Raw genomic sequence first — 57,671 nt, 5'->3', positions numbered from 1 at the left:
AAGAATATTATCAAGCCCTGATGGATGCGCAACAAAAGAGAAATACGGAAGAAGAAATCATTAGTGTATGGATTTTGTTTTTCCTGGATTGCCTCGAATCATTGATTGTGAAACTTCAAACCAAATATGAACAATACAAGGAAAAAGGGCCATACCTGAATGAAAGACAAAAAAAGATACTCGATTTCATAAGAGAGAATGAACCGCTGAAAGTCGGAGATATCACAACTTCTTTTGCAAACGAGTCCAGAAATACCCTCAAAAAAGACCTCCAATATTTGAACCAGGAAGGCGTAATTGATAAATTAGGGCAGGGAAAGGGGACTATTTACGTCATGCGATCAAAAGGCGATGGAGAATAGCCAGGGAGACCAAAATAAAGATTCAGGTATTGAAAACCTTGCAGAAGAGCTATCTATAAGTTAGGTCTTCTATCGGAGGAACTCCGTACCTACCTGTACCTAACACTGTCGGAAATCCGGGACTACTTCACCTTTCAGGAATTTCGCGCCAGCATCCGGGCTTTTTTTGACAATATTTCCATCTATGCAGAAAAACTAAAAACCCTCATTACCCCCAAATTTCAAATCATTGGGCTTCCGCATTCCTAAACGTTTTGAGTATAAAAGATTTTTCGAATTCAGACTTTGTAAATGCAAAAGGAACTAATGGCCTCATTATATTTAAATAAAACTGCCACGAATAACTAAGTTTTCGTGCTGCGCGGGGATTGGGTTGTTACTACAAATCAAAAGATAACAGGAGAACATACGGGAATGAAGATAGGGAAAAAACGGAGGTTGCAATTATCCTCCCCTCTTCCCGAAAACCAGCACAGCGTCATATTTCCCTGCTTCGGATTTCCTGAGATTGACCCGGATGACATTATCTGACCCGGGAAAAAACATATAACAGGATTGAATAAGGGTATATCCGTTCTCGATTCGGTCATAATCATAAAAATAACCTTTGATACCTGGCAATTCACATGCAAGCACCTGGAATATAGTTGACTGAAACTGCTTCCGTACGGTTGCACTGTCGCTGTTTTCGTACATCACATAAGTGACCGTAGGCACCCCGCGCTGTTCCCGGAACACCCCGCTTTTCGCACCCGGGAAAAGTTTCGCTGCACGGTACTCTGCCGTGTTCTCGTTTATCTGCCGGAGCAATTCACCCTTATATCCCGGGAATCCGTTTTGGATAATTTCGGGCATAGGAGAAACTGAAGCACAGAAGGCTTGAGGGGACTTCACCGTTGCGCGCGCCACCAGCCAGGCCTGGTAAAACAGGAGTACAGAATGCTTATCCCTTGCAGAACTAAACACGTCACCATACAAAGACTGGTGTTTCTTCACTTCTGAGTCATTCCTGCTCCCACCTTCTGCAAAACGCTGAACGGCAAGGAGACGATTGTCACATTCATAATACAGGAACTTCACCAGGTTTCGGGCGGCATCAACATATCCCGGATCGCCTTCCGGTTCCTCTATTACCGCCAAACGGAAACGGTATCCCCAGAGCAAATTGTTGAGCCGCTTCCAGGATTCTTCCTTGGAGGAGACGTTGTCGCCGTTGAGAACATCCCGCCAATCCTGCAGCTCCTGCATGGCATTCGAGGTGATGACTTTCACCTCTGCCAACAGGGAATCCGCGGACTGCACCGGCTGGGCGTAAGAAATTCTTCCCTCAAAGGAAAGGAGGAGCAGGGGTATCAGGATTCTGAATTTCATTTTACTCATTTGAAACGGACGCAGACAAGGACGACAGCATATTTTCCATATTTGTTATGCATAAATACATCGAACCTGCAAGGTGCCAGGTCGTCATTATCTCCTTCATGATAAATTTGATATCGGAGATGAAGGTTGGGCGATTCTCTGATCAGTGCTCTGTTTGCTACCCTGTATTCAAACACCCCTCTCATCTTTGGCAGGTCGGTGGAAAGGATTTCCTTAGATATTTCATGGACTTTTAATGCGGCCTGGGTGCTGTCTTCGTATTCTGCCATGACGTATTCGACACCCGGCAGGTTTTCCGACTCGAAACAGATGCCCCGTAAGGCACCGGGGAGCGTCTTCGTAACCTGGTATTCAGACCTTCCACCGTTTCCGGTTCCTCGAAAATCACCCTTATATCCCGGAAAGTCCTGGTTCCCGGCATCAAGTAATTCCAGAACAGCCGATCGTAATTCTCCGTTTCCCTGAGAAGGGTCAAACCTGGCTGCCGCGTAGGCTTCCATGAAAAGAAAGCGTTCCTCCTCTGCCCGCATGAGGGTAACAACATCCGTACGTTTGTCGCGGTAACGTTCTTCGTTTTCACGCGCAGTAAAACGTAGGCTGGGGGGATTATCATGAATTTCGGCGATGGTGAGGTTTACCTCTTTATGCACATATTTGAGCAAATCCATGGCAGCATTGAAATACCCCGGATCTCCGAACGGAATTCTACCCCGGGCGTGTAAACTCCGGATGGCCCTGATGGATTCTTGCTTGAGAACCTCATACGCCCTTGCTTCAGCGTTCTTGTCGCCCAGAATGCAGCTTTTCTCCCATGCTAACACAAGGCCGATGACAGGGTCGGTGATGGCATGAATGGACTTACGATAGGGATCCTGACCAGGGAAAGCAGGAGGCTGAGCCTGGGCTAATGCGGCCAGAGAAGCAAATAGCGATATTAGAATAAAACGAGTCATAATAGAGGAAGAACCTTGCCATTTATACGAATGAAATTTATAAATTTTATCGAAAAGAAGCTGCATTTATCTCGGTAGAGATCAGGTAACTGTGCATATTACAAAAATTGAAAGATCGGAGCGGCTTATGTTTTCTATTCCCAAACTCCGATATTAAGCCCCCACCGGTCATCAGTTCGTTCGCTTTTGGCGACCTCGTGCGGCATATTGCTGACCGTTAACCTCAATTTGAGATGAGTAACAGATATAAAATACTGAGATCACCATTGTTCTTACTCGGATTGGGATTGCTCCTGGTCAATGATTTTTACTTAAAGTCAGAATATGGAAACTGGTGGACAGGGAAACTATCTGATATAGCGGGATTATTTATTTTTCCACTCTTTCTGACTGTTCTGTTTCCAAAACGGATCAAAGAAAGTTTCATCTTCACAGGATTGAGGTTTTTTATCTGGAAATTACCTCAGGCAAGTCAGGCCATTGCTTTCATCAATGACCATGGGGTACCCATTGGAAGAACTGTTGATTTTTCCGATTTAATGGCCTTATGTGTTTTGCCGCTTTCATTCATTTACTTTAGAGCATGTTAAGTTTTTAAAAATCGGGCAAAGGTCATTAGCTTGAGTTGACAAACAGAATCCAAAAAGACCTCCAATATTTGAACCAGGAAGGCGTAATTGATAAATTAGGGCAGGGAAAGGGGACTATTTATGTCATACGATCAAAAGGCGATGGAGAATAGACCGTGAAGAAGAGGGATATAAAACCAGTACTTCCAATTTGAATTGCGCCCTATTGAACATGCTACACTACCTTAATTTGGACTTAGGACGAGTGCCTGATAAGCTTTGACGTTGAGAATGCTGAAAAAATCTCCCATTTGCGATTGCGTTTGAAGATAGCCGGCTCCTATCTGAAAATCTTCCATTGACTTCCAGCCAATCAAAACAACTTTATCTCCAGTTTGTAAGTCGATAAACTCTTTATCAAATAAATAGCCATCCTGCTGAGCAATTAAATCGAAAAACCCTTTACGTTTAGCTTCAAAGTCATTTTCACTTCCGTCTTTGACTGTTCTTACAGCAACTTCCAAAACGTTGCCCTCAGAAATATGGTCTTCTAATTTGAAATCAGAACCATCGGCAGGTTGAACAGCGACAAATGCTTTCATATCAAATGTCCCAAAGAACTGACCTGCTTCCGGCGACGGCATCAAATTGTTGGCAATATTTTGCATGGCTTCGGCAGACTCATAGCGTGTCATTCCAACAAATACATCTGTATTGTCAGGTTCGGGCATGGTGAAAAATGACTTGAATTCCCAGTCTTTCTGAATGCCTTGTTGAGCTTTCAGTTTGCTAATAAAAGCAGTTCTTGCATTTACAAATGCTTCGTCTTGCCCTTCTTTTACTTTGCGAATGGCAATTTCTAAAACTGTATTTTGTTCCATTTTTTCTATTGATTTGAAGTTGAAAAGGCAAACTGTGAAGCAACCACTTCAAAAGTGCTGAAGTATTTTTGGGTTACTTCTTCTTTCATGATGGGTTCGGCAAGTTTCATAAAAGCTTCTTTGCTTTCGTACACCGTCATTCCGACAGTAAGACCTTCAATATCTTTTCCGCCAACGACTTTAAACTCATAGCTTTCTTTTACGCCTTCATAAGAACTTAGCAAGTCCACAAATTTTTTGCGGTATTCATTGAACTCCTTTTCCATTCCGGGTTTCACTCTGCGGACACCGATTTCAAGAATTTCGCCATTACCAGAAGCCAAAGTTTTTAAATTGAATTTCGGACCTTCTGATTGTTGCACAAAAACATAGGCTTTTAAGTCCATTGTTTTTTTGAACTTTAAGAACTTACTGACTACACCCATTTTCCCCTGAACTTTGCCAACGGTTTTATAGGTTTGATAATCAGTCATTCCAATAAAAACCTCGCTTTCGTCAGGCTTTGGCAATGCATAAAACGACTGAAACTCACGGTCTGCCAAAACGCCTTCTTGTTCTTTAAGCACGGTAATGAAGTTTTTTCGAGTTGCTTTAAACTCATCATTCATCCCATCCTTAACCAGGCGGATCGCTATTTCAGTAACAGGCTGTCCGGTTTTTTCAACCATTGATTTTTTAATAGGTGAGCAGGAAACAGCCCAAATTCCAACCAATCCTATGATCAATATTTTATTCATTGTATTCTGTTTTTTAATTCATTGCAAAACTCATTAGTAATGCATATTTTTGCAAGTAGTTACATTTATAGCTAATAGTTACTTTTTTAAAACTATTATTGATTTTCAATTACTTATAAGATGAAAAAAGTTGAAATAAATTCGGAGCGCTTCGACAATATGGTCCAAAACATCCACAAGTATGGTGGATGCCCAGTAAGTGCGACACTAAAAATCATTGGCGGAAAATGGAAACCTTTGATTTTGTACTTTATATCGGTTGACGTCAACCGCTTCGGACAACTGCAACGAATGATCCCTGATTGCAGTAAAAGAATGATGACAGTCCAGCTCCGGGAACTGGAAGATGATGGGTTGGTGCACCGTGAAGTGTTTGCGGAAGTGCCCCCCAAAGTGATTTACACGCTGACAGACAAGGGAGAAAGCCTGAGACCACTGTTTGGTGAATTGAGCAAGTGGGGCATTGAGAATGTATTGGAGCCCAGAATGAAGGAGAAAAAGTAAATCCTTTGCATAAAAACGAAATCTGACATCTGCAATCTGTTTATTATCAATAATAAATCAATAACCATGTACAGAATTAAATTATCTATTGTAGCCCTAATATTAATGTCTGTTTTGGCGTGCAAAAATGAAAGTAATAATGATGTAAAGGGCTTTGCCAGTGGAACCACCGAGATAAATGCCACGGGAACTTTAAAACCGAAAACACAAGGAACGGTAGTATTAAAGACAGACGGTCAAACCTACACCTTCGAAATGTCTGACGATGACTCTGAGCTTAAATTTTATACAGCAGAAAGTATACTCAACGTAGATGCTGCTTGTGAGATACACGCCAAAGACGGCAATAGCACAGCAGATATCGTAATAGAAGGAATGGGCAAGGGTAAAGACCAGTATGAAGGAAATGTTTCATTATCTTCTACACAATCGGTAGCAAGTTTTACCCAGGGAGAAAATAAATTTTCCTTTACAGAAGGAAATATAGAGATTGAAGATTTTTCTAAAAACACTGGAATAGTAAAACTAAAAGTTTCGGGTATTGGCACAATGCAAAAAGGAAACTCTTACCAAGATATGAAAGTGGATATTTCTGCAGAAATGGAAGTCAATGTTACAATATCTAATATCCGAACTTACAATTACACCCAATCTAATCAATAAATTTTATAAAATGAGAAGAACAGCACTATTCGTACTCTTATTTTCCGTAGTATCTCAATCGGTATTTGCCCAAAATGACAAAGCCGGCAGTAAAGACCATCCGATTATTCAGCGTTTCAACCAATCGTACATTTACGATTATGAAGAAACTTCCTTTGAACCATACAGTATTGTTACAGGAAAATCAAATGGTGCAAAATTTACTTCTACGCAGGAAATAGAAGGAAAAATTTATCGAATATTTTACAGTTTACCTACTGATGCAGGCTCTGTATATGAAATTTATACCAACTATCTCAACGCATTCAAAGGTAGCGGTGCTGAAATTCTTTTTAGTTGCAAAAACCTTTCGGACTGTGGTAAATATTTTTGGGATTTTTTACGAGAAGAGGACACTAAAATAAAAATGCCTGCATATTATGGCGAAGAGTTGGCCTATATTTCTGCAAAATTCAGTAAAGACGGAATGGGATATTATGTAACCGTAATTCCTGGATATGGGCTAAGCGAAATGGGGTATGAAGTAACCGTAGTTGAGGTGAAAGAAATGTCTCAGCAAATAACGCTCAGCAGTTTCGAAAAAGGAATGAAGGAAAAAGGTAAAGTATCGCTTTATGGAATTTTATTTGATACGGGTTCGGATGTAATTAAACAAAGCTCTTATGCCGAAATAGAATTAATAGCTCAATATTTAAAAAATAATCTCAGTAAAACAGTCTATATCGTGGGACATACAGATAATACAGGAGGTTATACGCTGAATATGGATCTTTCTGAAAAAAGGGCACAGGCTGTAATTAATGTTCTTACTTCAAAATATGGCATTTCGGCTTCAAGACTAACCGGTGCAGGTGTTGGACCTGTCGCTCCCGAAAGTGTTAATACCACTGAGGAAGGTCGAAAAAAGAATAGACGGGTCGAGGTTGTTTTGAATGAAAAATGATGGTGGAACGGCTATCTTCTCCTGCCTGCTGAGTGGTACACAGGAAAACAGAACAATGGGCTGAGATCAATCAGATAAACCCAATGCCGGGATTGAACACCATGTAGTAGCATTCAATCCCGGCATTTATTTTTTTACCCAGGGTTTTAGAGCTCGATCAATGTGGGTGCGCCTTTGCTTTTCAACCAGGTGTTGAACTGCTGCTTCTCGCTTTTGCTGAGCTGACTGGCAGTCTCTTCAAACTGCTGGAACAAATTTTTATTAGCGTTGGCATCCCTGAGGCTTTGCATGATGGCCATTTTGCCTCCAATCGTCTTCAGCCTGGCACCGGCCTCAGATTGAAACCCGGCACCATTCAGATAGCTGACAGTGGCCCGGATATGGCTGAGATCCACGGATTCGATGCTTTGACTGATAACTCCTCCGGCTACATTTTCAAAACAAAAGCAGGAAAAAACGCCACATGAACAGTTGTTGCCGCCCTGGGCCGAACAAAACCATCCCTTACATTGTCCGACAAACAGCATTTCCGGTTCCAACAACACAGAATAATTTGCCTCGTTTATACCAGGGGTATTTTTTTCAGGGTTAGTGGGCATCCAAAAACCTAGTAGGGGGAGCAAAAAAAATGATAGATACTTCATAGCTAAAATTTTTAAAAAGTGATTGATTTGTTGAAAATGTTTACCCTACAAAGATCGCCCGGGAAGTCAGCCATTGGCATCGGTTGAATTATGTAAAATGCCTACGCAGATCTGCGGAATTTGAACATGGGTAATCGGGGGTTGGGGGTACTACAGTCATACAGCTTCAGTTCAGGCGCATCGTGTAATGCCCACTGTAAGGATTGGGCTATAGCGCTTCAGATTTCCACTCATATAAACTCCACTTTTTTCTTTATCTTGATGGCCGTGGACAGCCACCAGTTAGAAATTTATGCTTCGGAGTGAGCTTCCGTCAGCCAAACCATAATGCCCGGTCTGATATTCTGATTATGAAAAAAATATTAATCCTGATAATCATAGCTTTGTTTTACGGTTGCTCGCCGACCGCCAGACAAGGTGAGGATAACCCACACGAGCAAGAAGCCGTCAATCCTGTCAAGGAACGTTTTGCTAAAATGGAATCCGATGCTTTAAAAGAACCCTATAAAGGGATATTTGCTGCCGATGATTCTATGAAAGATTTATTTCCTGTCAGAAGTACGAATGTGGCTACCGCCCCAATCATTGAGGCGGCAATTCTGTTTCTCGACGGTTTAAGTTCTGAACAACGCAATCGAACAACTTTTGAGGTTGATGATCAGGAATGGCGAAAATGGTGCAATGTGGACAATGGGATCTATGTTCGGCAAGGAGTGAGCTTAAAGGAAATGACTCAATTGCAGAAGAATACGGCATTCAATTTAATGCAGGTATCGCTGAGTGCAAAAGGACTTCAGCTAAGCAAAGACATCATGAAAACGGATCAGACGCTGAAAGAACTTAACAATGGATCGGCGGATTATGATGAAGAACTTTACTTCTTTACAATTATGGGCCAACCTTCCCAAACTGAGCCCTGGGGGTGGCAATTGGACGGCCATCATTTAGTGATAAATTATTTCGTCCTCGGTGACCAGGTCGTGATGTCTCCGGTTTTTATGGGAGGCGAACCCATTATAACGACAACCGGAAAATATAAAGGGAACACATTATTTCAGGACGAGCAAAACCTGGGGTTGGCTTTTATGCAATCACTATCGGCTGAACAACAAGCGATGGCTACCATCTCCAAAGACAAAACCAGGAACAATAATGTAGCTGAAGCTAACAAGGACAATTTAAATCTGGAGTATCAGGGTATCCGGGCGTCGAATTTATCAGACCCCCAAAAAGAAGAATTGCGGAATTTGATCTATCAATATGTGAGCAATATAAGAGAAGGACACCAACAGATAAAAATGGAAGAAGTGTTGCTTCATATTGATAATACGTGGTTTTCCTGGGTAGGAGAAACATCAGCGGATGCTGTGTTTTATTATCGCATTCATAGCCCTGTGGTATTAATCGAATTTGATCACCAAAGAGTTGTTGGAGTACCCAATGCCGATAATGGAAAACCAACAAGAAATCATATTCACACGGTAGTCAGAACCCCCAACGGAAATGACTATGGAAAGGATTTATTAAGGCAACATTTGGAAAGTCACAAACACTAAGCCGCAATCGCTAGTCGGGTTTCATCGATACACCATACGACAGCAATAACAAAAAACATTTGTACCTGCCCCCCCACAATCAGGACAATAAGTGAAGCTTGTCCCAAAACGTTACGTCTACTGTTATAAGAAGAAGAAAATTCCCCATAGAATTCAAGGCAGAAGCAGTATGAGGCGCACGCTAATAGTGGTCGTGTCTGAACTGCCTTGCGCAAAAGTTCGATTTGTCTCTTCCTCATTCACTCCTTGAGGCATTTTTTTTGTTAACCAAAGCCTCCTTTCTGCCATAACCTATTGTCAATACTCTCTTTTGACCCATTTGTCCGTTTATCAAATCTGAATTTATGAAATCACTTCTTCTCACCACATCCTTTCTGTTTCTTTATTCCCTGCTTCCGGCCCAAACAGGGATCAATCTCTTATGGCAAAAAGAACTTACCAATACTGCAGGTCCCAAGACGCTGGAACTCAACGCCGTGCAGGCCCTGGACAATGGTACCGTCGTGGCTGGATATTCTTCCACACAGGTCGGGATAATCATGTACATTGCCCGGTATCAAACCAACGGAACCCTCGCCTGGGATACAACTCTCGCCACCCCCAACAATAGTTCTTTTCTGCACCTCGCGCTGGACAATCAGGGAAATATTTACGCTGTCGGATCCGAAATCATTGGGGGCTTCAATGAGCGTCAGATCCACCTCATCAAGTTTAACGCCAACGGGCAGGTCCAGTGGCATCAGACCTACCGCGGTCCGTCCAACCAGTATGCCAGCCCCGGTCGCCTCCGGCAGGTGGGCAATTATCTCTACCTCGCTGGGAGCGAGAAAAGCAGCCAAAACTATGAGGTGACCTGGCTGGCTCAGTATGATCTGAACGGGAATCTTCAGTGGGATCAGACCTTCGATCCGGGAAGTGAGGCGGGTTTTGCCGACTTCGCGGTGGACAATGCCGGAAAAGTTACGGCTGTGGGCTATGCCGACTATGGCTATTCGTTCCTCGCCGTACAATATGCCAGCAACGGAACCCTCAACTGGCAATATCCAGATACCCTCACCAGTGATGTGGAAGCTTATCTCGTAGGTGTCGCCGCCGACGATAACGGAAATCTCTATGCGGTCGGTACGCTGGAGACCGGGCCTTTTTCTGAACAGGACATCGTTACCCTCAAGCTCAATCAGGACGGGGAATTCCTTTGGCAAAAACAATTCAATAATGGAGATGCCAATAGTGGCGCGGAGATCAGGCTGGGGACCAACGGTACAATCTATACCTTTGGCAACAAGGAGGATAACTTTGATGAATTTGCCTTAATCATCGCCTATGATTCCTCCGGCGCTAAATTATGGGAAGTGGACTACGAAATTGACTTCTACACGACGGTTGTAGCCGCCGAACTTGCTGCAAACGGAGATATTTATCTGGGCGTGCAGGATTTTGATTCGCTGGGTTTTGTGCGTTATTCCAGTACCGGTGCTCTGCAGACCACAAAGACTTACGGCGCCAACCAGGCGCAGTACCTGACCGATATTTCCCTCTCTGCCGATCATCTGTATGCAACAGGTGTGGAGGGGGAGCAGGCTACCACGACTCTGTTTTCCCTCCAATCCAATACCCTCGCGGAAGAATTTCTGGCACAACCCCGCGGGGAAGCCCTCAGTGATGCCCAGCCAGGGACCCTGATCACTGACGGCAACCATCTGTGGCTCTCGACCTTTTCCGACGACGGCGACACAGGTAGGTTTGCCATTACCAAACTGGATCCTGGCGGCCAGGTGTTGTGGGAGCGGAGTAAATCCTATTCTGCCGCGATCCCCTCATTTTCCTACCTTCAACACGATGGCGCTGGAAATGTCGCAGGTCTGTTTCAAAATAGCAAGAATGTCAGTGCGGGTTACAGCGGGCTGCTCAGCTATGATGCAAACGGTACAGAAAGGTTTACGGTATTGCTCGACAGCGCGGTAGTCTATGATGCAGGTGGACTGGCGCTCGACAATGCCGGCAATAGTTATATCACAGGCATCAACACCGGTACGAAACAGATGTTTATCTCCCGTTACGATGCCACAGGCACCTTGCAGTGGACACGATTCTACCAAAGTCCTTCCTCCAGTTTTCCCTATTCCAAACCCTATGAGATGAAATATACCGCCGGGGGAAAACTGGTCATTGCTGCGATCCACAAAGGCGCCAACAATGACAACGATCTCCACATCTTCCAATATACCACCGACGGAACCCTGGAGTGGCATAAAGATGTAGCCAACCAATCGGGCAACCTGACTGATTTTGCGGGCATGGAGATTGCGACAAACGGGGATATCAGCATTTTTGGCTCTTCCGGCATCGGCAATTATGTAGCGGCCCGCTTTGACAGTACGGGTACCTTGCTTTGGGATGAGAAAGGCAGTACCGGGAGCTTAGGTGCCCCACGCAGGATGGCGGTAGATACCCAGGGTCGTACCTATCTCTGTTTTTCCACCAACAGCCACGTCTATGTACGCCTGCTCAATACTTCCGGCGGACTGATCACCGACGCCCAACTTTCTCTGCCTTCTACAGGTAGCTTTTACTTTCCCTGGCGTTGTGCCATAGTGAATGATCAGTTGGCCATTTTGGGTGAGCATCTGACCCCTGCCGGGGGCGTGCCGTTTCAGATGCTGCTTGACAATCAGTTGAGCCTTGTCTACGGGTATATCGACTCTCTCCAGCGCGCCAAAATTCAGGCTATGGCGGTCGATCCCACGGGCGATCTGTACGGGGCCTACACCACAGGAGATCTTTCGCTGAGTGAGGGCTATCGGGGGGCATTGGTCCGGAAATATACCATCGGAACGGTAGGGTTGGAAGGCGACTTTCTGCCCGGCACACAAAGTATGCGGATTTATCCCAATCCCGCCCGGGAAGAGATTTGGGTAGGCCTGGACGTTACGCAACCGGGGCAATACCGATTCTCTCTCTATGACCTGCAAGGCCGCAGAGTTGCCAGGTTGGGAGAATCTACCCTTACCCCCGGGCTGCAGGAAATACGGTTTTCTCTTCCGGCACAGCTCAACGAAGGCGTGTATTTGCTGGGCGTAGCTTCCGAACAGGGACGGACTTTTCGGCGGTTGATGGTGCGGTGAGTTCACCGCATGAAACAACGACATGTACGGAGGCAACGGCAAGTTTTGATCCATGCAGTTAGTCCTCGAAATTCTATATTCACAAGCCCTGGCGCAAGCCGGGGCTTATGTTTTCCGTTCAGGCACATGGTATGCCCAACGTAATACCTATCTATCACGCTTCAAATTACGGATTCCTCAAACTCCACTTTTTTCTTTATCTTGATGGCTTTAAATAGCCGATAACCGGAAATGTTTGCTCCGCGGAGAACAGTCGTTCGCACTGATATTGTGGTCAATGAGGCTATTACTACCGCAAAAAGCAATCAAAGGGATTCTTCTGATGCAGGAAGCCCGTCTTTTTTGTAACAGAAAAACAAGAAAAAAAAGTAATGAATTCGTATATCAACCAGGACGAATCGTGAAACAAAAAATGAAAATAAACCTGAAAATCCCCCTTATCGCAATCGTGTTTATAGGCTTTCATAGCTGTAAGACACTGAAAAATACTACACTTTATGAAAGTGATGATCTGAGGGTTGAAAAACTGACAAACCACACTTTCCGACACATATCCTATCTCTCAACAGAGGATTTTGGTAAAGTAAGTTGCAATGGAATGATCGTCATTGACGATAACGAAGCTTTAATTTTTGATACTCCTACTAATGATCGTGTATCCAGAGAATTATTGGATTGGGTGGAGCAAAACCTGGATTGCAAAGTAACCGGTGTCGTTGTTACTCATTTTCATAATGATTGTCTGGGGGGATTAAATACCTTTCATGAAAGGCAAATTCCTTCATACGCCTCAATTAAGACGATTGAATTGGCAAAATCAAATCATGTGCAGACTCCGCAAAGAGGATTTGAAAAAAGTCTGGAACTAAAAGTCGGAGATGAAAAAGTCATCAATGAATTTTTTGGCGAAGGGCATACCATTGATAATATAGTAGCTTATTTTCCGGGTGAAAAAGTCCTGTTTGGCGGGTGTTTGATTAAAGCATCAGGGGCAAATAAAGGATATTTAGGAGATGCAAATACTGGCGAATGGTCAAATACCGTTCAAGCCGTAAAGTCGAAGTATGAAGAGGTCAGAGTAGTTATTCCCGGCCATGGTGATCCCGGCAGTTCAGATTTGTTAAATTATACTATTGAGCTATTTAATTAAAGGCTAACGCTCTGAAATAGTGTGGCATTATGAAAAAAAAACCTACCCCTACCTTACGGGGAATTCTCAGAATCGTATTTATTACGGCAAGTATTGGCTCCTTGTACTTTGTCCCCTGGATTTTGGTAAAGGCCTGGATTTTACCGCTTCCTGATACGGTTCAGGAACAACTGGATGAGGCCATTGGCCATGGATTTGATGGGATGATTGTTTACGTGGATCAGGCGGGGAAGCCACCCGCGTTTTATGCCGCAGGCTGGCACGACCGAAAAAACAAGATCCCTGCTTATCCGCAAGCCTTATTTAAGATTGCCAGCATTACCAAGCTGTATGTCGCTGTTGCTACCACAAAATTAGTCAAAGACGGACGTCTGGATTTGGATAAAACACTCGCGGAGTACTTTCCTGAACTTGCAGGGCGAATTGAATATTCGGAAAAAATCACCCTGAGGATGATGGTACAGCATCGGAGCGGCATCCCCAATTTTGTAGATCATCCGGACTATTGGACAAACCCGCCCAAAAACAAACAAGAAACACTGGAATACGCACTGGATTTACCCGCCGACTTTGAGCCAGGGGAAGATTATGGCTATTCAAATACGAACTATATGTTGATTTCTGACCTCATTGATAAAGTGCTGGGTTATAGCCACCAGCAATATATCAGGGAAGAAATTTTGATCCCTCTCGGCCTGAAGCATACTTTCGGTTCGCTGGGTGAAGTGAATATAGACGATGTGATGAGCGGCTATTATGTCGGTGTTGAGACAGATTTTAAGAATGAAGACACAGGCTTAATGCTCGCTACCGCAGAGGATGTGGGTATATTCCTGAGGGCATTAAATGATGGTTCGGTGTTCAGGGAAGGTGAACAGGAAATCTATTCCTCGATTTATGTGTACGAACATACGGGGCTGCTCCCTGGCTATCAGAGTATTGCAAAGTATCACAAAGACATCGACACAATTGTTATTCAATTTAATAATACAACTAATTTTAATGGCTACGACTGGAATTTGGCGGAAATCATATACAGCCGCATTGTGAAAATCGTGAGAAAGGGGAAAAGCTGAAGAAGAAAAATATCCCCACATTCCTTGTACTACACAAAGCCGTTTCCCCATACGGTAATCTTCACGCCATAAATCCAAAACTGTAAATACAAACCCGCCGGTAATTGCAACAAAATCGTTTTAAATTCTCCCCTTTTTTCTAACTTGACTACCTAAGTAGGTACGATGGCTCATTTCAACTTAAAGTCAGGAGATCTGTTATCTCCGCGCTCAATTCTAATCTGGAGGATAACCCAAATTTCGATTTGGTTTGCAGGTGTTTTTATCCTCTTTAATCTGATATTCCGCCCAACTGTCGGGATTCACTTATTTTGGAATATCCTGATCCCCGTTGCCCCGCTGCTGCTGGTTGTTGGGGTAGGGGTATGGCGGAACATCTGCCCTATGGCGTCATTTGCTTTGTTCCCAAGGCATATGGGTTTTTCAAAAAGGAAAAAACTAACGATGGCCCAAACGGGCAAACTAAACCTGATAGCGGTTATTTTTCTATTGATCATCGTGCCCTTACGCCATGCTATTTTCGACACCAACGGATTGGCTACGGCGATATTGATCATTTCGCTGGGCGTAATTGCCATTACAACCTCCTTCTTTTACGAATGGAAAAGCGCCTGGTGTTCGGGTTTATGCCCGGTTCACCCGGTCGAAAAACTATATGGTTTAAAAAACCGCATTTCCTTGTCCAATGCACATTGCGACCTGTGTCACCGCTGCGTCACCCCCTGTCCTGATACAACCCCGGGCATTCACCCTTTGTCAACAGAAAAGACAAATTACCATCAAATAGCAGGATTCCTGATGGTTGGCGGCTTTCCTGGCTTCGTTTGGGGATGGTTTCATGTTCCTGATTATCCAAAGATTATTGACCCTCTACAGTTTATTACTATTTACCAGTATCCCTTGTTGGGGCTGGTTGTGACAGGTGCTTTATTTTTGGTTTTGAAAAGATTTATACAAAAAAAAGTATTAATCCCAATATTTTCAGCTGCATCGGTTTCCTGCTATTATTGGTTTCGGATACCCGCACTGTTTGGCTTTGGCATTTTCCCCGGTGATGGCATGTTGATTGACTTAAGGGGGACATTACCGGAATGGACTTTAACCATAGCCATTGTTACTACCACCCTTTTCTTTTTTTGGTGGACCGTTGTTCGCAGACAAGATGAAATCAGATGGGTAAGCAGACCCGCTTATGCCGATAAAAAGGGTAGTGCTGTATAATCAAAGAAAAATAACCCATTGATCAATAACTGATAAAATATGGTGCCAGATTTTCGTATCCCTAAAAAAACAGAATTTAGCTTCGGCGCAGGAAAAACTTTCTTTTGTTTACTTCTTGTGTTGGCCATATCCTTTCAAAGAAGTTTTGGGCAGACTTACGCTAAAAATAGGGTTATTATTCTCTCCGACATAGAAGCAGATCCTGACGATACGCAATCTTTAGTTCGGCTATTGTTATATGCCAACCAAATGGACATCAGGGGTTTGGTAGCAACTACTTCTTGTTGGCACCAAACAGAAGTTAATCCAAAGTCTATCGAAAGAGTTCTTCATGCTTATGGCAAAATACAGGCTAATTTGTTGTTGCATGAGAACGGTTTTCCTGAGGAAACATTTCTATTAAATCTTGTCAAAAGCGGATTGCCCAAATATGGAATGACTGGCGTAGGGGATGGGATGGATTCTGAAGGTTCTGATTGGATAATCCAAGAACTGGAAAAAGACGATGAAAGACCCTTGTGGATCTCCGTTTGGGGTGGTGCAAACACATTGGCACAAGCGCTTCATAGAATTAAGACTACCAGGAGTAAAAAAGTAACGGAACAGCTAATTTCAAAATTGCGGGTTTATACCATTTCTGATCAGGATGATAGTGGCATTTGGATTCGAAATAATTTCCCAAAATTATTTTACATCGTTTCTCCTGGTGATGATTATGGCAGTGCGACCTGGACAGGTATTAATCATGTGATCAAAGGCATAGATAATACCACCATCAGCAATGCGTGGTTGTTGCGACATATCCAACAAGGTCATGGACCGCTTGGTGAAGTCTATCCGGATGTTTCCTGGGGGGTAGAAGGCGATACACCCTCGTTTTTATCCTTAATCCCCAATGGATTAAATGATTCAGAACACCCGGAATGGGGCGGCTGGGGTGGTCGCTATGAATATTACAAACCTGACTTTTCAAAAGTCAAAGATGGAAGCTCCATTGTCGAAATTGCACCAGAAACACGACCCATCTGGACAAATGCCGTGGATGTTTATTCACCATATATTCCCAATGAATATGGACGTTCCGTAAGAAAAGATACGACAACATTCACTGGTTATAAAGAGACCTTATGGCGTTGGAGAGACGATTTTCAACATGATTTTGCGGCTCGAATGGATTGGTGCACGCAATCTTTTGAAGAGGCCAACCATCCGCCGGTTCCTGTCCTAACACATCCTGATAGAATAACGGTTAAATCTGGTGAAGGATTTTGTTTAGATGCGTTGGATTCTCATGATCCGGATGGCGACAATCTTAGTTTTCTGTGGTTTCCCTACCTCGAAGCAGGTACCTATAAAGGTGAGTTTCAATTGGGGCAACCCGAAAATGCTCATTTGGTATATGGAACAGCGCCTGAAGTGGATAAAGAAGAAACTATTCACATCATCCTAAGAGTCAGCGACAAGGGTACCCCATCTTTATCACGCTATAAAAGAATTATCATCAAAATAGTCCCATGATAAGAAGTGGACAATAAATGGATTTACAGAACGAAATGGAGCAAATCAGGCACGTAATCAAACAAATGATTCGTATTTCGGAGTCTGAACTCAACGAATTACTCAGCCAGACATTTTCAAAGACGTTTAAGCGGCAAGAGGTTGTGAGCCAGCCTGAGGCCATTCCAAACGAAATTTTCTTTATCAATCAAGGTCTTATCCGCGTAATCATCACCGATAATAAAGGCGTGGAACATACCCTGCATTTTGCCCTGGAAAATCAGTTTATCGCGGACTATTCCTGTTTTATCCTCCAAAAACCTTCACTTTATACCTTGCAGACAGTTGAACAAACTGAGGTGGTGGTGCTTCCCCGGTCAGCCATTGAATGGGGGTATCAGTATTTGACTGAGGGCCAGAAACTGGGGCGCCTGATTGCGGAGTTTTATTTTATCTATCAGGATGACCGTATTAAAAATATGTATGCAAGAACGCCCAAACAGCGGTACGACAGCATTACACAGGTTTTCCCCAACATCCACAACCGCGTTCCCCAACATATGATCGCTTCTTATCTGGGCATTACTTCTGTTCATTTAAGCCGGTTAAAAAAATCGGTTTCCTAAAAAGTATAAACATTTGTTAACGATTTGAAGCTGAAGGCCTTTGCATTTTTGTAGGGTAATATTAACACCGATACATCATGCAATTATCAGCGAAGGAAGTAAAAAGATTAAAGCATAAATACGGGGAATGGGCGGTTGTAACCGGCGCATCTTCGGGCATCGGACTGGAAATAGCCCGGCAACTGGCCTTTTGCAACTTCAACCTTGTGATCGTCGCAAGAAATTACGAAAAACTCAAAGAAGTGGAATCAGCTATTTTGGCAAAACATTCCGTCAGGATTATTGTCATTGCCTCAGATGTTTCGCAATCAGGGGGTATCGATGAGATAATTAAAGCAACCCAACATTTGAATATTGGCTTATTGGTGAATGCCGCAGGTTTTGGGAGTTCGGGTTTGTTTTTAGATACTTCTGTCCATGCGGAGACAAATATGTTGCGAACCAATTGCGAATCGGTATTGCAATTAACCCATTATTTCGCTCAGAAATTTAAGCAGCAAAAGCGCGGCGGCATTATTCTCTTTAGCTCAATTGTTGCCTTTCAGGGAGTGCCCTATTCAGCCAATTATGCCGCTACCAAGGCGTATATTCAATCTCTGGCGGAGGCCCTTTCAATAGAACTAAAACCTTTTGGCATTGATGTGCTTTCGGCTGCCCCCGGCCCCGTGTATAGCGGTTTTGCAAAAAGAGCCAATATGAACATGGGAATGGCGCAAACACCTGAACAGGTGGGGGTGCCAATTCTAAAAGCCCTGGGGAAAAAGAAAACCGTATTTCCGGGAAACCTGACGAAATTTTTGGTTTATTCACTTCAATTATTGCCAAGATGGGGAAAGATCCTTGTAATGAAACAAATCATGTATGGGATGAGCCGTCAAAACGAAGGAGGAAAATAAAAGAATAACTCCAACCACCCTGATAAACAGCTATTTTGCAAAAATGCAATCGGAAATAGGAAGTATTCCTTTATGAAATGAATCCATTTTTATTGAGTCCCGTAGACGTGATTTTGTAAGTATGGAATGATAGTTGAATTCTAATTAGCATTTACATGCTTTTTGTATTCGTGTAGTAAAGGCAGACTAAAATGGACAAGCTGGAATTTGTCATAGATACAATAGATGTAGGCACCTATCTATTCAGGCAGGCTAAAATTTTAATTAATAATACCGAGCTGACTGAAATAGTGCAAGACTACGAGCTCATTCTGTTTTCACATATTGAAAGGGAACGTATTACAGAGTCATATAGTTATCGTTCTTCTAAAGATTTGCTGAAAATGTTGGAGTATTCAGATTACGCTAGTCGGGATCGACGTAAATACCTCAGTGAAAATTATATAGAAGAATCCTATGATTCCAATATAATGATCATTTTACAGTGCCAGTGTAGACACCTATATTGTTCCCCCCTGTATATGCGGGTTAAGCTTGAAGGCGAAAAGGTGTTGTGGACAGACTTTAGTATTAAATATCCATGTGAAGATGTCAAACCCCTCTGGGATTATTCTGCCTTAGGGCAATTTGAATTCGATAAATCGGATTACGTTCAACAATTAGCAAAATTAAGGATGGGAATCGGAAGGGAAAGGTTAAAAACGAAAATAAAAAATAAAAAGAACAAGAATCAGAATCGGGGCAAGAACAAGTGGAGATTTTGGTGAGGAATGTTAATAGACATTGGATTGGTCCATGAGTATATTTTGCAAGAAAGGTTATATTGGTCTATCTTATTCCCCATTGACGATTATTAACCTCTCCTCAGAATGAAATACCTAAGCTTGTTGTTTTTCTTTTTGACCTGTGCAATGGCAACACAGGGGCAAGTCCAGGGCCTGCCTGATAATGTAGTGATGACTTCCTCCAGGGAAAAAACCCATGTGACTACAAATGAAAATGGGGAATTACTGGTAAATGTTTCGTTCAGGGATTATCGAAAATTTGTAAACAAAGGGTGGGTTCGTTATAGCGACTTCGGTGCCAGCGGTGATGGCAAAACCGATGACATAGACGCGATCGCTGCAACTCACGCCTTCGCCAACCAACACGGCCTTTCTGTAAAAGCAGACCATGCAGCCACATACTATATTGGCCGAAAAGAACGCACAGCGGTTATCCAGACTGATACCGACTTCGGCACAGCGGCTTTCATTATTGACGATACCGATGTCCAAAACCGCAATGCATCTGTTTTTATCGTCAGTTCCAATCTGCAACCTTTCAACCTGGAGGGAATCGCTTCCCTGAAGAGAAATCAGCCGAAAATCAACGCTTCACTGCCGGCAAACTGCCTGATCACTGTCGCTGATTCCAACGTAAAACGCTATATCCGCTTCGGGCCAAACCAAAACAACGGATCTCCGCAAACAGATATTTTTGTCGTAGATAAAAACGGCCATGTGGATATGGACGCGCCAATCATCTGGGACTTTGACCAGATCACGGAAATCACCGCTCTTCCCATTGATGAGAAGAATCTGACAATCACCGGAGGGCGCTTTACCACCATCGCCAACCAGGCAGAATCAAAATACACGTATTATAGCCGAAATATCGCAATCCGCCGCTCCAATGTGCTGGTAGAAGGGCTGGAGCATCGCATCACCGGTGAAGGAGATCAGGGGGCACCCTATGGCGGCTTCATCCGTATCAGTGACTGCGCCTACGTAACGGTGAAAAATACCATCCTCACCGGACATAAAACGTACAGTACCATCGGCTCGGCGCAGAGACCCGTCTCCATGGGGAGTTACGACATTTTAATCAACCGTGCGGTTAATATCTCGTTTGAGAACTGTAGCCAGACCAATGATATCAAAGACAATATGTACTGGGGAATCATGGGTTCCAACTACTGCAAAAACCTGCTGTATGACCATTGTACTTTTTCCCGCTTCGATGCACATATGGGGGTTGCAAATGCTGCCATCCGCAACTCTACGCTGGGACATATGGGAATCAATGCCATTGGCACCGGTATCTTAACCGTCGAAAATTGCACCATCTACGGCAGAAACCTCATCAACCTCCGCGACGATTACGGCAGTACGTGGCAAGGTGAATTTTTTATCCGGAATTGCGTTTTTGTGCCTGCCGGCGGAAGACCGGTCAGGGCGAGCCTGATCGGTGGTTCTAATTCCGGGCAGCATGATTTTGGCTACACCTGTTATATGCCGGAACGTATCAGCATTGAAAATCTTCAAATCGACGATTCCAATCATCCGGAAGATTACCAGGGCCCCGCAATTTTTGCCAATTTCAATCCACAAATGACGGATAGCTCTTACCACGAGACGTTTCCCTTTGTCAGAACCCGGGAGGTTATTCTCCGGAATGTGACCACTGCCAGTGGCAAGGCATTAAGACTCAGTGACAACCCTTTCCTGTTCAGGGATGTGAAGGTCGATTCCGATTAATGTGCGCAGTAAACTTAATGCACCTGAGTAAATGGATTTGCCAGAGATCATTTTCACGCCATTACTTCCCGCACTACCTTCCCATGTACATCAGTGAGCCGGTAACGTCTCCCCTGATGTTTGAAAGTGAGCCGCTCATGGTCCACACCCAGCAAGTGCAGTAAAGTGGCCTGAAAGTCGTGAACATGAACAGGATTTTGGATAATGTTGTAGCCAAACTCGTCTGTTTCTCCATAAGAAAACCCTTTTTTGACGCCGCCACCGGCCATCCATAAGGTAAAACAGCGGGGATGATGGTCCCTGCCATAGTCAGTTTTGGTGAGTTTACCCTGCGAATAGTTTGTGCGGCCAAACTCTCCACCCCAGATTACCAGTGTATCATCGAGTAATCCCCGCTGTTTCAAATCCATCACCAACGCTGCCGATGCCTGATCGGTTTGTTTTGCCTCTGCACGTATTCCTGCAGGCAATCCCCCGTGGTGATCCCAGTCCTGATGATAGAGTTGAATGAACTTCACCCCCCGCTCTGCCAGCCGGCGGGCCAGGAGGCAATTGGCTGCAAATGTCCCTGGATTGCGGGCGTCTGGTCCGTATAGGTCGAATACGCTTTCCGGTTCGCCGGAAAGATCCATCACCTCCGGCACGGAGGTCTGCATCCGAAAGGCCATCTCGTACTGTGCGATGCGACTGCTCAATTCGGGATCTTCCTGCTTTTCCATTTCGAGCTCATGCATCTGTTTCAGATAGTCAAGCATTTCTCTCCGGTCGCTCATATCAAATCCGGCAGGATTATTCAGGTACAAAACGGGCTCATTCCCAGAACGGAACTGTACGCCCTGATGCCTGGAAGGTAAAAATCCATTTCCCCACAAACGGGCGTAAAGTGGCTGGCCGCCTTTATTTTTTGTTACCAACACGATAAACGATGGCAGATTTTCATTGTCTGTACCCAAACCATAACTCAGCCACGAGCCAATACTGGGCCGCCCGTCGATCTGCGAGCCAGTCTGAAAAAAGGTAATGGCCGGGTCGTGGTTGATTGCCTCTGTGTACATCGACTTAATGAAACAAAGTTCATCGGCAATTTTCGCTGTATGTGGCATCAGTTCGCTGACCCAGGCACCTGATTTTCCATGCTGCTGAAAGGCAAATTGTGCTCCGGCAAGTGGAAGCGAGGTCTGGCCCGAACTCATACCCGTCAGTCGCTGTCCCTGTCGCACAGAATCGGGCAGCTGCTCTCCGTTCATTTTCTGAAGCAGGGGTTTGTGGTCAAATAATTCCAACTGAGAAGGGCCGCCGCTTTGAAAAAGGTAAATGACTCGTTTTACCCTGGGCGGAAAATGGGGCGAAGAAAGGATACCGCCGGAGGAGGGCGCAAGTGCGATTTCTTTATCCTTTCCCCAGACAGAGCCTGCGCCCAGAAGCGAACTTAGTGCCACTGCGCCAAGTCCCAGGCTGGTGCGGGTAAGAAAGTCTCTGCGACTGTATTTGGGGTCAAAATGATTGCAGGACATAATATTTTCTTTTGTTTTTTATAGCTATCGCTCCATTTGTGAAGCGTCAAAATTCATAATTGTGGTTGTCACAAGCGTCATAGCCGCAATGGCTTCCTGTTCGGACAAAGAATCTGCCGGAAATTCTCCGGTTTGGAGCAATCCTTCTGCTTTTTGTGGATTCTGCCGATATTTCATCAGATTTTTATCAAACATATCTTTCAGCAGTGCCAACTCTTTTTCTGAGGGTTTTCGCGAGGTAAGCCTTCGAAATGCAGCCGAGATGGCTTCTGTGGGCACAGGATTTTCGTGCAGCACCTTAGCTGCGAGGACGCGTGCCGGCTCCAGAAACTGAGGATCATTCATCAGCACCAGCGCTTGCAAGGGGGTGGTGGTCTTTTGCCTTCTTACGACACAGTAGGACCGATTGGGTGCGTCAAATGTATTCATCAGCGGAGGGGGAATGGTGCGTTTCAGGAAGGTATACAAGCTTCTTCTGTAAAGGTCTTCCCCATGGCTTTGCTGATAGCCACCCGCCATCCGGTTAAAATCCCACAACCCGTCGGGTTGGTAGGGTCTGACCGGTGGTCCGCCCATTTTATCTGTCAGCAGACCGCTGGCCGCCAGTGCCTGGTCGCGCAACATTTCGGCTGTAAGCCGGGACTTAGGACCACGTGCAAGCAATAGATTGTCGGGGTCTTTTTCCCGCAAAATTTCATCAGCATGAGACTGTTGGCGGTAAGTTGCAGACATAACCATTTTCCGTTGAATAGCCTTTATGTCCCAACCCGAATCCATAAACTCCCGCGCCAGCCAGTCCAGCAGTTCGGGATGTGAAGGTAATTTACCCTGGCTGCCAAAATCTTCTGCCGTAACGACGATTCCCCTGCCAAAAAACAATTGCCAGTAGCGGTTGACAGTTACCCTTGCCGGGAGGGGATTTTGCGGATCAAACAACCATTTGGCCAGTCCAAGGCGGTTGGGCGCTTCTTTTGGGTCAAATGCCTTTATGGCAGCTGGTGTATGGGGTAAAAGCGAATCGGTGTGGGCGTCGTATGCGCCTCTTGCGAGAAGATAGGTCTGGCGGGGGGGATTCATTTCTCCCATGACCATAATTTCCTGCACTTCTTCCACCGCCTGCACTTCCTTCCGTCTGATGCGGGCAAGGGAATCAGCCATTGTCTGGTAGCCAGGGTCATGGTTTTGAAGGAAATATTCGAAAAGAGCGGGTTTCGTTTCTTCGTTGTATGTGGTAAATACCTGGGGTTTCCCTTCATATAAGGCCCTTATTTCCGCCGGGCTCAGCGCCCTGCCAAATACGGCGATGTCGTCCACGCTCCCGTTTGAAAGACCGCGGGAGCGCCATCTGGCACCGACTTTCAGATACGTATCGATATATCCACCCCCAGGGGTCGATGGGTGAAAAACAATGTCTTTGACCAGATGATCGCGGGTGGTTTCCATCGGCATTTCTTGCCCGTCAAGATATAGTTTTACCCCGGCAGCCCGGGACGAACCATCATACGTGAGCATAAGATGAAACCATTGGTTGCGGGGGAAGTCAGTTTTTGACAGAAGCTGGATCGCATTCGAGGGAAAGTCATGGGCCAGCCGCACGTCGAGCCGATGATTTTCGACTGAAACCTGATATCCTTTGAAGGTGTACAATGCTGCGCCTTTGTTTCCGTGGAAGATTACCCCTTCTTTCAGTTCTGCCGGAATGTTTACCCAAAGCCCCACGGAAAACGGCTCCGAACGGCTAAACCGCCCGACACCGGGAAAGGTAAGGGCATTGTCGCCGCTGAGTTTCAGCCCGTTTCCATGTTTGCCTTTTACGGTGATGACTGGTTCTATGGCAATACGGTCTGTAACCGGATCGGTAATTTTACCCGGCAGGGAGGGGTTGATTTTGTTGGGAATTCTTTCATTGGTAGCATTCTCCAGTGGGAATTCAGCCATTTGGCCTTTCGGCGCAGCCGGTATAGATACTGGTTTTTCACGGTCAAACCATTTTTCAAACATCGCCAGTTGGTTCTGTTTGTATGTGGCAATAGCTTCTTCCTGTTGGGTTACCTGCCGGCGGATAAAAGCGATTTGATCTTCCTTTTCCTGATCTGCCAGCAGCATGACGGGTCCGGGCATATCGCTGGTATTCCAGGTGATCTGACCAGCTTCGGGGACATTATTGAAGAAGCTGAACAGACCGTAGAATTCCTTCTGAGAAATGGGGTCATATTTATGATCGTGGCAGCGGGCACACTGCATGGTAAGCCCGAGGAAGGCGGTGGCAAAAGTCTGGGTACGGTCGGCGACATATTCTACCCGAAATTCTTCCTGTACAATGCCCCCTTCAGCATTTTGGGCGTGGTTGCGGTTAAATCCCGTGGCAAGAAGCTGCTCGCGGGAGGGATTGGGGAAAAGATCGCCGGCGAGCTGCCAGGATACAAACTGGTCGTAAGGCATATTGGCGTTGAGCGAACGGATCACCCAATCTCTCCACGGCCAGTGCGGGCGGTAGTAATCAGCCTGATAGCCGTGAGTGTCGGCATAACGCGCAAGGTCAAGCCATTCTACGGCCATCTGTTCTCCGTACCGGGGAGAAGCGAAAAGGCGATCGACAACTTTTTCGTAAGCCTCCGGAGAATCATCTGCGAGAAAGGCGTCAATTTCGGCGACTGTCGGAGGCAAGCCAGTAAGATCGAAGGTGATTCGGCGAAGAAGGGTTTCTTTGTCTGCCTGGGGGGAAGGCTGAATGTTTTCTTTTTCAAGTTTTGCGAGTACAAACCGGTCAATTTCGTTTACCGGCCAGGCGGTATTTTTGACAGAGGGGATCGGGTGTTTTTCGGGCGGAATAAATGCCCAGTGGTTTTTCCATTTGGCACCTTGCCGGATCCATTTTGCAATGGTCGCTACTTCTTCAGGCGTGACAGTCAGGTTGGATTCTGGCGGAGGCATCTGAAACTCAGGATCGGTGCTGACCATACGTTGCACAACCATACTGCGACCGACGTCGCCGGGCACAATCGGGAAATGAGTGTTGAGGCTGTCAAGTGCAGCAAAAGCACCTTCCTCCGTATCGAGTCGAAGGTCTGCTTTCCGGGAGTTTTTGTCAGGTCCGTGGCAGGCAAAACACCGGTCAGAAAGAATGGGCCTGACATGCAGGTTAAAATCAATTTTGTCAGGCAACGACTTTTCTGCGGAAACCACATCAGCGGGAAGCGGTTGCCCACAACTGTAAAACAAAGCAGTAAGCAGCGTAAAAAAAGCAAGCAGGAGGTACTTCATACGGAAATAAAAGCTTTCAGGGTAAATTACATATTCCCCTGCAAAACTCCGATTCTCTACCCGGGAAATCGCTGTCCCCTGAAAAATGGCGCCCGACCAGTTATGATAAATATCATACCTTTTTCCGGAGGAGTCACCCCGGTACATGACTCCTGTCATACTTACTATTATCCAGTGATATTAATTTTCGATAATTAAAAGTCATCGTCATGACCATCATTGTATTTGGTTTACCGGGATCGGGCAAATCTACATTTGCGGAGGCATTAGCAGGAAAAATTTCTGCTACCTATATCAGCAGTGATCAGGTCAGACTAAACTTTATACAAATAGACAGGTACAGCGGATCTGCGAAATATCAGGTCTATGAGGAGATGAAAGCGCTGACTATTGATGCACTGAATAAAGAAGAGAACGTGGTAGTTGATGCCACTTTCTACCGGGAGTATCTCAGAGATTGGTTTACGCTGGGGCTGCCGGGAAAAATTTACTTTATAGAGATTTTTGCTGACGAATCCGTCATTCGATCGAGGATCACAACCAAAAGGCGCTATTCAGAGGCTGATTTTGATGTTTATCTGAAAATTAAATCATCATTTGAGCCGATGCAAAAACCACATCTAACACTGAATTCCGGTCTTTTAACCCTAAATGAAATGTTGAACTACGCGGAAGCGCACTTATTACAACAATGTTATGGATCAAATTCAGATAAACCGGTTAATCGCCGATAAAGCATTCTCAGATACCGCAAAAAATCCGGAGCTGATAGAGACTCATATATCATGGGTAATACTGACAGATCATTATGCCTACAAAATCAAAAAGCCGGTTCAATACAGCTTTCTTGATTTTTCAACACTAAAAAACCGGGCTTATTTTACCCGCAGAGAGCTTTTGCTCAATTCCCGTCTGTCAGAAGGGGTTTATCTCAAAAGAGTACCGATCTGGGAGCTCTCCGGCAGCTACTCGATGGAAGACAATGGTGGTGAAATTGTGGACTGGGCGGTGATGATGCGGCGGATGAGTAAGGAAAAGCAGATGAATCACATGCTCCGTGAAGGCAAAGTTACCCATCAGCATATCGACGAACTGGCAGAAAAACTCGCCACATTTCATAAGGACACAAAAGTCAATTTTGTCCCACAGTCTTTGTACAATCTTAAGCTGGATTTTAACGATATTCTTTCCTACCGTGAGACGGCTTTGTCAATCTCATTAGAAGCTGCCAAAACCATTGATCGGGCGATCAATACTTCCAACCGTTTTCTTCTCGAACATCAGCGCGATTTTCGCGTGAGAGTAGATAAAGGGTACGTCAGAGATTGCCATGGAGATCTTCATACGGGTAATATTTTCCTCGAATCCCCGCCAGTAATTTTCGATTGTATTGAATTTAACGATGCGTGGAGACAAACCGATATCCTGGACGAAGTAGGTTTCCTGTGTATGGACCTGGAAGCTTCCGGAGCCGACGATCTGAGTGCCTATTTCCTGCAGGCTTATCTGAATCACGTGCATGCTTTTGGTTCGCCCCAGGATGAAGCGCTGCTGATTTATTACAAACTATACAGAGCCAATGTGCGGATGAAAGTATTACTGCTGGAATTCGCCAAAAATAAACTGCAGGAAGACAGTTTAAACGCTATTCAAAATATGATTGGAACGTATGTGGCAATCATCAATCGCTACATCTCACAGCTCTCTACACCATCAACCATTCGGGCACAGGCATCCTGATGAAGAATGATAATCCTTAGCATTATGAAAACTCTATTGATCCCTAACGACTTTTCCACTACCGCGATGCATGCGTTACAGTATGCGGTTCCTTTTGCCAAACAGCTCGGAGCTAAAATTGTATTATTCCACTCCCATCCGCTGGCTGATTACTATGCAGAAGCGCCGGCTTACATGATTATCGAAAAAACCGAAACGATTAAAAAGGTCGCTCTCAGCCGTTTAGGTAAGATTCGGGATTCCCTTTTGGAAAAAGATCCTGATCTTCAGATAGAAACCGTTGTGCGGCAGGGACCTTTTCAACGTGAACTCCAGAGCTATTTAGCCGAGTATCCTGTAGAATGGGTGATCATGGGCACTAAAGGCGCTCAGGGTATCCGGAAGATTTTTATGGGAACCCAAACGGCGAAAGTTATTGGGCGGACATCCTGCCCGGTACTCGCAATTCCCGAAAACAGTGATTTTAAAGGAATCCGCGATATCCTCTATACCACCAATTTTGAAGATGAAACCGAGGGTATCCTTCAGCAGATCTCCACGCTTGCCACAACTTTTAATGCGAAAGTGCATATCCTGCACATTTCCCCAACGGAAGATGAGGCTACACAAGAGATCTTTGACTGGTATAAGGATGTCATCCGGGAGTTTATTCCCGAGGAGTTTACCGCTTTCCATACGATGATGAACCCTGATATTGACGAGGGCATTCAGGCTTATGTGGATTCTATTAAACCTGACTTACTGGTCATGTCCACCCGCCGGAGAAACTGGAAAGAATATCTGATTGAAGGCAGCCATACACAAAAAATGGCTTTCCATACTTATGTGCCTCTGCTGGCACTTCATGCTGAAGCTTTTGAGCTCGAAACCAAAAAGACCGAAGTATAACTACTATTTCTTCTCACAATAAGGCTGGAGCAATCTCCGGCCTTTTTTTTTGCTGATGCTGATTGAAAAAAAATGGATTTCTTTCAACCAACAGGTGATTTTTGAATCATTGGTTAGTAAAATAAACTTTCTGAATATGCTCAATAAATTAAAAGGAAAACCAATCTGGTATATTGCCTGGGCAATCAGTGTAGCGATATGTGCGGTTTATTACCTTGTCAAATTCTTTTTCTTTGAGGTATCCCCGGCAGATCGGCTGGTCGAGGTCTACGTGTTTGCTTCTGTGTTGATCGACTTATTTGTATTGCCGAAAACAGCGGCAAGATAAAGGCAGTACAATCACAAAGGTTTGGAATACGGAGTTCCTGTTCCTATATTGACTCTGTATCAAACGCTTTGGAATGAATCACTCTGTCAATTGCCCTTTGGGGCGAAAAAATTTTTTTGCCAGCGTATCTGTTGTTTTGGGTTTTTTAATTCACTCATTTTCAGCCTTTTCACAATACGACTCCACCCTCACATTCAGCCTGGGATATTATGGCAATAACCTCTGGAATCCGGGCTTTTCTTTTGATACAGATTATACCTTCCGTGAAACTAAGGCTGACGACGATAAGAGTAGGTCTTATCTCAAACAGCTATCTGCACAGGTAAAACTTGCAGGATATGCCGATCCCAATATTTACCAGGCCCGATTTGTACAGGCCGGATTTCGATACCGCAAGATCAAACCCCGCGGGTTTTATTGTATGTTGGGAATAAGTCCGCTGGGGCTTTACCGCTCCTTTTTGCCCGAAACCTACCAGGTGTCTTCAAAAGGCGATGTTACGAAGATAACGATTCCGGGACGCTGGTACTTCGCACCCGAAGTCAGCGCAGGACTTGGTAAAGTCACATCCATTCAGAATCCCACTGGCGTGTATGCCCACATTCATTTGATGGTGCTCATGCCTTACAATACTTATGTTTTGCCTTTGTTAAATGTTGAATTGGGATATCAGTTTGCTATAAAATTTCGCCGAAAATGAAGATTACTCACTACTCCATATATATCCTGTTTCTGTGTATTATGCTCCTGGTCTCCTGTGCGAAAGAAGACCCGGATATGCTGAGTGATACGATTTATGTCAGCCATGAAGGTGCCGATATGCCTGCTTATATCCACGGCAATGCATCTGAAAAAGTTTTTCTCCTCGTCGTCCACGGAGCGGGGAGTCTTGGACTTGGTTTTCGCACCGGAGCTTTCACCGCCGAACTGGAAAAACGCTATGCGGTGGTTTATTGGGATCAGCGGGGCCAGGGAATGTCTCAGGGGCATTACAGCCAACCTGATGATGTGATTGATCTCATGGCCAAAGATTTGCTGGCGCTGGTCGCAGTACTCCGGCACAAGTATGGCGAAGACATCAAACTCTTTATGATGGGACATAGCTGGGGCGGTGCGTTGAGTGCAGCCGTTTTGGTCGATCCGGTAAATCAGCCTCTGTTCAAAGGCTGGATCGAAGTAGATGGCGCCCATGATTTTCAATTTGCCGGAACTGCCCGCCGCCAGTTGTTGCTTTCAATTGTAGAGGAACAGATTTTATTGGGATATGAGCCCGATACATGGGAGGAAATTTACAAGGAGGTCTCTAACCTGGATTCTCTGTCAGACGATGATTATGCACCCATGCTGGACCAGGCACAGGCGGTCGTTTCTCTCCTCGTCGAATCCGGGGCAGTGGAGCCGTCGGGTGTTTCTTCTGAAGAGCTCTACCGCATTGTGATTGACAACAACCCCATCAACTGGAAAGTATCAGCGCTTTTCAATAGACCCTTTATTTACGCCAGAGATATCGGTTATTCTGTGACCCAGGAACTCTTTAATATCCGGATACCCACCCTGCTTTTATGGGGGAAATACGATATCAGTGTGCCCCCTGTATTGGGATATGACGCACTAAGGCGACTGGGGACTTTAGATAAAAAACTGGTAATATTTGATCGGTCCGTGCATCACCCCTATGATACGGAGCCGGATAAGTTTGCAGAAGAAGTCATTCAGTTTATTGACCGGTTGAAGTAACGCAAATACCAACCTGTATCGTCAGAATGGTTATATCTGCCCCGTGAATTTTACCAGGGGTGATACGGTTAATATTCCAGACTAACACAATAACCCGTATATTTTATTTCTTCATTTTTTACAATATATTGAAGTGACTTTGTGTGGTAAATCCGTCTTACATTCAGTAAGCTGGTAAAAGATGGCTATTTATCTGCACCAGTTGTTTCGGAATAGTCTACTATTAACCTAATTATACTTGCAAAATGAAGAAGTTACTCGCAGAATTTATCGGCACACTCTGGCTCGTACTGGGCGGTTGTGGAAGTGCTGTTTTGGCAGCAGCATACCCTGAACTGGGTATCGGTTTTGTGGGCGTATCACTCGCCTTCGGCCTTACCGTTCTTACGATGGCTTATGCTATCGGTCATATTTCCGGATGTCATCTCAACCCTGCGGTATCTGTCGGTCTGTGGATGGGCGGAAGGTTTGACCAGAAAGACCTCCTTCCCTATATCGGCGCACAGGTATTAGGCGCAATTGCCGGAGCGGGTATTCTGTTTGTCATTGCCAGTGGAAAACCCGGATTTGAGCTGGGAGGATTTGCTGCCAATGGTTATGGTGAGCATTCGCCCGGTGGTTACAGCATGGTGGCGGCATTGGTTACCGAAGTGGTTATGACTTTTATGTTTTTGATGATCATTTTGGGAACTACCCATTCGAATGCTTCCGCAGGTATGGCAGGTATGGCTATTGGTTTGGGACTGACGCTGATTCACCTGATCAGTATTCCTGTTACCAATACTTCTGTCAACCCTGCCAGAAGTACCAGTCAGGCGTTATTTGCCGGTGGCTGGGCAATTGGGCAGTTGTGGCTTTTCTGGGTAGCTCCGATCGTAGGGGCGATTTTGGCGGGACTGGTCTATAAGTACCTGGCGCCTGAAACAAAAAAATAAAGAAAATTGCTGCGTGCAGATATCGTTAAAGGTATCTGCACGCAGATTTTTTCAAATTTACTTCTCTTTTTCCAGGGTAGAAAGGGTGAGTTTTCTCCCGATATCTATGATCGCCTGCAACATAAGATCTAAATCAGAATAGGTTGTTTTGTGATTGACGATACAAACGCGTATGCAGTATTTGCCATTCAAAATGGTAGATGAGGGGGAGGCAATCCCTTGTTCCTGAAGTTGAATAATGAGCTCTTTATTAAGTTTATTGATTTGTGCAGGGTTTAGCGCGGAATCTGTATACTGAAAGCAGGCAATGCTCAGATTTACGGGTGCTAAAAGCTGCAGGTTGGGGTGTTGTGAGATTTTACCGGCGAGATAAGTGGCCTGGGCATTGTCTTTGGCAATGAGTTCTGCATATCGCTGAATCCCGTGTTCTTTTACCACCATCCATACTTTCAGTGCCTTAAAGCTTCGGGACAATTCAAATCCGTAATTGTTGATGGAGTCAGGGCCTCCCGCCAATCCTCTGTCTGACTGCAACAAGTAGTTGGGCGTAATAGCAAAAGAGTTTCTGTGTGCCCGTGCATCTCTGACCAGCAGGCATCCCAGTTCGTAAGGTACATGAAGCCATTTGTGCAGATCAAAAGCTACGCTGTCTGCCTGTTCGATAAATTTTAGTCTTTCGGCGCAATTCGGGTCAATTTTGGCCAGTGCGCCATAGGCTCCATCTACATGGAACCACAATTTATACTTTTTGCATATCGCATATATTTCCTCCAAAGGATCAATTGCGCCTGTATTCACTGTACCTGCTGTGCCGACCACACAGAAAGGTGTCAGCCCCGCCGAAAGATCATCTTCAATAGCGCGGACCAATCGCTCCATATCCATTTCAAAATGATCATTGACGGGAATATGCCGCACGGCGTCTGTCCCTATACCGATGATTTCGGCGGCTTTGGTGATGCAGCTATGGGTTTCTGAAGAGCAGTACAGGACTAGGGAAACATCTGCATTTTTGAGGCCCAGTTTTCTGATATTGATTCCTGTCTGGGCGTTTCGTGCGACGGTAAGTCCGGTAATATTGGCCATAGACCCCCCGCTCAGCAAGATGCCTGAGGCTTCGGCGGGATAGTTGAGCATTTGTTTGCACCAGTCCACCACCTGCTGGTCGACATACATAGCAGCATGTTCGCCAATAGTGACATTGGGATTCATGGCAGAAGCCAGCATATCGCTGAGTGCCCCAAGTGGTGTGCCGGTTCCCTGTATCCAGGAAAAAAAACGCGGGTGAATATTTCCTTTGGGGTAGGGGAGAATGAAATCTTTAAACTCCTGATAAACCGCCGCCGCATCAGTAGGCTGTTGGGGTAAATCCTGCCGGAAATGCGATTTGACTTCTTCCGGCACAGGTTTCCAGCTGGGTTGGTCTCTGATTCCTTCGAGGAAATCCATCATATCTTCGATCATCTGGTGACCGAGTGCCCGCATGTGAGACCAGTCATGAGGTTCAAGGCTTTGGGGAGAATAAGGGAGAGTATCAGAGGGCATTCGTAGATTTTTATTCACGAAAGATAGGGAATCGTGAAATGAAAAGTACTTCCTTTTCCGGGGATTGACTCTACCCAGATTTCGCCTTTGTGAATTTGAATGATTTTTTTGCAGTTGGCCAGCCCGATTCCGTTACCTTCGTAGTTGGTCCGGCTTTCCAGCCGCTGAAAAATATTGAATATTTTTTTAAAGTAAACCGGATTGATTCCAATCCCATTATCCTTTACCGAGAATTGCCAGATATTCTCGACTTTCGTTGCGTAAATCTGAATTCTCGGCCTGACACCTTCTTTTTGAAACTTGATGGCATTGACAATGAGGTTTTGAAATACCTTGCGGATTTCATTTTCGTAAACATTCAGCATTGGCATTTCAGAAATCTGGATGTCAGCATCTGAGGTGGAGATTATAATATGGAGATCGGCAATGGCATCCTGAATTACTTTTTTAATATCTACATACGCCAGATTCGAATTGTGCCCGAGTCGCGAAAAATCCAGGAGTGATTGGATCAGGTTACTCATCCTTCTTGCCGCATTGTTTACAGAATGAAGATATTTTAGGCCATCGTTGCCCAACAGATCCTTGTAATCTTCTTCGAATATCTTCATATAATTGGAAACCGTTCGCAGCGGTTCCTGAAGGTCGTGTGAAGCCACATAAGCAAACTGTTCTAGCTCGCGGTTTGCAATCGTAAGCTTCTCTGTACGTTCGATCACCCTTTGCTCAAGTTCTTCATTTAACCTTTTGATTTCTTCTTCAGCTCTTTTCCGGCTATCAATATCCTGAAAGCTGCCATAAATTCTCACACATTTACCATCGACAAACTCTGTCTCACCAATCGTTCGTATCCATCGTTCATTGTTTTTAGCGGTAATAATTTGTAATTCAACATCCCACGGTTTTCCCGTTTCAATGGCTTCATTGACTTTTTGAGTGATAAGCGCTCGCGACTTGCCCTCTTTATAAAAATTAATTCCTGAATCAAGATCAGGTATAAAGTCAAGTCCAGTTTCGTGAATTTCCCTCGTGATGTCGCTCCAATACACCTTTCCTTTGATCATATCTACTTCCCAGCCCCCAATACGCGCGAGTTTATTGGCTTTATTTAGCAAGTCTTCCAATTCTTTGCGAGAGGTAATGTCCCGGAAATTATCAACTATTCCATTAATATCCGGATCATCCAATAGGTTGGTAATGTTAGCTTCCAGCCACCTCCATGTACCATCTTTATGCCGGGTACGTGAAGTATGGCCGGGAATAGTTATCCCCGGGTATTCCAGAACCGTTTTCATTTTTGCATAAACCCCCTCTATATCATCTGGGTGAATGATTTCAAATAGATTAAGATTCATGGCTTCCTCTTCCGTATAGCCAAGTATTTTGGTAACAGAGGAGGAGGTATAGGTTGGCACTCCATCGGCGCCTAATATGACGACACAATCGGCACCATTTTCTATTAGTGAACGAAAACGTTTTTCATTTTTGATTACTTCTTCGGTTTGTGCTTTGACACGGCGTTCCAGTTCTTCATTTAACCTGTTTAATTCATTTTCTGCCTTTTTCCGCTCGGTAATATCTCTTACCAGAATAAGGCTGCCGGTTATTTGACCATTGGGGTCTTTAAGCCTGGATGCTGTGGTCAGAACATATACAGGGCGTCCTGATTTTGTGTGATAAATAACCTCTCCCTGCCAATAATCCTTTTGAGCAAATGATTCGAGGATTTGCTCTCTGTTCTGGTCTGTATAAATAACCTTTAAAATCTCCGCTGTTGTTTTTCCGATTACTTCTTCCGCCTTCCATTCCAACAGATTTTCCGCGACATGATTCCAACGTGTAATGACCGCATGGACGTCTGTCGTAATCACCAGATCCTGAATATTGTCGACTATGCTGGCAAGGAAATTGGCGTGCTCCAGCTTTTCAGATAATTCGGCAATCAGTTTATCTTTCTCGTCTTGCATAATTTCATCCGCCATATTTTGGGTATTTATGTCAGGGATGGTTCAAATATACAGAAAGCAAAAAAGAAATCTTATCCGCAAATGCGTCGTTTTAATCGGGAATATTACAAGGGAGGAATGTGTTTCCTTTACATTTACTGCACATTCATCTGCAAAAACACTGGCACGATCTTGTCGCTGTAGCGTTTGGAGACCCAATAGCCGATGGATTTTTGCATATAGGATACCTTGTCAGGGGTGAGCATCTGGTCGCCGAAGGCGGTGTACACGGCTTTGCTCAGGTTGGGGCCCTGATTTTTTATGCTTTTGAGCTTTTCGTTGATGTCAGGGATAGGGGTGGAGCTGAATAAAAAGCATATCTGCTCCAGTCCTGGTTTGTTGAGTTCCAATGCAGCGGTTTCTTCCGGGAGCGTCAGAAATATGTCGCGTGAAACGATGACCGAACTCTGATGCTGCCCCTGAAATTTGTCGTCGAGTTTGCCGTCGCGTGGCCAATGCAGATTGATATTGCCATCGGCGTCATAACTGAAGGCATACATAAACCGCTCCCCCGTCACATCATATACCTGCAACTGGAAGATGTCGTCTTTTTTCCACGTTCTGCCCGACAGGTTGTAGGCGTTGTTTCGGAAAGTGGAGGCGACGTTGGTGAATGAAACCTGATCTCCGCTTACTTTTGGAAAACGGCAATTGACCTTGCCCACCAGATCTACTTTCTGGGCTTCGGAGGTTTCTATCGAAAACTGGAACCCATACTTGCAGTATTTGGCGAAGTCTTCGTAGTTCACCCAAAAGAAACCCCCGTCACCCCAGCTGGTTCCCCAGCTGTTCATGATCTGAAATGCGCCTCCGGCTGTACCTTTTCCGTCATCAAATCCGATGACGGCCATGGCATGTCCCATCGGCAGCAGCGGACTGTTGCCCAGGTCGGGAAACCACCACTCTGAGCTGCGCATTTCGAGGAAGTTTTGTTTGAGCTGCATTCCGATGACCACGGGCTTTTTGTCAATGAGGCTTTGTTTGACAGCGGTGATTTTTTCTCGCGGTAGTGCGTCCCGGTCAAATAATCTGCGAAAATCTTTGATGCGATATTTTTGCGCGATGACGAGGTCGCCGGGGCCGGGCATCTTTTCACAACCGTCGGGGTCAAAAGTTTTGGAAAATACATTTCCCTTGTCGCGCATCAGTTCGAGCGCTTTGGTGATATAAGTACCTTCGTTACAACCTTCCGACTCTTTGATCTGGTTGTAGAGAAAAAATGCGCTGAATGCATTTTCTGTGATTTTATCTGTCTGCCCGGCCCAGCCGTTGAGTATAGCGTTTTCGATCGTATGGCTGGCATAGCCTACCGACCAACCGGTGCAGGTGGAGAAGGGGCCCTGGTTGATGGGCTTGGGGCAAAAAGGTTTGAGGTCAACTTTGAGGATGGTATCATTGCCTCCTTTTTGCCCATAGTCGGGCTGGCGGGCGACTTCGTCATAACTTTCGTCGTCAAACAACAAGCCTGTGCCCGGCTGTTGCCCCCGGATCGGGAGCAGCAGCGAGATGAAAAAAAGAACCAGAAGCCCGTATTTTAGCATTTGACTTTTTATTTATTCAATCTCGTCCCAGGTGCGAAACCTGTACTTTTCGTAAAAATGTACCTGCAAAAGGGACTCATTGAAATTGTTGATTTCTGACTGGATTTTCTGCACAATGGCAAAGGCAGTTTTTCCGTATTGCAACAACTGTGGCATCATCGTCAGAAAGGCGGTTCCGGTAATTTCACCACCGGTAATCTGCGCAATTTCCTTTTGAAAGGTATTTTCGTAGTATTCTTTTGCCCGGCGAAGGTCTGTTTCCACCTGCTTGGAATAAGACAGCGGATAAGTCGCAATGTATTTGCGTTTTCCCTTGTCAAGCATATCGTCTTTGATATTGACAAGCGCTTTGTTGAAATACTCCGCAGAGGCATTGTAATGGTCGCGAAGCATGGCCGCATCCTCATCGGAGTAGCGGTATTGAATCGCTTTAAAATCCTTTACGGCTTCTTCTGAGCGCTTGCGCATTTCCAGAAATTCATCAAAAAAAGGTGTATTGATAAACAGGTTCAAGGCCTCGTAGGTTCCCTGACTGAATGTTTTCGGTACCAGGGTAAACAGACAAAAACCCAACACAATTAAATTTCTCATTATCTACATAATTTGAATAACAACTAAAATTTCCAACTCACATTCAATCCAGCCTGGTGTCCACTGTTGAATGCAGATCCGGACTGGTACATTGGGCTGACTTCCAGTCGGGAGCTTTGCATATTTCTGATTTTTTTCTGTACGTTCAAACGGTTGATAAGAATTACTCCTGCCGCAGCAATCACTACGCCGCCGCCGATCATCAATGCGGTTGCTTTTTTGTGTTTGCTGTTGGCATCGTTGTACAACTCGTCACGGGTGATTCCCAGTTCTGTGTAAACTGACGCGGAAGGATTGAGATTGGTGGTATAGATTTCGTAGTCCTGCTGGGCATTATTTTCAGAAATAACACCGGTTGTAAGCAGCCCTAACCCTGAAGCACCTACTGCCCCCAGACCTGCCCAGGGAGAAATGGTTCTGATTTCACGGGGCTGATTGGTTTCAATGCTCGGCTCTTCCAGTGGATCGATAGCCATAACGACAATTTTCAATCCGGTGAGATCTGCCTTGGAATAGCCGTCGGCAGTATAATACCAGTCAATGACGAGATTGGTTCCTGAGAAAATGCCTTTTCCCGTGCCCTGTACAGTTCTGGGTTTGATACTGGGGGTTTCAGTCTGGAGCGACACGTCAAAGGCACGATGGCTGCCGTTGGGCGGGAGGTCGTATGTGACCTGTACTTTGCTGTCATCAGCAGCCGTTACCCGGTAGTTTACAGCGTGGTTTTTTTGTGCGGAGAGGCCAAAAGCGAGTCCGATAAGGAGGTATGTAAGCGAAATGAGTTTTTTCATAATTTTATAGTTGTCAGTTGATTCAGTTGTTTTTTTGTGTTTTGCGGGGCTTCGAACCTTGCGGTGGCTTCGAACTTTGCGGGGCTTCGAGAGCCTCAGCCACCGCAAGGTTTAAGCCCCGAAAAGTCTACTGCGTCACTACGAATAGCGGGATATCCCCCAGATCGTTTTCCACGAGCTTCGGCACCTGGTCCTGGCGTTTGACGGTTTTGACGATACGGGGGACTTCCCGGCTGATATAGTCATAGAGTTCTGTTGTGGTAATGATTTTATTTCTGTCGGTGTCAGCCTGTGCTGATCCCAGCGCCTTGACAATCGCTTCTGTAAATGCGCCATTTTTCCATACGTCATCTTCGTAGGAATATTGCTCTGCCTGACTGGAGGCAATGGTGATAAACCCTTCGCGTGTTTTGTTGAGTTTCTGAATGGCGAGGTTGATTTCGAAAGAACTGACTGCATCTCCTTTTTCGCCGGTGGCTGTCGCACCTCCGCTATGGCAGGCATCGAGGAAGATGAGCTTTTTACAGGGAATTTCCTTCAGCTTGTCAATGATATCATCCTGGTAAGATACCGAGGTGCTTTCCTGCCGCGAAGGTTTGTAGTCGTCGCCTTTGATGCGGAAGTTTCCATTGTTGAGGAAGCCGTGAGAAGAAATGAAAATGGCCAGCACATCGTTGTATTTGAGGTTTTGTGTGACATACTTGGTGCGAAATTCTTCCAGCACACCTTTGATCTCTCCAGCAGTGGCGTTTTCGGCGAGTAGCGAAAGGACTTCCACTTTTGCGTACAACCGGTTTCCCCCGGCGCCTCCCTGATTGGCAAACAGTCCGGCAAAGTCTCTGGCGTCGTTGACGGTGTACTTGAGGTCTGTTTTCGGGCCAATAGACACAATGTAGAGGTTGGGTTTGGTGAGGGGCACAAAATTGACTTTCAACACTTCTGAAGCCTGGCCAAATACTTCCAGATGAATGGTCTGGAAGGATTCTTTATTGGCCATGGGGACAAAATCTTTGAAAAAATACCGCCCGTTGGAAGACTGCACGAGCGTTGCTCCTTCAGATGCACGGATCCGCTGGCCATTGAGCACGATGGTCATGTCGTTTTTGGTTACGGTAGCCTGAGACTGAATGTTAAATTCTACGGGAAGGAGTTCGTCGTTGTGGGTATAGGGTTTGTCCTGATACAGTACAATATTGGGCGAAATCCAGGTCAGTTCTGTTTCGATTTTTTCCTTGATAAATACAAATCGGGGCGGCGCACTTACGACCACACCGGAAGGAGTTACCAGTTTGACCTCGACGACGTTCATTTCAAATGCCCGGTCTAAGGGCACATTGGCGCTGAAGAAATACTCATTGTTTTTTTTGAATAGGGGCCTTTCACCTGCTTTATTGTCTCCGAGCTTGATTTTGGCTACGTAGATCGAAAAGTCTTTATCGGTTACAGGTTCTTCTGAGGTGACTTTCAGCTCGATATGCACATGGTCATACCCTTCGGTTTTTTCAGCTACGGGGGAAATCCACTCGATCACCGGAGCACTTTTTCGGTTGGGATCTTCTCCAAAGTTAATGGCGACGGCCCCTGTTGTGGGTTTGTCAAAATCAATGGTCACCTGCCCGTTGTTGGTGCTGGTTGTCTGGGTGGGTTTGCAACCAACTGCAAGGAAGGTCAGCCAGAAAATGGCAATGGGAATCTGTAGGTATTTTTTAGTCATTGTATCAGTTCTTGCCAGGGGAAATGCTAATGAGGTCAATCTTCAGAAAGGAACTACGGTGAATAAATATAAAAAAATCATTCGTTACTTTCAGGTGCGGGTGGCGTAAGGTAATAATATTCTTCCTGCAACTTTCGCTCAACGCCTCTGATCACGCCGCCATCTTCTTTTTTCCAGTTTACCCGAAAAGTCAGCGGCTGATCTTTCTGACAGGTGAAGGTAAGCGACTGAATAGGCAAAGGGTCATGGGTAGAAAATGATACCAGTTGTTTTACCTGTTTTTCCCCAACGGAATAGGAAATCAGGCATTCTGCCTGTGAAAGTCCTGCTGTAAGCATGCCCTCCGTGTCTGCTTCCAATTCCACGCTTACGCGCGCCATTTTATTGTTTTCTGCTTCGGTTGTGATATCAATCAGTCCTGCGCAGGATTCTTTTTCCAGCCACGGACCGGTGATTTTTTCACCTGCCTGGGTAAATTCTACTATCCGGTAACGCATCGGGCGGTCCATTCTCACGGCAAAAGGAAAGTTGAGGTTGAGATAATTGGCGTCGGGGTTTCCTTTACTGAACCGGGCCGAAATGGGGGCCAGCGGTTGTCCGCCTACACCAATGGCTTCTACTTCTATCTTTTTCAGCGAGAGGTCTGGTCTCAGCTCATCGGAAAAATCATAACACGCGACCTGAACGGCAGGATACGCCGGCGGCATGCCTTCGTTGATGTCGAGTTTCTTTAATGCTTCCGGCCATTTTTTCACATCTACAACTATCGCAAAAGCATCGCTGCGAATAGCCATAGGCGTTACGGTTGTATCTGCGTCCTGTACCAGGTCTTCGGCAGAAATGGTTTCATTCAACTGCGCAACACTGGCTGAATCACCCGAAATGCTCACACTGGCCATATTGCCAAACACCGCATCGGCAAAAAATGCGTATCCAAAACTCACTGAAAGTTTGCCTGTAGTGATTTGTTCCCAAAGCAGCTGCGCTTCGTAGTTTTCGAGCTTCAGGGTAAATGTGCGTTCTGTCCAATAAGAACCGGTACTGCCTGAGGCTGTTTCTGCCCCAAAACTACTGCCTTTGGCGATTCGCTGAAAGCCCGATCCTTCTTCCGCATTTTTCCCTACAGCCGTTACGAGAAAAGACTCAATGTAACGAATCGGCAGCGGCTTCAGTACGGGCGTTTTACCTTTCGTGAGTTTTTGCCGGATCGTGTTGAGCGCATTGGGCGACATCGGGGCCATTCTGACGGTAAACTGCGCGAGATTGAGAAATCGCTGTTGTCCCTGATCGTCGGTGCACGCTGTGCCGGTATAGCGCATTTCTACGAGTTGAAACTGCGGCTTTCCGTTGGATTCTGTGCCGAGCGCCAGTTTGCCCGGCGCGTAATAATACAGATTGGGTGTCTTGAAATCGGGATAGATTTCAAAGCCCTCCAGGACCATTTTTCCGCTGATAACCGGCTGGGCGTGGAGAATGGGGACAAAGGTAGCGATCAGAAAAAACAGAAATAAGCGCTTCATTGCGTAAGTGATTCGGTTCCTGTAATCATAAGACGAAAAAGCTGCGAAAAACTGACCCTTAATTTACATTTCCTTCCGCATCGGTTTTGATCAGATATACATCTTCTTCTCCATCGACTGGGTTGTTGCGGGCACCGGTAATAATAAAACCATTGTCTCGTGTAGCTTTGAGGGAAGTAGCGTAATAGGGGTCAAAGTACCGCTCCCAGACTTTTGTGCCTGAAGAAGGGTCAATCTTCAGCAGATAAACCAGCAGGCTTTGTGTGCCTGTACCGCAGGCCACCAACCCTCCGTCAGGCGCAATAGCGATACTGTTAAACCAGTCATAACTGTCCACGCCGTAAGGGGATGACCATAGTTCATTTCCGCTGGCATCTGTCCGTACAATATAGCCATCCTGATCTCCCAGCCCGAAGCTGGCCGTAGCTCCGGCAATCACAAATCCTCCGCCGGGATATTCGACTATTCCATTGGCAGTCTCGTATTCACTTCCGCCATAAAGTTTTTCAAATATTTTGTCCCCGTTAGAATTGGTTTTTATCAACAGCATATCAGTGTTATTGCCTGCGGAGCTGAACCCTATAATTGCAAACCCTCCGTCAACTGTTTGAATAATTTTGCTGCCTGATTCATAATTGCCACCATCCAGGAATTTTTGCCAGACCAGATTTCCATTCAGGTCAGTTTTTACGAGAAACACATCCTGGTTAAAATTTACGTCTGGTATGGCTCCCACCATCACATAGCCATTGTTTACAGCGATAATGCCGTTTCCATAGTCGTATTCTGTACCTCCGTAGGTTTTCGTAAACTGGTGTGTGCCATTTGAGTTAAATTTACAGATATACATATCGCTTCCTCCTGCCCCAAAGCTGTAGGTCGTTCCTACCACCATAAAGCCTCCGTCGGGCGCACGTACTATGCCGTTAAAAACATCATAACTGCTTCCACCTACGTGTGTATTCCACATCATTTGTCCATTGGCATCAAACCTGACGATATACCCGTCATTATCAGTATTAGGTGCCTGTTCCTGATGCCCTACGACGACATAGCCGCCTTCCTCCAGTTCAATTACGTCATTTCCGTTTTCCTCTATGTCATTGAGATTGCCAAAGAAGGTGGAAAAGGTTACCGGCTTTTGAATGGTAACGGTTGATGAGATCTGATCTTCGGTAGCAGCATCTCCCAGTGCTTTGAGTTTGACGGTAAATGTTCCGCTTGTCTTGTACTCATGCGAAGGGTTATCCTCTGTGGAGGTTTTCCCATCTCCAAAATCCCACTGGTAACCGGTGGCATTGGTGGACTGGTTGGTGAAGGTAACGGTACACGGGAAGTAACATCCATCATTGGTTATGGTAAACTTTGCCTCCGGTGGAGTTACGGGGTTTACTTCTTCCAGATTACAACTGATTGTAACCAGAATGCCGGTGATCATCAGTGCAGAGAGTACAGGATATACACGCATGGAAGTAGGGGGATTTTGTATGGGGATAAATGAGCGAAACTACTCGACCGTAATTTTTCGGATATTATCGTTGCTGTAGCAGGCAATATAGACATTGCCATCTGCATCAAGGGCCAGCCCGAAGGGTTCGGCGATTTTTGCGGTAGCACCGGGGCCATCCTGGTAGCCGAAAGTTCCATCTCCTGCCAGGTCGTAGGTAAACCCATTGGGCATGACTACTCTGACTTTGTTGTTAAACCGGTCGGCAACAAATATATTCCCGCTTGCATCAATGTCTATTCCTACGGGTGTATTAAACTGTGCAGTCGTACCCGGCCCGCTGATATTTCCACTTACGCCATTTCCTGCAAGCGTGATGACGGATCCGTCGGTTTTGATTTTTTTGATTTTGTGGTTGCCTGCGTCGCTGACATAGATATTTCCTTCGGCATCTACGGCAATATCTTCAGGAACAAAAAACCGCGAATTAAGCCTTGGGCCGTCCACATCTCCAAACTCGGTTCCTTTACCTGCGAAAGTTGAAACAAAGGATGCGGGGGTAATCATCCGGATTGCATGGTTGGAACGGTCAGCTACCAGCACATTATTGTTGGCATCTACTGCAACGCCGGTAGGATAGCTAAACCGGGCACCTGATCCAAAATTGTCAACATACCCGTTTGCATTGGAGCCACCTGTACCTCCGCCCCCGGCGAGTGTTGTGATATTTGCATTGGGGTCAGACATCCGTATGGCGTGATTGCCAAAGTCTGCGATAATGAGATTTCCGTTATTGTCAAAAGCCAGTCCAGCCAAAGCGCCAAATGTGGCCGCCGTTCCTACACCATTGGTAAATCCGCCGGTAGCGCTGCCTGCAAAGGTGGATACAAATCCTGATGGAGTGATTTTTCTGAGTCTGTGGTTGTCCAGTTCGCCTACAAATACATTTCCCGAAGCATCAACCGCAATGCCATAGGGAAAGGCAAACCTTGCGGTATTTCCCGGGCCATCGAGGAAACCATAAGTTCCTGATCCTGCAAAGGTGGTTACTGTGCCGGAAAGCAAATAGGAAAAGTTCCCGCTTCCTCCTGTCGCATCATACCCGCTTACAGTAACCGAAACAGCCCCGGTCCCGGCTTTGGGGGGGACAATAACCTTAAGGCTGTTGTCTGTCGGGTTTGCCGAAAAATGCGCGGCTTTGCCATTAATTGTGACGACAATCTCTGTCGAATCCACCCCAAAATTGGTTCCCTGAATCGTGACCACATCGCCTTTTTTGCCGGATGTGGGGAGAAAACTGACAAGGGTAGGTTTGTCATAGGTAAATGCCGGACTATTTGCCGATCCACTTCCCCGGGTGATACTGATGACGCCATTGTCTGCGCCCTGGGGTACAGCCACTTTTATCTGGGTATCTGAAATTTCCTGAATAGTTGCAGAAATGCCCGTAGCAAAAGTTACGGTCACCTCTGCGGCGACAGTTCCGAAATCTTCTCCGGTGATGGTGATGACTTCGCCTTTTTGCCCGTGGGTAGGGTTGATGGAAGTGATTTTGATAGCTGAGCCTGACGGTATTTCAGGATCAATTTTTTCCAAATCACAGGCATTAAACAAAAACGAAAGGGCGATTAGGGATAACAGGAAGAAGCTGGAAGATTTATACATAGGAGTAAGGTGTTGGTTTGGGTTAATCTACGTTTCCGTTTGCGTCTGTTTTGATAATGATCATATCCGTATCGCTTTCATTGAGCCGGGTATAGCCAACAATGACAATGCCTCCGTCGGGAAGGGTTTCTACTTCGTAGCCATAGTCCCGAAACTCTCCGCCAAAGGTTTTGTGCCACTGATAGTTGAAGCTTTGGTCAACTTTCATCAGAAACAGGTCTGCCTCCAGGCCGTTTACCCAGGAGTATCCTGCGACTACGTACCCGCCATCGGCGGTTTCTTCCATATCGAAAATCAACTCGTTGGTGGCGGATAGCTGGCTATAATTGGATTTACTGCTTAGTAAGGTCAGTGTTGCGTTTAACTTCACAAAATAGGGGTTGTAATCTGTGCTATTAGTGCTGGTATAACCGGCGACAATAATATCCCCATTGCTTTTGATCAATACATCTCTTGCGGTTTCTGTGGAGGGGACATCTCCCAACTCCAGCGACTTTGATACCGAGGTTCCTGTACTGTTTGCTGTAAAGATGATTCCGTTTCGGGCTCCGCCTCCGATCGGTATGACACTTCCAACTGTCAATAGCTGAAAGTTTGAGGTCTGTACTACGGTGTTTAAGGTCCCTTCCTGATTATCAAAAAATGGCCGCATCCAGAGCGAGTCGAGGTTGCTGTTGAGACGCAGCAGCCTGCCGGCATAATCCAGGGTGATAACCCCTCCATTGAAGGTTGATGACAGGTTTTGCCCGGCAATGATAATATCGCCATTGGAAGCAACGGTCACCGAGCGTGGGTCAATTCCGTTGAATTTTTTGGTATTGACTGGTGTCATCGAACTGGTGCTGATACGCGAAACGAGTACATCGTAACCGATCATACCTACCATCAGAATCAGGTCTCCATTGGATGCAAATGCCAGTGACCCGGCGTCTTCGCCATAGCAGGAAACGGTATTGTTTAATTCTGCTTTTCCCAGAACATTGCCTTCGAAATCCAGTTTGTAAACCACAATTTCATTGATATCAGCGACACTTCGCTCATACCCTGCGACGTACAGTGCCTCGTCGCTGGCCAGCGCGGCAAATGCTATATCTGTACGGCCTGTATTACCGAGTTTTATATTAAACGTACCCGGTAAAACGGAAACCATTTCTTCTGCCTGGTCTGGATCTCCTCCCGCTCCGGTTGCGGTTAAGGTTACGGTATAAGTTCCGGCTGTGGTATATTGGTGGGTAGGGTTATCTGCCGTCGAAGTGGCTCCGTCTCCAAAATCCCATAAATAGGAATCTGCATTTTGGGAGGTATTGGTGAATGAAACGGTACAGGGGGATTTACAACCGTCATTGGCAACGGTGAAGGCAGCCTGTGGGGCCAAAGGATCAACTTTTTCAAGATTACAAGCAATAAAAGGCATGGCTAAGGCAATGATAATCATCATTGCCACACCCATGGGAAAAGGTTTTTGGAAAAAGATCATAACGCTAAATATTTTGGGGTACATCCGGATTCATCCGGGAAAATCATGATTATTTGACGTCATCTTAAAAAAAAGATGACCACGCGTTCACGCTAAAATTTATTCATTTCCGCCCGATGGGGCAGGGGATTCTGCTTCAAACAGGTCTTTAATGGTTCGCTCGCCGATGACCATAAATAGTTCACTGCTGTTTTTCCATTCGCTCGTCTGTACATCTCCGTCTGGCTTGACCATGACCAGTTGGTAACTGTATTCGGGGTTATCGCCTTCGGATACCATAAGTTCACCGCCTTTGATGGTCTGTCCATCCTGCGAAATAGTTACAATGGGCAACATCACTTCTTCCTCGCCGTTGGGATCTCCCTGGCGGGAACGGATCAGGAGTTTTAGACTCTGTGCTCCGGAGTAGGCCAGGGGTGTCAAAACTTCTACTTCAATCTTCTGTACCCGGCTGTTGCTGGTTCCGCCCAGAATTTTGTTTTGAATCGTCCGGTTACAGTCTTCACATTCGGCTTTAATCGTATAGTTGATCCAGAGTTTTGTGATAAGTGCACCGTTCATCACTTTGTTTTTTTCTTCGGTAGTAAATCCGGAGAATATCTGTTGTGGATTTACCTGGTAATTATTGAGCAGGACATTCTCGACGGTTGCGACTCCACCCGTTTCACGCATTACCGCAATGCTTGTCAGGATAATGGGGTAGTCCAGCGGATTGGTAAATCCATTGAGCAGACTGCCTGCATTGGGATACTCCAGTTTTCCGTAGGTTTTGGCATCATTGAGTTTGAGCTGTACCGGCACGCTAAAAACTTTTTCTTCTTCGGAAAATGGTTCGAATGCCATATTCCCTGCTACCTGATTGCGCGACATCATATACCCCAGCAGATCATCTACACGCTGATTCATTTTCCAGGTCACGACAATCGGCTGGAGAAAGTCTGAGGGAATATTGGTGCTCAGACTGGCCGGATCCACATCAAAAAGGGTGAGGCTGTTGCCAAATGAAACAGCAGGCGTATTTCGCAATGGCATCGGATAAAGTTTGATGTCTTTGCGGAGTTTTTTGGTCAGGAGGGCTTCTGCCAGTTCGATATCCTGCTCACTGATGTTGGGTGTGAGTTCGGCCGTAACAATCACATTGCCTCTGCCGCTATTGTCAGCAGAAAGGTAATAGACAAAAAATGAATATTCTCCATTTTCCCGGTTCCAGTTGAGGGTATAGGAAGCAGGCAGATAGTAGAAAAATCCTGCATTGGGATTCATATCGCCATAAACTTCCCTGAAAATATTCAGTTTATCGACAAAGGGCCTGAGCATTGGGTCGCCCAGCAAATCTTGTAATTCTTTGCCGAGTTTGACATTCGGCCCTTGCACTTCCGTGGAAGGCGGGGTGCCCGGAGTCGGATCTGCGGGAGTGGAAGGTTTGCCATACGGCGCCACTACCCATCTCCCCGGCTGGGTTCTGATATTTTCGAGTACGGCATTGTTGTAGATTTGGGGGTCAATGGCCGCCGCGCGTACGGGATTTGTAATCACAGCGGCATCCCTTACAGGGGGATCGGTTCTGACCGGAGTTGTATTTCCTGTAGTGGGTCTTGTGGTTACGACCTGAGGCGTAGTGAAAACCCCCGGAGTTGTCATCATAGCCATTCGGCCATTATATTCCAATGAAAGCACATTTACCCTGTAATTGGCCGGGATATCGGTTCTGTCCATATTAAACACGGTCCAGTTGGGTGCGCTATACCAGGTGCCGGTTGTATGCGTATTGTAAGCGCTTAAGTAGTTTCCGGTGGTAAATACAAACGCATTGTTTTTGCCATCCAGCCGGCTGTCTTTTATATAGGAGATATAGCTTGAAGAACCAGCGCCTTTGGTGGCGGTGGTTGCGGTGTGCAAAAAGGTATTTCCCTTGTAGTTGCCTGCACCCTCTACTTCCCCGGCTTTGAGCACAACGACATTAAACAGAGTGTTTTCGGGGATAGGCTGGCGACTTTCATTGAAAATAGTCCATTTTCCCGCGGTGTACCATACACTGACCGGACTGGTATTGTACTTGCCAAAACGCTGGGTTACAAAAACCATTTCTCCCGGCTGATTATCGGTGAGCGAATGGTTCAGATAGGTGATATGTCCCCGTGTATTTGACGCATTTGCAGTGTGTACAAAGGCTCTTTTATACTGACCCGGGTCTACCGCCAGAATCTGAAACTGCGCATTTACCGGCATCGGTTTAAGGTCCTCATTAAATATTTTCCACTTTCCGTCGCTATACCAAACGCCTACCTCATGAGTATTATAGACCCCGTACATTTGTTGTACAATCAGTACCATACCGGGTTTTCCGTTGGTAGCGGCATTGTCAATGGTGGTAATGTGTCCCGCAGTATTGGCGGGTTCCGCTTTGTGGGTAAAAGCGACCTGAGCAGAAAGAAAGTTAATACTCAGAATCAGAAGCAGAGCTAGAATGTGTGGGATACGATTCATAATAAATAATTCTGGCGAATGATTTCGCCGTCAGGGTTTAATTTCTGAAGTGACTAATCTGATCACGGATCTGTTTTTCTCCAATCACAATTTCGAGATCGCTGCTTTTTTGCCAGTTGTCGGACTCATATTTGGTTCCATCAGACATATAAAGTGTAATCAGATACTCGTAATCGGGTTTTTGTCCCTGGTCAATGAATAATTGTCCGCCAGAGGCTGTGGCAAAGTCCTGCGAAATAGTAATGGTCGGCAAATCTACTTTTGACAATCCGCTGGGGTCGGCCTGATGAGAGCGAATGCGAATCCGCATCATCTTGGCGCCGGAAAAACTGAGCGGACTCAGGGTGGTAATGTCAATAGCATTGATCTGGTTGCTGCTTACTCCGCCGAGAATTTTGTCTCTGACTGCCTGATTGCAGGATTGACAGGGCTGTACCGCGTATTCGATCCATATTCTTTTAATGGTAGGGTCATTGTCCAGCCATGCCGGAACGAGGTTGGTGTCAAATTTGGCCGAAGCCTTTTCTGGCACTTCGGCATTCCCCATTCGCCAGGTATAGATATTGGACTGGAGTGTGCCGCCGGTATTTTTCAGGCGCAGTACATGGAGGTTTTTCATCACTACCGGATAGTCGGTAGCATTTTGCCAGCCATTGGTACGCCAGGAGCTGCCTTCCATTTCAAATTTTCCGTACGTTTTGGGGTCATCGATTTTCAGGTTGATAGGAATTTCAATGGCCGGCATTCCCTCTCCGTCAGGTTCGAGAGTTAGGTTTCCGTTGAGGCCTACATTGTTAAATAAAGCCAGCAACAAATCATCCACCCTTTCCATTTTCCAACTGATTACAATCGGATCAAGGAAGTCTGTAGGGGTGCGTACAATAATATCTGCCGGATTTACGCCGTAGTTTTGGATTTGGGCGAAGCTGATTTTGGGAGGAGAGGCCAGGGGCATGGATACGAGGTTGCTGACCGGGTGCATTTTGGCGACAGGGTCATTTTTAATGTCCTGCATAAGTAGCTCTTTGGCGATATCAATATCCTTTCGTGTGATGTTAGGTTTGAGCTCTGCCGTGACGACCGCTTCTCCCCGGCCGGAGCCGGTGGCTGCTTTGAAGGTTACATAAAAAGCATATTCGCCTCCTCTGTCCTGCCGCCAGTTGAGGTTGTATTCAGCAGGTAGATAATAATAGTATCCGGAAAGCGGATTGGCATCGCGGTAAACTTTCCGGAAAATATTCAGGATCCCATTGTTGGACTCAAACTCATGGTCCGCACTGATCTGGTTGAGGATTTCAAAGGGGAGATTTGCGGGCCCCTGTCTTTCCTTATCTTCATCTTCCTCCTTTGGTTTGGCAACAGAAGCGGTATCCGGTTTGGCAAACCTGATAACATTGCTTCTTTCCTGAGCTTTAGCTGTTTGTGAAAAGTTTAATGTAAATAACAGTGCAATATTCAGAAGGATGATTCTCTTCATCGTGGTTTTGTTTAGGGTTGAATGTAGGCGGCTTTTTTATAGGGAGTTAATTTGACGTTAACAGTCATGGCCGCACTTCCTCCTACCCGCCATTGTTTGACGAGATTGTACATATAATCCTCACCCGTTACGGTTGCGCTCCCCAAAATTTCGTTTAGCGCATTTCCTGCTCCGCTTTTGTCTTCGGGTATCAGGGAGATCATGATAAAGGAAGACTCAATATTCGTAAGGGTGTAGTTTTTGGTTGGGGAAAAATTGAATGTCAGATCGGCCGAACCCGCGGTTCCGGATATAGATTCTTTTACTTCCGGGATATCTGGGACGGGTCTTTTTACGCGGTTGAGTACGACACCTTTCACCGAGTACTTTTTTCCTGCGGGAAGGTTTTTGTAGGTAACGCTGACAGTCATATTCCGCTCGCCCTGGGCGAGGAGGGTTACTTTGGCGATTTTGCTTTCTCCCAGCAGGGTGGTGAGGATGTTCTGATCTTCCACAGGTTTGAGTTCTGTCTGGGCGGAAATGGTCGGAATACCGGCCATTTCCACAAAGATCAGAATACATATACTGAAAAAACGAATAAAGCTCATGATGTCTGATTAAGGATTGTGTGCTACATACCAGGGAGAGGCTTCGCGCAGTTCGCTGGCGCCCAGATTTTCCATTTCCTGCATAAACTCTGTAAAGGTCAGGTCATACTGCGAGCCATTGTTGGGCATAGTGAAATTGGTCATGCCTCTGTCCCAGGGGTCATTGATATATACCCTTGTGCCATCAGGGGTACCATCGCCCCGCATACCGGTTACTACCCGGATATGTGCGTTGGCGGAGCCGGGGCCTGTGAGATCTACCGCTCCCGCCACCCACAGCGGGCCGTTATAGGCGAGAAGACTGGCAAATCCTTCTACTGTATAACACATAGGGTATTCCGGAATCAGCCCCCATCTTCTAAACATTGTGGTATCACTCGGCGGAAGACCTGAGGCATTGTAATATCTGCGCCAATATCCGATGCCGCTGGCAATCTGCTCCGGGTCAATGGATATCGAATCGGCCCAGCCTACCAGCATGGCCGCTCCGGCTGCCCAACAAGATACGGAGGTGCGTTGGGGTACAAGATCCACATCGTAACGTATATCGATCGCAAAGCTGCTCCTGGAAGCGCCTGAGGGCGAACTTCCCGATCCACCGGAGGTTGATGCCCCTGACGATGAAGCGCCCGGAGACATAAACCAATTCATTTGCCGCATAATGGGTTCGTAGATCCCATACAAGGCATAAATAGCCGAAATATCCCCAGGGCTCAATGTGCGGTTTCTCCGGGTGGGGCGGCCAGTGTCTCTGCCGTTTCTTTTGATCGTCATGTAAGGAGTTCCTGCTGTACTTTCAATATCACTGTGGTCTCCTTCATAATGCATAATGGATAAAGTGTCGTAAGGCGTCCAGTTGATAGAAGCAGAGACGGGTGCTTTGGTAAACTGAGAACGCCAGTCGGCTACCATTTTACTGAGATCCACGTTGATGAAGGAATCCCTGTCTGAGCGGCAATGTTCGTGATAAAACCCTGCTGCGTGGAGGATTTCGTGCTGTACGCCCTCTAATCCGCAATTGGTATCGAGGTTGATGGTCTGTCTCACAGAATCAATCCGGTTGCCAATCCATGACCAACAGCCGGTGCCGTCGTTTTGAATGTAAACATAACTGGTATGCCGCGAGCTGTTGTAAGGCACAAGGTTCAGCGGGGTACGCCTGTTGAGAATGCTGATTCCCTTCAGTATGGTATCTCTATATGGATGGCCTGATTTGATTTGATAGGGGATTACGCCATTGTGCCAGAGGCTGTCGATATTGGAAATCGTAGCCCCTCCGCGGCCGGATGCCAAATCCACCCGGATATCGCCCTGATAGAATATCATATCTCCAACGCGTTCGACCGGAACGGTCTGCGGTTCACTGTAGAAGGGGAGTTTTACCCGCTCTTCTGATACCGTGCCCCTGGTAGTCGGGTAGGCTGGAAAAGTCTGTGCGAATAAGTTGCCACCCAACATGAGCATCACACAAGCCATTGTTAAAATGCCTTTGGGATTTATGAATGTATATTTCATAGGTAGTTTCATTTGTTTATTTGCCGAAAAAAAAAGTGGGGTTATTTGGGGATTTCATCAAGATAGACCATTCCGTAAGTGGAAGGGATTCGTTTGGACGCAATAGGCTGTTTTCCCCTTACAAACCAGGTTGTCTGAAACTCATAGTCATCTTTCCCTTTCGGTAAAATCAGCTCTACAGTACGCGAAAGCTCGTTTTTGGCCATCTGAAGATTCATGGATTTTGTCTCTTCTTTGGTTCCCAATTTATAATATAACTTCAACTCCACTGAACGCACTTTCTGGTCAGTCATATATTCGGGGTCCGCTTCAATATAAATGGGTTTTTTCACCAACGGAGGTACAAGTGAAATACTGCCGAAGGTCTCATTCTGCCAGTCAGTTTCTACTTCATACCCGCCAAAGAAACTCCATTTTGCCTTGTACTGGTAGTTGAGCCATGCATTTCGGTCGTCATCTCCCTTCCATCCGTAAGTGGTGACAAAATCGTTGCCGGTTGCGTTAAATTTGGTCTTGTCAATCTGAATTTCCTGCACAGTCTGCGAACCGTCCTGGTGTTTTTTCATGATCAAAACCGTTACAAAATTGATATAAGAACCAAAATCCTGTGCATTCAGGCCATCGAGCCGGGCGTAGATATTGCGTTGTTTGTAGAGCGGATCGTCGAGATTTACGCGGAGGAAACACTCTTTACAGCTTTTTACCGACCCAAGGTTTTCGTCAAACCGCATCGTGCGGGTATCTGAGGTGTATTTGTTGAGGTCGATTTTGTAGCTGCCGGTTTGTTTGATGGACTTCATCCGGTAAGAAACGGCAATGGCCAGACTGGGAACCGGCACCTGTTCTACAGGCTGGTTTTCTGGTGTAACCCCTTCGCGTTCTTCCCTTGAGCCTCTTCGCTGGTCAGCGGGAATGGGCTCCGTAGATCCTCCGGTTTCGCGCAGGTGTTCGGTTCTGCGGGCACTGATTTCGCTTCTGGCGCGGCTTTCCCGCTCGGCTGCGAGACGTGCTTCCTGGCGCAATTGGCGATTTTCTTCCCTGGCTTCTCTCCGGGCCGTATTGAGCATGTCGGTAGCGCGGTCAAGCATGCTGCGCTGACCGCCGGGTACGAGTTGTGAAAGCTCTGGTACGCCGGTTCCTCCTATTTTTTCAAACATCAGGGTAGTGAGTTTGTTATAGGCGGTTTCCATCAATTTGTTTAATTCTTCATCTTCTCCGATCTGGGTAACTTTGATCGCTCCCTGGTCGTGCAGTTCGTCAAATGCCATCTGGATCTCCGCCGCAAGTACAGGCGTTACGGCTGCGGCTTCAAAGGTTTGGTTTTTGTAAATCCGCTCAAAATCTGCTTCAATAATTACTCTTTTGGGAGAGAGATAACCTTCGACCTCCATTTCAAACGATACACTCATATCGGGTGTCGGCGTCTGAAAAGTAGCCCAGAGGATGTCAGAACCTTCTTTGGTCAGCTGAATGGAAATCGCTGCTTTCTGTCCGTCGAGAATAGGTGCACTACCCAGGCCAATGACCTGCTTGGACATGCCGCCCTGCGGGCTGGCTACAGAAGAGATCAGGGCAAGCGTTCCGCTTTTATAGACTACAGGGCCTACGATTTTTCCTGCTCCGTTGATTCGGCGCAAGGCTCTCTGTGCATCGGAAAGCTGTTCGGGGGAAACAGAAAGTTGCACTACGGCGTGGACAATTCCTCCTCCGTTGTCACTTTCTGTGATGGTGCTGGTACCGGCAACTGCGTCAGTATTGCGGACATATTTGATGAAAGAAAACATCGGCGCACCGGTGGCGTGTTTGGCCACTTGCACTTTGTCGGCGAGATAATAATACTCGTTGGGATTACTGATCGTGGGGAAAACGGTCAGTTCTCCTGCGCGCACGGGTTTATCAAGCAAGATCTGCTGGGCAAAAACGCCACTGGTAATCTGCAGGAAAACCATGAGTATAAGATAAGATCGAATCATAGGTTTGGAGTTTTTTGTTGCGGTTGAATTGTTCATTGTAATTGCTGGCTATTCTGGTATTTCATCGATAAAGAGAATAGATTCTGCGGAGGTATGTCGACCCGAACTTACTACCCGGTTGCCTTTCAGCCGCCACTGGATTTCGTATTCGTAGTCGTATTGGTTTTCGGGAAGGAGAATTCCTATATTCTCCGAAATCTGCCCTCTTTCTACACTGAGGGTAGTTTTTTTGACGTTGTCCTGCCCGCCGACTTTGTAGTAGAGGGAAACGGTTACAGACCGCACTTCGCGTTCTTTCATATATTCGGGATCACCGTCGAGGGAAATGACCCTTGGCTCAAATGGGGGTTTTAGGTTAATGGCGGAAAAGGTCGTATGGCGTTTTTCCTGAATCACTTCCTGCCCGCCAAAAAAGCTCCACAGTACTTCGTATTCGTAGTCCAGCCATTTTTTCCTGTCGGTATCATCTTTCCAGCCATAGACCATTTTGTAGAGGTTGCCTTTTTCGTTGAATCCTGCCCGGTCGATGCGAATTTCCTGTTCGGTGGTAGCCCCTTTTGCATGAGTTTTCAGCATTTTGACAGTGACGAAGTTGATATACTGGCCAAATTCGGCTGCATTATAGCCATCGAGGAAAGCGGAAATTTCCCTTTGGCGGAAGAATGGATCGTCGAGGTTTACCTGGCGGAATATGTCTTCATCCTTTGCATATTTGTTAAGACTACCAATATTTTCATCAAAACGGATGGATAGCTCGTCAGCCATGATTTTGTTGAGGCTCACTTTAAATATTCCACTGGTTTTCACTTCTTTCATTTTGTAAGAAGCGGCAATGGTAAAGGTTTGGGCTGACTGCTCGGGCTTGGGCTTGAAGTTGTTGTCGCCTTCTCTGCGCGCACGTTCTTCATTCCTCCGGTTGTCTTCGCGAATCTGGCGGTTGGCTGCGTCGGTCTCTCTCCGGGACTGAGAGAGCAGATTGCTGGCCCTGTCCATGGTACTTTGGGTGCGACCAAGATCTGAAAACTGGGTAACCGAATTATTGACCGGCTCCATCATCATGTCTGTGAGTTTTTTGTAAGCGATTTCGATCAGCTTCTCCATGTTTTCGTCCGCTTCAACGCCGGTAAATTTGATCGCACCGTTTTTTACCAGGTCGTCAAATGCGGCATTGACTTCCGCCTGAAGCATGACTGAGGCGACTCCGACTTCAAAGCCTTTGTGTTTGTAGATCTGATCAAAATTGGCTTCCAGCGTCGCCTGAATCGGCGAGCGGTAGCCTTCAAGCTGCATCTCGAAGGAGAAGGTTACATCTGGCGTAGCGGTTTTAAACGACTCCCAAAGGATTTTGGCGCCTTGTTTGGTGAGATTCAGGGAAATGGCGGCCTTGTTTCCGTCGAGGATCGGTGCGCTACCCAATCCCAGCAGGTGATGGGTAAATTCACTTCCTTCTTCGGCAAAGGATGATACCAATCCAAATTTACCCGAAGTGTAAATCATCGGCCCCATGATTTCGCCATTTGGATTTGCCCGACGCAATTCTCTGCGCGCTTCGTCGAGTTGCTCGTCGGTCACTCCCAGGGTTACAACGGCATGCACAATTCCGCCGCCTTCTCCCTCCTGGCTGATGTCCTTGGTCGAGCCGGGTGCATTTTGTACATAGCGGAGAAATGAAAACTGTGGTTTTTCGTCTTCCGTGAGAGCCAGCCTGGCCTTGTCCACCAGATAATAATACTGGTTGGGATTCTGGATCGCCGGGAAAACCGTCACTTCTCCCGCCCTGACGGGCTTGTCGATAAAGACTGCCTGCCCCCTGACCGCCATACTAAGCAGCATGGATGTCAGAAAGGCAAGGCATATTTTAAATACTGATTTCATATCATCATTAACCATTGACCATTAACCATTGACAATTAACCATTAACAATTAACCATTCTATTCCTCTCCGAGGAAAATACCGAGGACCTTGGCAAATTTATCCAGAATTGCCGTTTGAGGATCCACTGTACCGTCTGCACGTGGGGTGAGTACCTCTTTTCCTGCGCGCATGACTTTCTGCAGGAAGGTCTGATCTCCCTCGCGAAGTTCGTCGGGAATGGACGCATACACATAGTCGTCGTTGACGTTGGCTTCCCAGTCGAGGGCGAGTTTTCCGTGTTCTTTGTGGGTGAGTACCAAACGGGAGACATATCCCTGCGCATCGCGGTCTTCGTAGATCGTGGTTTCCACGAGCGGCTCATTTTTGGACACTGTAATCGGAATATTTTCTTCTATTTCCTTACCAAATTTGGAATACCGCACCTGAAGCGTAGCTCTTACGATGCCAATTTCACGCATTTCATCAAGGTCGCATTCAAATTCGATTTTGCGGGGTTTGACAGGCGGAGCGAGCGTTACACCCTGCCAGTCGCCTTTAACCCAGGGTGGATTGGCCGGGTAGGTGTTTCCGCCTTTCAGGCTCCACTGTGCTTTGTATTCATAAAGATCAGGGTTCCGGTCTTCGCCACGGGCGTAGGTGAGGGTTGCGAGTGAGCCATTTTCACGCATATAATCATTGGTGAAGGTGATGGCATCGGCAAAATCGTTGCCTGAAGAACGGCGTTTTCTCACATTTACCGTCACGTGGTTGATCTCTTTGCTGAAGATTTCCTGCGCCTCCAGGTCGAGGATAAAGTTGATGTCTCTGTGCTGGAAGAAGGGGTCATTCAGGTTGATCGAACTGATACATTTGGGATTACTTCTCACCATATCATAGCTGCTGGCGAGGTTGGTTACCATCTGGTACCGGCGGGTAACGGGGAGAATGAGGTTGTCCAGGCGGATTTCTTTTCTGATCACCCGGTTGGACTCCATTTGTGTACAGGATTTAAACTGATAAGAGGCCTGTTTTTCGTCTTTTACCGGGTTATTGGTGGCAGGGTTAAATCCTTCTCCGGCTGCAATGATGGTATTAAACTCTGGCATCACAGGTTCTGCAAAAGAATTGAGGAAAAACCCAAAAAATGCCTCCCGCATCACGGTCAGTCTTTCATCGTCAAGGTTCTCTTCCCACTTGAGGATGATTTTTTCTTTCTGCTCAAAATATTCATACACCTTGCGCATCATGGATTCGGTTACCCCGTATTCCCATGGGCTGCCAGTATCTCCAGCTCCACTGGTATTACCAATGGCTTTATCCATAGCCTGCATAGCGATAAGCATATTGCCCATACCATCGGCTACACCGCATTCATTGGTGAGCTTTTTCTTGTTGGCCTCATAGGTTGCGATGGCATTCTTGAGATCCTGCGGGCGGTTGTCAAGCTCCTTGCGCATAAAGTCATAGGCCATGCCGTCTCCCTGTTCGTGGGTGATTTCGAGATCGTATTTCAGATAACCTTTGGCTGCTTTAACCTTGACAGTGTATTCGTAGTCCAATACAAGCGATACGTCTGTGATTGAGCTGGTTTTCTTGAAAGTAGCATCGAGCAATTGCGCACCATTGGCGTCAAGGCGGGCAGCTACGGCTGCTTTGCCTCCCTGCATAGGCGGGGCATAACCGGAAGTGATAAAGGTGGAAGTGAATTTTTTGTCCTGAAGGATCGCTGATACAATACGGAAAGATTCCCCTTCTTTTGCTCTCAAATCCA

At 46.0% G+C, this 57,671-nt stretch carries 45 protein-coding genes (2 of these 45 running past the window's edge); 21 read left to right on the top strand and 24 right to left on the bottom strand.

The window, feature by feature from the left end:
• Window positions 1-362, top strand: the final stretch of a protein-coding gene (locus tag R3D00_23980) for a Fic family protein (GenBank protein ID MEZ4776255.1). The gene continues 712 nt to the left of window position 1, outside the view; 362 of the gene's 1,074 nt are visible here — the last part of the coding sequence; its start codon lies beyond the left edge, outside the window; its stop codon occupies window positions 360-362.
• A gap of 444 nt (window positions 363-806) precedes the next feature.
• On the opposite strand, the gene R3D00_23975 is transcribed toward R3D00_23980, so the two are convergent.
• From R3D00_23975 to R3D00_23960, 4 genes are all read right to left on the bottom strand, one after another.
• Window positions 807-1,733 (bottom strand): hypothetical protein, encoded by a 927-nt coding sequence (locus R3D00_23975; GenBank protein MEZ4776254.1) that lies wholly within the window; start codon window positions 1,731-1,733, stop codon window positions 807-809.
• Between the two features lie 5 nt (window positions 1,734-1,738).
• A complete protein-coding gene (locus R3D00_23970; GenBank protein MEZ4776253.1) occupies window positions 1,739-2,695 on the bottom strand; it encodes a hypothetical protein in 957 nt (318 codons plus the stop codon).
• An 814-nt stretch (window positions 2,696-3,509) separates the two neighbouring features.
• Entirely contained in the window at window positions 3,510-4,145 is a 636-nt protein-coding gene (locus tag R3D00_23965; protein ID MEZ4776252.1) for a hypothetical protein, read from the bottom strand.
• Window positions 4,146-4,150: 5 nt separating this feature from the next.
• Entirely contained in the window at window positions 4,151-4,882 is a 732-nt protein-coding gene (locus R3D00_23960) for a hypothetical protein (protein MEZ4776251.1), read from the bottom strand.
• A 120-nt stretch (window positions 4,883-5,002) separates the two neighbouring features.
• Here R3D00_23960 and R3D00_23955 point away from each other — a divergent pair, with 120 nt between their 5' ends.
• The 3 genes from R3D00_23955 (at window position 5,003) to R3D00_23945 (ending at window position 6,992) form a co-directional block, all read left to right on the top strand.
• Complete coding sequence (locus R3D00_23955) at window positions 5,003-5,386, top strand: helix-turn-helix domain-containing protein (protein ID MEZ4776250.1); 384 nt, start codon at window positions 5,003-5,005, stop codon at window positions 5,384-5,386.
• 66 nt (window positions 5,387-5,452) lie between these two features.
• Window positions 5,453-6,049 (top strand): hypothetical protein, encoded by a 597-nt coding sequence (locus R3D00_23950; GenBank protein ID MEZ4776249.1) that lies wholly within the window; start codon window positions 5,453-5,455, stop codon window positions 6,047-6,049.
• Between the two features lie 10 nt (window positions 6,050-6,059).
• On the top strand, window positions 6,060-6,992 hold the full coding sequence (locus tag R3D00_23945; GenBank protein ID MEZ4776248.1) for an OmpA family protein: 933 nt from the start codon (window positions 6,060-6,062) through the stop codon (window positions 6,990-6,992).
• Between the two features lie 146 nt (window positions 6,993-7,138).
• Here R3D00_23945 and R3D00_23940 read toward each other — a convergent pair whose 3' ends face one another.
• Entirely contained in the window at window positions 7,139-7,636 is a 498-nt protein-coding gene (locus tag R3D00_23940; GenBank protein ID MEZ4776247.1) for a hypothetical protein, read from the bottom strand.
• A 350-nt stretch (window positions 7,637-7,986) separates the two neighbouring features.
• On the opposite strand from R3D00_23940, the gene R3D00_23935 reads away from it, so the two are divergent.
• The 10 genes from R3D00_23935 to R3D00_23890 all read left to right on the top strand — a co-directional run bounded on the left by R3D00_23935 (window position 7,987) and on the right by R3D00_23890 (window position 21,302).
• The gene (locus tag R3D00_23935; protein ID MEZ4776246.1) at window positions 7,987-9,192 is read left to right on the top strand and encodes a DUF3500 domain-containing protein; all 1,206 of its coding nucleotides are present in this window, start codon (window positions 7,987-7,989) and stop codon (window positions 9,190-9,192) included.
• A 344-nt stretch (window positions 9,193-9,536) separates the two neighbouring features.
• Window positions 9,537-12,317, top strand: a complete 2,781-nt coding sequence (locus tag R3D00_23930) for a PQQ-binding-like beta-propeller repeat protein (GenBank protein MEZ4776245.1) — start codon at window positions 9,537-9,539, stop codon at window positions 12,315-12,317.
• Window positions 12,318-12,729: 412 nt separating this feature from the next.
• On the top strand, window positions 12,730-13,467 hold the full coding sequence (gene bla, locus R3D00_23925; GenBank protein ID MEZ4776244.1) for a subclass B1 metallo-beta-lactamase: 738 nt from the start codon (window positions 12,730-12,732) through the stop codon (window positions 13,465-13,467).
• A 29-nt stretch (window positions 13,468-13,496) separates the two neighbouring features.
• Window positions 13,497-14,543: a serine hydrolase domain-containing protein gene (locus R3D00_23920; GenBank protein ID MEZ4776243.1), complete on the top strand. Its 1,047-nt coding sequence runs from the start codon at window positions 13,497-13,499 to the stop codon at window positions 14,541-14,543.
• A gap of 384 nt (window positions 14,544-14,927) precedes the next feature.
• Window positions 14,928-15,764: a hypothetical protein gene (locus R3D00_23915; protein ID MEZ4776242.1), complete on the top strand. Its 837-nt coding sequence runs from the start codon at window positions 14,928-14,930 to the stop codon at window positions 15,762-15,764.
• 39 nt (window positions 15,765-15,803) lie between these two features.
• Window positions 15,804-17,282, top strand: coding sequence for a DUF1593 domain-containing protein (locus R3D00_23910; protein MEZ4776241.1), 1,479 nt, complete (start codon window positions 15,804-15,806; stop codon window positions 17,280-17,282).
• Between the two features lie 17 nt (window positions 17,283-17,299).
• Window positions 17,300-17,887, top strand: a complete 588-nt coding sequence (locus R3D00_23905; GenBank protein ID MEZ4776240.1) for a Crp/Fnr family transcriptional regulator — start codon at window positions 17,300-17,302, stop codon at window positions 17,885-17,887.
• Between the two features lie 77 nt (window positions 17,888-17,964).
• A complete protein-coding gene (locus tag R3D00_23900; protein ID MEZ4776239.1) occupies window positions 17,965-18,783 on the top strand; it encodes an SDR family NAD(P)-dependent oxidoreductase in 819 nt (272 codons plus the stop codon).
• Between the two features lie 191 nt (window positions 18,784-18,974).
• On the top strand, window positions 18,975-19,550 hold the full coding sequence (locus tag R3D00_23895; GenBank protein MEZ4776238.1) for a hypothetical protein: 576 nt from the start codon (window positions 18,975-18,977) through the stop codon (window positions 19,548-19,550).
• A 102-nt stretch (window positions 19,551-19,652) separates the two neighbouring features.
• On the top strand, window positions 19,653-21,302 hold the full coding sequence (locus R3D00_23890) for a hypothetical protein (protein ID MEZ4776237.1): 1,650 nt from the start codon (window positions 19,653-19,655) through the stop codon (window positions 21,300-21,302).
• Window positions 21,303-21,355: 53 nt separating this feature from the next.
• Here the strand turns inward: R3D00_23890 and R3D00_23885 are convergent, their stop codons facing one another.
• On the bottom strand, window positions 21,356-22,816 hold the full coding sequence (locus R3D00_23885) for a DUF1501 domain-containing protein (GenBank protein MEZ4776236.1): 1,461 nt from the start codon (window positions 22,814-22,816) through the stop codon (window positions 21,356-21,358).
• A 24-nt stretch (window positions 22,817-22,840) separates the two neighbouring features.
• Window positions 22,841-26,239: a DUF1553 domain-containing protein gene (locus tag R3D00_23880; protein MEZ4776235.1), complete on the bottom strand. Its 3,399-nt coding sequence runs from the start codon at window positions 26,237-26,239 to the stop codon at window positions 22,841-22,843.
• Between the two features lie 50 nt (window positions 26,240-26,289).
• On the opposite strand from R3D00_23880, the gene R3D00_23875 reads away from it, so the two are divergent.
• From R3D00_23875 to aqpZ, 7 genes are all read left to right on the top strand, one after another.
• A complete protein-coding gene (locus R3D00_23875; GenBank protein MEZ4776234.1) occupies window positions 26,290-26,814 on the top strand; it encodes an ATP-binding protein in 525 nt (174 codons plus the stop codon).
• Window positions 26,777-27,820, top strand: coding sequence for a hypothetical protein (locus R3D00_23870; GenBank protein ID MEZ4776233.1), 1,044 nt, complete (start codon window positions 26,777-26,779; stop codon window positions 27,818-27,820). The genes R3D00_23875 and R3D00_23870 overlap by 38 nt, the downstream gene beginning before the upstream one ends.
• A gap of 24 nt (window positions 27,821-27,844) precedes the next feature.
• Complete coding sequence (locus R3D00_23865) at window positions 27,845-28,708, top strand: universal stress protein (GenBank protein MEZ4776232.1); 864 nt, start codon at window positions 27,845-27,847, stop codon at window positions 28,706-28,708.
• 136 nt (window positions 28,709-28,844) lie between these two features.
• A complete protein-coding gene (locus R3D00_23860) occupies window positions 28,845-29,036 on the top strand; it encodes a hypothetical protein (GenBank protein ID MEZ4776231.1) in 192 nt (63 codons plus the stop codon).
• A gap of 73 nt (window positions 29,037-29,109) precedes the next feature.
• Window positions 29,110-29,736, top strand: coding sequence for a hypothetical protein (locus R3D00_23855; protein ID MEZ4776230.1), 627 nt, complete (start codon window positions 29,110-29,112; stop codon window positions 29,734-29,736).
• Window positions 29,733-30,773, top strand: coding sequence for an alpha/beta hydrolase (locus R3D00_23850; protein MEZ4776229.1), 1,041 nt, complete (start codon window positions 29,733-29,735; stop codon window positions 30,771-30,773). The genes R3D00_23855 and R3D00_23850 overlap by 4 nt, the downstream gene beginning before the upstream one ends.
• A 245-nt stretch (window positions 30,774-31,018) precedes the next feature.
• Complete coding sequence (gene aqpZ / locus R3D00_23845) at window positions 31,019-31,708, top strand: aquaporin Z (protein MEZ4776228.1); 690 nt, start codon at window positions 31,019-31,021, stop codon at window positions 31,706-31,708.
• 57 nt (window positions 31,709-31,765) lie between these two features.
• On the opposite strand, the gene R3D00_23840 is transcribed toward aqpZ, so the two are convergent.
• The 17 genes from R3D00_23840 to R3D00_23760 all read right to left on the bottom strand — a co-directional run.
• Window positions 31,766-33,253 carry an aminotransferase class V-fold PLP-dependent enzyme gene (locus R3D00_23840; GenBank protein ID MEZ4776227.1) on the bottom strand — a complete coding sequence of 496 codons (1,488 nt, stop codon included), beginning with the start codon at window positions 33,251-33,253 and terminating at the stop codon, window positions 31,766-31,768.
• Window positions 33,254-33,267: 14 nt separating this feature from the next.
• Window positions 33,268-35,235, bottom strand: a complete 1,968-nt coding sequence (locus R3D00_23835; protein MEZ4776226.1) for a PAS domain S-box protein — start codon at window positions 35,233-35,235, stop codon at window positions 33,268-33,270.
• Between the two features lie 119 nt (window positions 35,236-35,354).
• Complete coding sequence (locus tag R3D00_23830; protein MEZ4776225.1) at window positions 35,355-36,800, bottom strand: C1 family peptidase; 1,446 nt, start codon at window positions 36,798-36,800, stop codon at window positions 35,355-35,357.
• A gap of 12 nt (window positions 36,801-36,812) precedes the next feature.
• Window positions 36,813-37,391, bottom strand: a complete 579-nt coding sequence (locus tag R3D00_23825; protein MEZ4776224.1) for a hypothetical protein — start codon at window positions 37,389-37,391, stop codon at window positions 36,813-36,815.
• A 23-nt stretch (window positions 37,392-37,414) separates the two neighbouring features.
• The gene (locus tag R3D00_23820; GenBank protein ID MEZ4776223.1) at window positions 37,415-38,182 is read right to left on the bottom strand and encodes a hypothetical protein; all 768 of its coding nucleotides are present in this window, start codon (window positions 38,180-38,182) and stop codon (window positions 37,415-37,417) included.
• Between the two features lie 127 nt (window positions 38,183-38,309).
• Window positions 38,310-39,896 carry a caspase family protein gene (locus R3D00_23815; protein ID MEZ4776222.1) on the bottom strand — a complete coding sequence of 529 codons (1,587 nt, stop codon included), beginning with the start codon at window positions 39,894-39,896 and terminating at the stop codon, window positions 38,310-38,312.
• Between the two features lie 77 nt (window positions 39,897-39,973).
• Window positions 39,974-41,416, bottom strand: coding sequence for a hypothetical protein (locus R3D00_23810; protein ID MEZ4776221.1), 1,443 nt, complete (start codon window positions 41,414-41,416; stop codon window positions 39,974-39,976).
• Window positions 41,417-41,474: 58 nt separating this feature from the next.
• Window positions 41,475-42,884 carry a PKD domain-containing protein gene (locus R3D00_23805; GenBank protein MEZ4776220.1) on the bottom strand — a complete coding sequence of 470 codons (1,410 nt, stop codon included), beginning with the start codon at window positions 42,882-42,884 and terminating at the stop codon, window positions 41,475-41,477.
• A gap of 39 nt (window positions 42,885-42,923) precedes the next feature.
• Window positions 42,924-44,528 carry an IPT/TIG domain-containing protein gene (locus R3D00_23800; GenBank protein ID MEZ4776219.1) on the bottom strand — a complete coding sequence of 535 codons (1,605 nt, stop codon included), beginning with the start codon at window positions 44,526-44,528 and terminating at the stop codon, window positions 42,924-42,926.
• A gap of 22 nt (window positions 44,529-44,550) precedes the next feature.
• Window positions 44,551-46,005, bottom strand: coding sequence for a PKD domain-containing protein (locus R3D00_23795; protein MEZ4776218.1), 1,455 nt, complete (start codon window positions 46,003-46,005; stop codon window positions 44,551-44,553).
• A gap of 99 nt (window positions 46,006-46,104) precedes the next feature.
• Entirely contained in the window at window positions 46,105-48,492 is a 2,388-nt protein-coding gene (locus R3D00_23790; protein MEZ4776217.1) for a hypothetical protein, read from the bottom strand.
• A gap of 37 nt (window positions 48,493-48,529) precedes the next feature.
• A complete protein-coding gene (locus tag R3D00_23785) occupies window positions 48,530-49,969 on the bottom strand; it encodes a hypothetical protein (GenBank protein ID MEZ4776216.1) in 1,440 nt (479 codons plus the stop codon).
• Window positions 49,970-49,980: 11 nt separating this feature from the next.
• Entirely contained in the window at window positions 49,981-50,556 is a 576-nt protein-coding gene (locus R3D00_23780; protein ID MEZ4776215.1) for a hypothetical protein, read from the bottom strand.
• Window positions 50,557-50,565: 9 nt separating this feature from the next.
• Complete coding sequence (locus tag R3D00_23775) at window positions 50,566-52,071, bottom strand: M12 family metallopeptidase (GenBank protein ID MEZ4776214.1); 1,506 nt, start codon at window positions 52,069-52,071, stop codon at window positions 50,566-50,568.
• Between the two features lie 41 nt (window positions 52,072-52,112).
• Window positions 52,113-54,044, bottom strand: a complete 1,932-nt coding sequence (locus R3D00_23770) for a hypothetical protein (GenBank protein ID MEZ4776213.1) — start codon at window positions 54,042-54,044, stop codon at window positions 52,113-52,115.
• A gap of 48 nt (window positions 54,045-54,092) precedes the next feature.
• Window positions 54,093-55,919 carry a hypothetical protein gene (locus tag R3D00_23765; protein MEZ4776212.1) on the bottom strand — a complete coding sequence of 609 codons (1,827 nt, stop codon included), beginning with the start codon at window positions 55,917-55,919 and terminating at the stop codon, window positions 54,093-54,095.
• A 58-nt stretch (window positions 55,920-55,977) separates the two neighbouring features.
• Window positions 55,978-57,671: the 3' portion of a hypothetical protein gene (locus R3D00_23760; protein MEZ4776211.1), read on the bottom strand. 400 nt of this gene lie beyond the right edge of the window; the window shows 1,694 of its 2,094 coding nt (coding positions 401-2,094); its start codon lies off the right edge, out of view; it ends in the stop codon at window positions 55,978-55,980.

The sequence above is a fragment of the Bacteroidia bacterium genome, assembly GCA_041391665.1.
GTDB lineage: Bacteria > Bacteroidota > Bacteroidia > J057 > J057 > JAGQVA01.
Note: the sequence above shows the minus strand (reverse complement) of the source record. Positions and strands in the feature narration are given on the sequence as shown.

Bases quoted from the DNA above. Each gene is read 5' to 3' on its own strand.
- R3D00_23830 (MEZ4776225.1), bottom strand. From the start codon at position 36,800: ATGCTAAAATACGGGCTTCTGGTTCTTTTTTTCATCTCGCTGCTGCTC.
- R3D00_23865 (MEZ4776232.1), top strand. From the start codon at position 27,845: ATGAAAACTCTATTGATCCCTAACGACTTTTCCACTACCGCGATGCAT.
- R3D00_23960 (MEZ4776251.1), bottom strand. From the start codon at position 4,882: ATGAATAAAATATTGATCATAGGATTGGTTGGAATTTGGGCTGTTTCC.
- R3D00_23780 (MEZ4776215.1), bottom strand. From the start codon at position 50,556: ATGAGCTTTATTCGTTTTTTCAGTATATGTATTCTGATCTTTGTGGAA.
- R3D00_23770 (MEZ4776213.1), bottom strand. From the start codon at position 54,044: ATGATTCGATCTTATCTTATACTCATGGTTTTCCTGCAGATTACCAGT.
- R3D00_23860 (MEZ4776231.1), top strand. From the start codon at position 28,845: ATGCTCAATAAATTAAAAGGAAAACCAATCTGGTATATTGCCTGGGCA.
- R3D00_23795 (MEZ4776218.1), bottom strand. From the start codon at position 46,005: ATGATCTTTTTCCAAAAACCTTTTCCCATGGGTGTGGCAATGATGATT.
- R3D00_23810 (MEZ4776221.1), bottom strand. From the start codon at position 41,416: ATGAAGCGCTTATTTCTGTTTTTTCTGATCGCTACCTTTGTCCCCATT.
- R3D00_23950 (MEZ4776249.1), top strand. From the start codon at position 5,453: ATGTACAGAATTAAATTATCTATTGTAGCCCTAATATTAATGTCTGTT.
- R3D00_23890 (MEZ4776237.1), top strand. From the start codon at position 19,653: ATGAAATACCTAAGCTTGTTGTTTTTCTTTTTGACCTGTGCAATGGCA.
- R3D00_23775 (MEZ4776214.1), bottom strand. From the start codon at position 52,071: ATGAAATATACATTCATAAATCCCAAAGGCATTTTAACAATGGCTTGT.
- R3D00_23820 (MEZ4776223.1), bottom strand. From the start codon at position 38,182: ATGAAAAAACTCATTTCGCTTACATACCTCCTTATCGGACTCGCTTTT.
- R3D00_23920 (MEZ4776243.1), top strand. From the start codon at position 13,497: ATGAAAAAAAAACCTACCCCTACCTTACGGGGAATTCTCAGAATCGTA.
- R3D00_23805 (MEZ4776220.1), bottom strand. From the start codon at position 42,884: ATGCGTGTATATCCTGTACTCTCTGCACTGATGATCACCGGCATTCTG.
- R3D00_23765 (MEZ4776212.1), bottom strand. From the start codon at position 55,919: ATGAAATCAGTATTTAAAATATGCCTTGCCTTTCTGACATCCATGCTG.
- R3D00_23970 (MEZ4776253.1), bottom strand. From the start codon at position 2,695: ATGACTCGTTTTATTCTAATATCGCTATTTGCTTCTCTGGCCGCATTA.
- R3D00_23975 (MEZ4776254.1), bottom strand. From the start codon at position 1,733: ATGAAATTCAGAATCCTGATACCCCTGCTCCTCCTTTCCTTTGAGGGA.
- R3D00_23870 (MEZ4776233.1), top strand. From the start codon at position 26,777: ATGGATCAAATTCAGATAAACCGGTTAATCGCCGATAAAGCATTCTCA.
- R3D00_23835 (MEZ4776226.1), bottom strand. From the start codon at position 35,235: ATGGCGGATGAAATTATGCAAGACGAGAAAGATAAACTGATTGCCGAA.
- R3D00_23910 (MEZ4776241.1), top strand. From the start codon at position 15,804: ATGGTGCCAGATTTTCGTATCCCTAAAAAAACAGAATTTAGCTTCGGC.
- R3D00_23915 (MEZ4776242.1), top strand. From the start codon at position 14,928: ATGGCGTCATTTGCTTTGTTCCCAAGGCATATGGGTTTTTCAAAAAGG.
- R3D00_23940 (MEZ4776247.1), bottom strand. From the start codon at position 7,636: ATGAAGTATCTATCATTTTTTTTGCTCCCCCTACTAGGTTTTTGGATG.
- R3D00_23825 (MEZ4776224.1), bottom strand. From the start codon at position 37,391: ATGAGAAATTTAATTGTGTTGGGTTTTTGTCTGTTTACCCTGGTACCG.
- R3D00_23880 (MEZ4776235.1), bottom strand. From the start codon at position 26,239: ATGACAGGAGTCATGTACCGGGGTGACTCCTCCGGAAAAAGGTATGAT.
- bla (MEZ4776244.1), top strand. From the start codon at position 12,730: ATGAAAATAAACCTGAAAATCCCCCTTATCGCAATCGTGTTTATAGGC.
- R3D00_23785 (MEZ4776216.1), bottom strand. From the start codon at position 49,969: ATGAAGAGAATCATCCTTCTGAATATTGCACTGTTATTTACATTAAAC.
- aqpZ (MEZ4776228.1), top strand. From the start codon at position 31,019: ATGAAGAAGTTACTCGCAGAATTTATCGGCACACTCTGGCTCGTACTG.
- R3D00_23800 (MEZ4776219.1), bottom strand. From the start codon at position 44,528: ATGTATAAATCTTCCAGCTTCTTCCTGTTATCCCTAATCGCCCTTTCG.
- R3D00_23885 (MEZ4776236.1), bottom strand. From the start codon at position 22,816: ATGTCCTGCAATCATTTTGACCCCAAATACAGTCGCAGAGACTTTCTT.
- R3D00_23900 (MEZ4776239.1), top strand. From the start codon at position 17,965: ATGCAATTATCAGCGAAGGAAGTAAAAAGATTAAAGCATAAATACGGG.
- R3D00_23945 (MEZ4776248.1), top strand. From the start codon at position 6,060: ATGAGAAGAACAGCACTATTCGTACTCTTATTTTCCGTAGTATCTCAA.
- R3D00_23840 (MEZ4776227.1), bottom strand. From the start codon at position 33,253: ATGCCCTCTGATACTCTCCCTTATTCTCCCCAAAGCCTTGAACCTCAT.
- R3D00_23965 (MEZ4776252.1), bottom strand. From the start codon at position 4,145: ATGGAACAAAATACAGTTTTAGAAATTGCCATTCGCAAAGTAAAAGAA.
- R3D00_23875 (MEZ4776234.1), top strand. From the start codon at position 26,290: ATGACCATCATTGTATTTGGTTTACCGGGATCGGGCAAATCTACATTT.
- R3D00_23815 (MEZ4776222.1), bottom strand. From the start codon at position 39,896: ATGACTAAAAAATACCTACAGATTCCCATTGCCATTTTCTGGCTGACC.
- R3D00_23935 (MEZ4776246.1), top strand. From the start codon at position 7,987: ATGAAAAAAATATTAATCCTGATAATCATAGCTTTGTTTTACGGTTGC.
- R3D00_23955 (MEZ4776250.1), top strand. From the start codon at position 5,003: ATGAAAAAAGTTGAAATAAATTCGGAGCGCTTCGACAATATGGTCCAA.
- R3D00_23850 (MEZ4776229.1), top strand. From the start codon at position 29,733: ATGAAGATTACTCACTACTCCATATATATCCTGTTTCTGTGTATTATG.
- R3D00_23790 (MEZ4776217.1), bottom strand. From the start codon at position 48,492: ATGAATCGTATCCCACACATTCTAGCTCTGCTTCTGATTCTGAGTATT.
- R3D00_23855 (MEZ4776230.1), top strand. From the start codon at position 29,110: ATGAATCACTCTGTCAATTGCCCTTTGGGGCGAAAAAATTTTTTTGCC.
- R3D00_23905 (MEZ4776240.1), top strand. From the start codon at position 17,300: ATGGATTTACAGAACGAAATGGAGCAAATCAGGCACGTAATCAAACAA.
- R3D00_23930 (MEZ4776245.1), top strand. From the start codon at position 9,537: ATGAAATCACTTCTTCTCACCACATCCTTTCTGTTTCTTTATTCCCTG.
- R3D00_23895 (MEZ4776238.1), top strand. From the start codon at position 18,975: ATGGACAAGCTGGAATTTGTCATAGATACAATAGATGTAGGCACCTAT.